We start from the raw sequence: 56,362 nt of genomic DNA on the forward strand, positions 1-56,362 counted from the left end.
CCGCAGGAGAAGACCCTCGTCCAGGTCGGCGCGGCAGATGCCTTCGCCTCGCAGGTGAAGGGCCAGAAGGGCTGGGCGATCGAGGACAACCTGACCCTCGATGGTCTGCAGTGGGCCGGTGACCACACCATCAAGATGGGTGCCAAGTACAAGCAGATCGATCTGTACGCCTCCGACGCGGCGCAGATCAATCCGCAGTTCTCCTACACCATCGACAACCCGGCGTTCCCGTCGAACATCCCTTACCAGGCACAGTTCACCAAGGCCAGCACCGGCGTCACCGGCGTGCAGTCTGAAGTGCGCGCCAAGGTCAAGCAGATCGGTCTGTTCATCCAGGATGACTGGCAGGTCAACGACCACCTGCAGCTGAACATCGGCCTGCGCTGGGATTACGAGAAGAATCCGATCTACACCGATTTCGTGACCCCGCCGGAGGTTGTGAAAGCACTGTTCTCGCAGGATCCGAACGCGCCGGCAGGCGTCTCCCAGACCTACGCCGAAACCCTCGCGCGCAGCGGTCTGGACGTCAACGACTACATCAGCACCGGTCGCAACCGCAAGAACTTCAAGAATGCATGGCAGCCGCGCCTGGGCTTCTCGTATGACGTCAACGCCGACGAGCAGCACGTGTTCCACGGTGGCGCCGGCCGTTCCTATGATCGCGATCTGTTCGACAACCTGGCACTGGAAACCACCAAGCTGGCACTGCCGCAGCCGACCGTGTTCTTCCGCAACCCGGCCACCGGCAACTGCATGTATGGCCAGACCCCGTGTTTCGACTGGAACCCGAACCTGCTGAACGGCATCGAGAACGTGCAGGCGCTGCTGGGTTCCACCAGCAACGAAGGCATGGAAGTCGATCTGCTGAACAACAACATGAAGGTGCCCTACGCTGACCAGTTCAGCCTGGGCATGAGCAACCAGTTCGGCGAGTGGCTGACCGATGCCACGATCTCGCGCACGCTGACCTATGACGGCTTCGCCTTCACCCTGGGCAACCGCTTCAACAACGGCAATTTCTTTGACAACCAGATGCTGTGTGGCGCCAAGGAGCCGACCTATGGCCAGCCGTGGAACTGCAACATCCCGGGCTTCGGCAGCCTGATCATCGGCCAGCAGGGCATCAAGACCCGTTCCACCCAGATTTTGCTGTCGGCGCAGAAGCCGTACACCAAGGAAAGCGGCTGGGGCACCTCGATCGCCTACACCTGGACCAATGCGCGCCACAACCGCAACATCAACGAGCACTACTCGTTCGATCGCGGCACCATCGGCGAGTACCCGACCATCAAGTCCAATGGCGCGCCGCGTCATCGCCTGGTGGTCACCGGTTCGTATGACGGCTTCTGGGGCATCACCTTTGGCGGCAAGCTGACCCTGGCTACGCCGACCCCGGGCAACGACTGGTCCTGCATCGCCCAGGCCGGCAATTCGAACTGCATGCCGACCCCGGCTGCCGGCACCCCGTCGGGCAATGGCCACTTCCTGCTCGGCGGCAAGATCTTCGGCTACCGCTCGCTGGACCTGCAGGCGACCAAGACCTTCAAGCTGGCCGGCGATACCGAGCTGTATGCCCGTATCGACATCATCAACGTGCTCAACTTCGACAACTTCTCGAACCTGAACTACGTGAAGCAGGACGGCACGCTGCTGGTGAGCTACAACGAGACCGGCGACGTCATCGGTACTCCGCGCCAGGTCAAGGCCGAAGTGGGCTTCCGCTTCTAAGCGGAACGCCTGGTGCAGCACCACGGAGCCCTCGGTTCGCTGATGGCTCCGGTTTCAACGGCAATGGCCGGCCTCCGGGCCGGTCCATTGCCCACGCCATTGCCAGACAGGGGGCAATGGCGTGGGCAATGACCGCGGTGTCATCGACCACGTTTCCGTGGTTTTTTAAGACCGCACTTTGTAAACGATTTCAGGTCATTGGACGTTATGCTCTTTCATCGATCAGCCCACCGGAGGAACCGCGCCATGCAGGCACGCCACCTGATGACCGCCGCTGCGATGACCCTGGCCATCGCCGCCTGCAAACCGGCCCAGCAGGAGCCTGCCAAGCCGCGCCCGCCGGTGATCCTGATCGAGGCCGACGCACCGCCTCGGCCGATGAAGCCTGAGCTGCCGCCGCTGTTCGATGACCTCGAGCGCCGCACCTTCCAGTTCTTCTGGGATACCACCAACGAGATCAACGGCCTCACCCCGGACCGCTATCCGTCGCGGCCGTTTGCCAGCATCGCTTCGGTCGGCTTCGCCCTGACCGCCTATCCGATCGGCATCGAGAACGGCTGGGTCAGCCGCAACCAGGCGATCGACCGCACCCTGACCACCCTGAAGTTCTTCCGCGACGTGCCGATGGGCCCGCAGCGCACCGGCAAGGCCGGCTACAAGGGTTTCTACTACCACTTCCTGGACATGCAGGAAGGGCGCCGCTACGACAGCTGGGTGGAACTGTCCTCGGTGGACACCGCGTTGCTGATGATGGGCGTGCTGTTCGCGCAGTCGTACTACGATGGCGACGATCCGCGCGAGAAGGAAATCCGGCAGATCGCCGACACCCTGTACAAGCAGGTCGACTGGCCGTGGCTGCAGCAGCGTGCGCCGCTGATCTCGATGGGCTGGTTCCCCGAGAACGGCTTCATCGACCATGACTGGATGGGCTACAACGAGGCGATGATGGTCTACATCCTTGCCCTGGGTTCGCCCAGCCATCCGGTCAGCCCGGATGCGTGGACGGTGTGGACGCGCACCTACGACAACGACTGGGGCGTCTACCAGGGCCAGGAATACCTGTCCTTCGGCCCGCTGTTCGGCCACCAGTACAGCCACGTCTGGATCGATTTCCGCGACATCCAGGATGCCTACATGCGCGAGCGTGGCAGCACCTACTTCCTCAACAGCCGTTCGGCCGCGCTGGCCCAGCGCGAGTACGCCATCGCCAATCCGATGAACTGGAAGGAGTACGGCGAGAACGTGTGGGGCCTGACCGCCAGTGATGGTCCGCAGAACACCACCCAGGAATACCGCGGCGAGCAGCGCCAGTTCCGCCATTACTCTTCGCGCGGCGCAGGCCTGCGCGAGAATTTCGATGACGGCACGATCGCGCCAACCGCCGCGATCTCCTCGGTCGTGTTCGCGCCCGAGGAAGTGATCCCGGCGACGCTGGAGATGCACAAGCGCTACGGCGACTACATCTACTCCAGCTATGGCTTCCTGGATTCGTTCAATCCCAGTTTCAACTACGACATCCCGATCAAGACCGGGCGCGTGGTGCCTGATCGCGGCTGGGTCGCCAGCGACTACATCGCCATCGACCAGGGCCCGATCCTGACCATGATCGCCAACTACCGCAATGACTTCGTCTGGGATGTGATGAAGAAGAACCCGTACATCCGCAAGGGCCTGGAACGGGCGGGCTTCAGTGGTGGCTGGCTGGCGCCGGAAGGTTCCTTCCAGCCGCTGGAGCTGCAGAAGGATGAGAAGGCCGCAGCGGCACGTGCGGTCGGTATCGCTGAATCACGTGCGGCCGCCGCGCAGGAACAGAAAAACAATGCCAACCGCAACACCGGCCAGGGGAAGTAACAAGGTGCACGACTGGAAACACCGCCTGCGACGCTGGGCATTGCCTGCACTGGCCGCGCTGGTCATGGCCGCCTGTGCCCGCCCCGAGCAGGGCACCACCACCGTGCGCTTCTGGGCGATGGGCCGCGAGGCCGAAGTGGTCAGCGAGCTGATCCACGAATTCGAAGCGGAGAACCCCGGCATCAAGGTCGATGTGCAGAACATCCCGTGGACGGCCGCGCACGAGAAGCTGCTGACCGCGTTCGCTGCCGATGGTCTGCCCGACGTATGCCAGCTCGGCAACACCTGGGTGCCCGAATTCGCCGAACTCAACGCACTGACGCCGTTGCAGCCGTTCGTGCAGCGCTCGACTGTGGTCGATCCGAAGGACTATTTCCAGGGCATCTGGGATACCAACGTGATCCACGACGAGCTGGTCGGCGTGCCGTGGTACGTCGATACCCGCCTGATCTACTACCGCAAGGATCTGTTGGCCAAGGCTGGCTTCGACCACCCGCCGCGCACCTGGGCGGAATGGAACGAGCAGATGGCCGCGATCAAGCGCATGCAGGGCCCGAACCGTTATGCCGTGCTGATGCCGATCAACGAGTTCGAGCAGCAGCTGTCGCTGGCGCTGCAGCAGCCCGATCCGCTGCTGCGCGACGATGACACCCGCGGCAATTTCTCCAGCCCCGGCTTCCGTCGCACGCTCGGTTTCTACGCCAACATGTTCGAGCAGGGCTGGGCGCCGAAGATGTCCGAGACGCAGATCTCCAACGTCTGGGATGAATTTTTCCGCGGCTTCAACGTGTTCTACATCTCCGGCCCGTGGAACATCCGCGAGTTCAAGAAGCTGCAGCCGAAGGAACTGGAAGGGCAGTGGGGCACCGCCGCGCTGCCGGGCCCGGAGGGTCCGGGCGCGGGCATCGCCGGTGGCACCAGCCTGGTGATCTTCCGCAAGTCGCAGCAGAAGGAAGCCTCCTGGAAGCTGATCGAGTTCCTGTCGCGGCCGGCAATCCAGGCGCGCTTCCACGCCATCATCGGCGACCTGCCGCCGCGCCGCAGCACCTGGAACGCGCCGTCGCTGGCCAACGATCCGCTTGCCGCCGCGTTCCGCGACCAGCTGGAGCGGGTCAAGCCGACCCCGAAGGTGCTCGAATGGGAGCGTATCGTGCAGGAAATGCGCATCGTCACCGAACAGGTGGTGCGCGGTGGCCTGCCGCAGGACAAGGCCGTGGCCGAACTGGACCAGCGCGTGGACAAGGTGCTGGCCAAGCGTCGCTGGATGCATGAACAACAACGCCTGCAGCGCAGCGCACCCCCCTCGGGTTCGACCAGTGCAGTCGCGGCCGGGAGCCCGCAATGAAACGTTCTTCCCTTGCTGGCTGGATCTTCGCCGGCCCCTCGCTGATCGTGCTTGGTGTGTTCTTCGGCCTGCCGGTAGCCTCGGCGCTGGCGCTGAGCGTGACCGACTTCGACCTGTACGCGCTGGCCGACAGCAGCAACCTGCGCTTCGTGGGTCTCGGCAACTACATCGACCTGCTGCAGACGCCGATGTTCTGGAAGTCGCTGTGGAACACCACGTATTTCGTGGTGATCGGCGTGCCGTTGTCGATCGGCGTATCGTTGGGCGCGGCGATGCTGCTCAATGCCCCCGCGGCGCGCTTCAAGGCGCTGTTCCGCACCGCGCTGTTCGCGCCGGTGGTGACCACGCTGGTGGCAGTGGCAGTGATCTGGCGCTATCTGTTCCACACCAGCTACGGTCTGGTGAATTACGGCCTCGGCCACCTGGGCATCAGTCCGATCGACTGGCTGGGCGATCCCAACTGGGCGATGCCGACCATCATGCTGTTCGCGGTCTGGAAGAACTTCGGCTACAACATGGTGATCTTCCTGGCCGGCCTGCAGGCGATCCCGCATGACCTGTACGAGGCCGCGCGCATCGACGGCGCCTCGCGCTGGAAGCAGTTCCTGCACATCACCCTGCCGATGCTCGGCCCGGTGCTGCTGGTGGTCGGGGTGATCACCGTTTCCGGTTACTTCCAGCTGTTCGCCGAACCCTATGTGATGACCCGCGGCGACCCACTGCAGAGCACCGTCAGCGTGCTGTATTTCATGTTCGAGGAAGGCTTCAAGTGGTGGAACCTGGGACGCGCCTCGGCTGTGGCGTTCCTGCTGTTCCTGATCATCCTGGCGGTGACCACCGTGATGCTGCGCTTTGGCCGCAAGAGGCAGTTGGTATGAGTCGTGAAATCGGCCAGTCACGCTGGCACCCGTGGATGATCAACGGCGCGCTGCTGGTGCTGGCCCTGGTCAGCCTGGCACCATTGCTGTGGATGCTGTCGGTCTCGTTCATGCCGCAGGGCGAGGCCACCCACTTCCCGCCGCCGCTGCTGCCGTCCAGCATCACCACGCACAACTACACGGAGCTGTTTGCGCGCACCGGCATGGGCGGCAACTTCGCCAACAGCCTGCTGGTGTCGCTGGCGATCACCCTCGGTTCGCTGCTGCTCAACACGATGGCCGGCTACGCCTTCGCCAAGCTCAACTTCGTCGGTCGTGAGCGCCTGTTCCAGGTGCTGATGGCGGCGCTGGTGATCCCGGCGCAGGTGGCGATGCTGCCGCTGTTCCTGCTGATGAAGCAGCTGGGCCTGGTCAACAGTTTCGGCGGCGTGATCGTGCCGGCGCTGGCCAGCGTGTTCGGCATCTTCCTGGTGCGCCAGTACGCCCGCTCGATTCCCGATGAGCTGCTGGAAGCGGCGCGCATCGACGGGGCGGGGGAGCTGCGGATCTTCTTCCAGATCGTGCTGCCGATGCTGAAGCCGGTGCTGGTGACGCTGGCGATCTTCACCTTCATGGGCGCATGGAACGATTTCATGTGGCCACTGATCGTGTTGACCGACCAGGAGCACTACACTTTGCCGGTGGCGCTGGCCACCCTCTCGCGCGAACACATCATGGACGTGGAAATGATGATGGCCGGCGCGGTGGTCACCGTGGTTCCGGTGCTGGCGCTGTTCCTGGTGCTGCAGCGGTACTACATCCAAGGATTGTTGCTGGGGAGCGTGAAGGGATGAAGCGTGCGATCGCCGTTGGACTGGGCCTGTTGTGGTCTTCCCTGGCGATCGCCGCACCACCGGCGCTGCCCGCGCCGAAGGTGCTGGATGATTTCGACGACATCAGCGCATGGAAGCTGGTGTTGTCCGACCAGGTCAGCGGCTCGCTGCGGCCGGTCAGTGGCGCCGGCGGTGGCCGCGCGCTGTGCCTGGATTACGACTTCCATGAGGTCTCCGGCTACGTCGGCATCCGTCGCCCGCTGAACATCGAGTACCCGGCCAACTACCGTTTCGGTTTCCAGCTGCGCGGTGATTCGCCGGCCAACGACCTGCAGTTCAAGCTGATCGACGCCAGCGGCGACAACGTGTGGTGGGTCAACCGCCCCGGCTACGCCTTCCCCAAAGCGTGGACGCCGGTGGAGTACCGCCGGCGGCAGATCGACAAGGCCTGGGGGCCATCGCCAGAGAAGGACATGGCGCGCAGCGCGTCGATGGAATTCACGATCTACAGCAAGGTCGGCGGCCGTGGCACGGTGTGCTTCGACAAGCTGACCCTGCAGGGCCTGCCCGCGCAGGATGATTCGGCGCTGCGGCCCTCGGTGATCGCCGATACCGCAACCGCGCTGCAGGACCGGATGATCGACGGCAAGTCCGATACCTTCTGGATCAGTGGCGGGGTCAAGCAGCAGACCATCAGCCTGGACCTGCACAAGAGCCGCGAGATCGGCGGTGCGGTGATCGACTGGCTGCCGGACCTGGAAGCGAACCGCTATACCGTGCGTACCTCCGAGGACGGTCGTGACTGGCGTACCGTGCGCGAAGTGACCGCCGGTGCCGGCGGCCGTGACTGGCTGGCACTGCCCGACACCGATGCACGCTACGTCCGTTTCGACCTGCAGGGCGGACCGAACTGGCGCTACGGCATCCGTGACATCACCCTGAAGCCGCTGGCGTTCGCCGCGACTCCCAATGCCTTCCTGTCCTCGGTGGCGGCCGACCTGCCGCGTGGCACATTGCCGCGCGCCTACGTCGGCGAGCAGCCGTACTGGACCCTGTTGGGCCTGGACGGTGGCCAGGAACAGGCATTGATCAGTGAGGACGGCGCACTGGAGCCGGCCAAGGGCAGCTTCAGCATCGAGCCGTTCATCCGCCTCGACGGCAAGCTGCTGGATTGGGCCGACGTTGCCATCACCCAGTCGCTGCAGGATCGCTACCTGCCGATCGCCACGGTCGACTGGGTGCACGAGAAGGCCGGCCTGTCGGTGACCAGCTTCGTGCAGGGCACGCCCGAACGCGCGCAGCTGATCGGGCGTTACCGCTTGAGCAACCCGGACAAGGTCGCGCACGAATACACCCTGGCACTGGCGATCCGCCCGTGGCAGGTCAATCCGCCCACCCAGTTCCTCAACACGGTGGGCGGCTTCAGCCGCATCGACAGCGTGGACGTGGGCGAGCAGCTGGTGCGCATCAATGGCGAACCGCGGCTGTATCCCCTGCAGGTGCCGGATGCGCGCTTTGCCAGCAGTTTCGACGGCAAGCTGGATGCGATGCACCTGGCCAGCGGCAAGCTGCCCGCCACCACCGCCGTGAAGGATCCGACCGGCATGGCGTCCGGCGCACTGCTGTACACGATCAAGCTCGAACCCGGGCAGAGCCGCGAGGTGGCGATCGTGCTGCCGCAGACCGGCAGCTGGGCGCCGCAGGCGCTGGACGTGGCCAAGGCACAGCAGCAGGTTGCGGCAATGTGGCGCGACAAGCTGGGTGCTGTGACCCTGCAGGTGCCGGCTGCCGGCCAACCGCTGGTGGAAACCCTGCGCACCGCGGTGGCGCACATGCTGATCTCGCGGGTCGGCCCGCGCCTGCAGCCGGGTACGCGCTCGTACGCGCGCAGCTGGATCCGCGATGGCGCGATGATCTCCGAAGGCCTGCTGCGGATGGGCCGCAGCGATGCCGTGCGTGACTACGTGACGTGGTACGCGCCCTATCAGTTTGAGAATGGCAAGGTGCCGTGCTGTGTCGATGCGCGTGGCAGCGATCCGGTGCCGGAGAACGACAGCCATGGCGAGCTGATCTACAACATCGCCGAATACGGCCGTTACACCGGCGACACCGCCTTCCTCGAGCAGATGTGGCCGCACGTGCTGGGCGCCTACAGCTACATGGAACAACTGCGCGGCAGCGAGCGCACCGAGGAGAACCGTGCGCGCAATCCTGCCTTCTACGGGATGATGCCGGCCTCGATCAGCCACGAGGGCTATTCGGCCAAGCCGATGCATTCGTACTGGGACAACTTCTGGGCGCTGCGTGGTTACAAGGACGCCGCGCAGCTGGCGGCGCAGCTGGGCAAGGTCGAGGCGATGCAGATCAGCGAATCGCGCGATCAGTTCCGTGATGACCTGCAGGCCTCGCTGCTGGCGGCCATGCAGCAGCAGCGCATCGACTACCTGCCGGGTTCGGCCGAGCTGGGTGACTTCGACGCCACCTCCACCACGATTGCGTTGGCACCGGGCGGCGAGCAGGGGCGGTTGCCGCAGGAGGCGCTGGACGCAACCTTCCAGCGCTACTGGAATGAATTCGTCGCGCGCCGCGATGGCAAGCGCGAATGGAAGGACTACACGCCGTACGAATGGCGCAACGTCGCCGCGTTCGTGCGCCTGGGCTGGCGTGATCGTGCCTGGCAGGCCACCGAGTTCTTCTTCAAGGATCGCGCGCCGCAGGCCTGGAACCAGTGGGCCGAGGTGGTCTCGCGTACGCCGCGCAAGCCGTTCTTCGTGGGTGACCTGCCGCATGCCTGGGTGGCCTCGGACTTCGTCCGTTCGGCGCTGGACATGTTCGCCTACAACCGCGATGCGGATGAGGCACTGGTACTCGCCGCCGGTATCCCGGTGGCGTGGCTGCAGGGCGAAGGCATCGCCGTGCAGGGCCTGCGCACGCCGCAGGGGCAGCTCAACTATCGCCTGCAGCGCAGCGACAAGCAGCTGGTGCTGGACGTGCAACCCGGGCTGGTACCACCCGCCGGCGGCGTGGTGCTGCCATGGCCGTATGCAGGCGAACCCGGCCAGGCGACGGTCAATGGCGAGACGGTGGAATGGATCAACAACGAGCTGCATGTGCACCAGTTGCCGGCACGGGTCGAGATCGAGGTGCCCAGCGCAGTGCGCCGCGCCGAACGCAAAGGGCAGTAACCATGCGTCAACCGATCGGGATCGGCCGCCGTCTCTGCGTGCTGGGGCTGGCGATCGCGCTGGCCCTGCCGGGGCTGGCCGCAGCCGCTGAGCCGGTCGCCGCGGCGAACGCGGCGGCCGTCAGCGAGCCCGGCATGAGCATGGTGACGTTCAACCTGCACCATGACCGCGAGGACTGGCCCAGCCGTCGTCGCACGATCGTGGCCGAGCTCAAGCGCCTGCAGCCCGATGCCATCGCGTTGCAGGAAGTGATCCAGAAGCGCAACGTGCGCAACCAGGCGCAGTGGCTGGCCAGCCAGCTCGGTTACCGCTACGTATTCGTGTCCACCGATCCGGTGGGAGCGCCCAAGCGCTACGGCAATGCGCTGCTGACCCGGCGCCCGATCCTGGCCCGTGGCGAGCACCTGCTGCTGCCGCTGGATGACTACCGCACCGTGGTCCATCTGCGCATCGACGTGGACGGCAAGCCGGTCAATGTCTATGCCACCCACCTCAACGAGCGCAGTGACGACGCCGGCCAGCGCATCCGCCGCAGCCAGGTCGAGGACCTGCTGCGTTTCATTGCCGGCAGCGCTGCGGGTGCGCCGGTGGTGATTGCCGGCGACTTCAATGCACTGGTCGATGCCGGCGATCTGAGCGAGCTGCGCAGCCACTACGGCGACAGCTACGGCAGCGTGCACGTCAACACCGACCTGGCCGGTGTCAGTACGCTCAACCGTCACTACTACCAGGCGCCGTCGCGGATCGACCACATCTTCTTCCAACAGGACCAGATGGTCGCGCGCGAAGCGAAGATCCTGTTCGACCAGCCCGATGACGGTGGCCGTTGGGCCTCTGATCACTACGGGGTGTGGACCCGGCTGCAGTTCGCGCCGGCAAACTGACGCACGCTCTGGTAGAGGCCAACCTTGGTTGGCACAGGCGCTCCCGCATGCATGAAACCCACGGCGCCAACCAAGGTTGGCCTCTACCAGGGCGCGCCCTATTGATGGCAGGGGGCGCTGGGCGGCAGACGCACAAAAAAACGGCGGGGATCATCGATCCCCGCCGTTTCGTTGTTGCCGATCAACGATGGATCAGGCGGCAGGCGGCGTGCGCTTGCCAGCGTCCTCGTCTTCTTCCAAGGCCTGCGCGTCGGCGGCCTGTGCGGCAGCGTCGGCATGGCCATCAGCGATCGGGTCGACCGCCGCCGGTACGACCGGATCGGCGACCGGTGCGGCGGTTTCCACCGGTGCGGCTTCGACAGCCACCGGGGTAGCCGGCAGCTCGACGACCGGGGCGACTTCAACCGCGGCCTTCGATTCGACTGCCGGAGCAGCTTCCACCACCGGCGCGAGGTCGGCTACCACCGGCTTCGGCTCGGCCACCGGAGCGGCTTCGACCACCGCGGTCGGTTCAGCGACCGGGGCGGCTTCGATCGCGACAGCGGTCTCGACCACCGGCGGCTTCGCCTCGATCACCGGAGCCGCTTCAGGTGCGGGCTGCACGGGCGTCGCCGCATCGATGGCATCCAGCATGCTGGTCTGCACCGGCGACGGGGTCGGTTCGACCTTGGCGACGGCTTCCACCGGGGCCGGGGTCTGCACCGTGGCTGCCACCGGAACGGCTGCTTCGACCACGGCGCTGCTGACGGCAGCGACCGGAGCAACTGCGGCGGCTACCGCAACCGGTGCACGTGCCGGCTTGCCGGCATCAGCGGCGGCCGGCTCGACTTCGTCATCGAAATCGAATTCCGGCTGCGAACGCGACGGCTGCACGGCGGCAACCGGGGTGTTCACCGAAGCCTGGGCGTTGTGTTCGACGGAATCGCCGTCGTTGTCTTCGCCCTCGGCATCATCGCCGTCGTCCATGTCATCACCCAGCACGTCACCGCCTGCGGCGTTCTCGGCACCACCACGACGACGACGACGACCACCGCGACGACCACGGCGGCGGCGCGTTGCGCCTTCGCCGGTCTGATCGCCTGCTGCATCGGTCGTTGCGTCTTCGACAGCCCCGGTCGCAACCACGACCTCGGCGTCGGTCGCAGCGGCGGTGGTATCCACGGCCGCGACAGTGTCGACCGCGTTTTCAGTGGCAACGGCGGGTGCCAGTACCTTCTCTTCCTGCGCCACGACCGTGGCGGCAACCGCAGTGGTGGCAGCCACGGCAGCTGCTGCGGTCACGACATCAGCCGGGGCTTCGGCAGCGGCACGCTGCGGCTTCTCGGCCGGCTTGTCACCGTCCTGCGGGCGCGGCTGCTTCGGCTGCTTCAGCTTCGGCTGCTGCTGGCCCTGACCCTGGCCCTGTTCGTTACGCGGTTTGTTCTGCTGCGGCTGCTGCTGGGCATCCTTCGGCTTGCCCTGCTGCTGCGGCTGCTGCTGGCCATTGCCATTGCCATTGGCCTGGTTGCCGCCGTTGCGGCCATCCTTGCGCTGCTCACCGCGGTCCTTGCGGTTGCCGCCGTCCTTCTGCTGCTGCGCATTGCCATTGCCGCCGTTGCCACGGCTGTCCTCGCGACGGTCCTTGCGGTCCTTGTTGCGATCCTTGTTGCGGTCACGACGGCCGCCATCCTGCTGCGGCTGACGTGCGACCGGGGCCGGTGCGGGCGCCGGTGCCGGCTCGCCGCCAAAGATGCGCTTCAGCCAACCAACCACACCGCCACTGGCGGCAGCAGCCGGAGCCACTGCGGCCACCGGCGCGGGTGCCGGCGCTGCGGTCGGTTCCACTTCGTCCCGCACCGGGGCGGGGGAGTTGTGCTTGACCTGGGTCACCATCGGCGGCGGGATGTTCAGCTGGCCCTTGGTCAGCGCATGTACCGGCAGCTTGCGTGGGGTACCGCGCTGGTAGCTTGGCTTGCCGCTTTCCTCGCCCAGTTCGTTGTCGCGCAGACGGGTGACGGTGTAATGCGGGGTGTGCAGCTGCTCGTCGGCAACGATCACGATCGGCGCCTCGTGGCGCTTCTCGATTTCGCCCAGCGCGCCGCGCTTCTCGTTCAGCAGGTAATTGGCGATCTCCACCGGGGCCTGTACCAGCACCTGCCCGGTGTTCTCCTTCATCGCATGCTCTTCAGCAACGCGGATGATCGACAGCGACAGCGACTCGACGCTGCGCATGCGGCCATGGCCGTCGCAACGCGGGCAGACGATCTGGCTGGACTCGCCCAGGCTCGGGCGCAGGCGCTGGCGGCTCATTTCCAGCAGGCCGAAGCGCGAGATGCGACCGACCTGCACGCGTGCACGGTCGTACTTGAGCGCATTCGCCAGGCGGTTCTCGACTTCGCGCTGGTGCTTGTTGGACGCCATGTCGATGAAGTCGATCACCACCAGGCCGCCGAGATCGCGCAGGCGCAGCTGGCGGGCCACTTCCTCGGCCGCTTCCAGGTTGGTCTGGAACGCGGTGTCCTCGATGTCGCTGCCCTTGGTGGCGCGCGAGGAGTTGACGTCGACGGCCGTCAGCGCTTCGGTCTGGTCGACCACGATCGAGCCACCCGACGGCAGGCGCACGTTGCGCTCGTAGGCGCCTTCGATCTGCGATTCGATCTGGAAGCGGTTGAACAGCGGGATGTCGTCCTTGTAATGCTTGAGCTTGCGCAGGGTCTGCGGCATCACCTGCTGCATGAACTCCTTGGCGTGCTCGTACATCTCCTCGGTGTCCACCAGGATCTCGCCGATGTCGGCGCGCAGGTAGTCACGCAGGGCGCGCACGATCAGGCGCGATTCCTGGTAGATCAGGAACGGGGCCGGCTTGCTCAGGGCGGCTTCGGCGATGGCGCGCCATACGTTCAGCAGGTAGTCCAGATCCCACTGCAGCTCTTCCGCATCGCGGCCGACGCCGGCGGTACGGATGATGACGCCCATTTCGTCGGGGATGTTCAGCTTGTCCAGGGCGTCCTTCAGGGCGGCCCGGTCTTCACCCTCGATGCGACGGGAAACACCGCCGGCGCTGGGCGAATTCGGCATCAGCACCATGTAGCGGCCGGCCAGGGAGATGAACGTGGTCAGGGCAGCGCCCTTGTTGCCACGTTCTTCCTTGTCCACCTGGACGACGATTTCCTGGCCTTCCCTCAGCAGCTCGCGGATGCCGGCCTTGTTGTGGTCGACACCGGCCTGGAAGTAATCGCGGGAGATTTCCTTCAGCGGCAGGAAGCCGTGGCGACCGCCACCGTATTCAACGAAGGCCGCTTCCAGCGAGGGCTCGATGCGGAAGATCCGGCCCTTGTAGATGTTGGACTTCTTCTGTTCCTTGGACGGCTGCTCGATGTCGATGTCATACAACGACTGGCCATCCACGATGGCAACACGCAGCTCTTCAGCCTGTGTGGCGTTGATCAGCATTCGCTTCATTGTTGCGTTCCTCGCAAGCGGCTACCGCGCGGAACGCCATGGAGTTTCGCCTCTGGACACGGCTCGCCGCCCATTCGCGCAAGCGCGGGGAGGGCGGCTTGGGTTTCCAGCGCTACGACACCACGGCAGGCCGCGGGAGCGCTTCAATTTTCTGGTTTTGGGTGTTGCAGGGCCGGAGGCAGCTGTCAGCCAGGCTGGAGCGCCGCACGGGACATGTTCAGCGCGACTGCGTGTCAGGCAATCGGCGATGGCCGGGAACGCCGGTGAGCCGCTAACATGGCCGCCCCGCGGGCGGTGGTCGCGCACTGTGCCGGATTCGTCGGAAGCGGGGCTTCTGGCCCTGAGTAACTTCCAACGAAATCAATCCCTTATCTCGCCCCCCGAGTGTAACAGAATAAACAGGCTGATGACTGCACAAGACCCCACCAAGCCGGCCGGCGACAAGCCTTCCGTGCGCATGATCACCGTTCCGGCCGACCGCGCCGGCCAGCGCCTGGACAATTTCCTGCTCGGCCAGCTCAAGGGTGCCCCGCGCAGCCTGGTCTACAAGCTGGTCCGCAGCGGCCAGGTGCGCGTCAATGGCGGCCGCGCCAAGGCCGAGCGCAAGCTGGAGGCCGGCGACGAAGTGCGGATACCGCCGGTTCGTCTCACTGAAGAGGGAGACAAGGCGGGTCCACCCGAGGCGTTCATGCGTCGGCTGGAGCAGGCCATCGTCTTCGAAGACGCCCGTCTGCTGGCGCTGAACAAGCCGACCGGCGTCGCCAGCCATGGCGGCAGCGGCATCAGCTTCGGCGCCATCGAGACCCTGCGCGCCCTGCGCCCTGGGCAGACCCTGGAGCTGGTCCACCGGCTGGACCGTGACACCTCGGGCCTGCTGATCGTGGCCAAGAAGCGTTCGGCACTGAGCGAGCTGCAGGCGCTGCTGCGTGAAGACCACGGCGCGGGCATCCGCAAGCGTTACCTGACCCTGCTTGCCGGGCGCATGCCGGACGGTGTGATGACGGTCGATGCGCCGTTGCACGTAGGCCTGCGCCAGGGCGGCGAGCGCCATGTGCAGGTCAATGCGATCGGCAAGGAATCCATCAGCCATTTCCGGGTGCTGGAACGCAAGGGTGGCCATTCCTACTGCGAGGTGCGCATCGAAACCGGCCGCACCCACCAGATCCGTGTGCATGCCCAGCATCTGGGGCATCCTGTAGCCGGAGACGACAAATACGGCGATCCTGCAGTCAACAAGCGGCTTCGTGAGCAGATCGGGCTGAAGCGCCTGTTCCTGCATGCCGCGTCGCTGGAGTTCGCGCTGGACGACGGCAAGAGCCCGTATGTGCTGAGTGCGCCGCTGGCGGATGAGCTGGTCGAGGCGTTGGACAGACTCCGCTGACGGCAGTTCGGCGGCGCCGGGGGCTTGGTCGGTACCGTCGTTCCCCTGCGATGAGTGGGCTTGTCACTTTCTTTGCTCGTGCAAAGAAAGTAACCAAAGAAACACGCCGCCATCCGCGAGCCGGCGCCGCGCGCCGGTACCCTGTGCTCCTCGCTCCGCCGAGGGGCGGCGCGGAACTCGCTGCGCTCAGACACCCGCGCCTCGTTGCCCTCGCCGGACCTGCGGTGCTCGACTCGCTACAAGGCGGACCCGACAGCCGCAGCGTAGACCCATGGCTGCTCGCAGCCTTTGTAGAGTCGAGCCACGCTCGACTCACGCGCGCAGCGCGGGCTTCGCTTTTCATTCTTTCATCGCGCGGCTGGCGCGCACGGAAAAATGACGGGGCACGGGCGGGGGCGGTTCGCGGGGGTGTCCGCGGCATGGATGCCGCGGCCAAGCCCCCAGGGAAGGGTTTACGGCGTCCCCCGCGAATCGACCTCGCCTGTGACCGCTCGATACTGTGGAATGCGTCAGCCGCGAGGGGGCTCAGCCCGTTGGCCGGACACCCTTCACCACTTGAACAGCACCAGGCTGATTGCCAGCGTGCCCATGCCCGCCACCAGCCCGTACACCGTCTCGTGCCCCTTGGCGTAGCGCTTGGCCGCCGGCAGCAGCTCGTCCAGCGCCAGGAACACCATCACACCGGCAATCAGGCCGAACACCCAGCCGAACGTGGCGTGGGACAGCGAGCCGGACAGCAGTACATAGCCGATCGCCGCGCCGACCGGCTCGGCCAGGCCTGACAGCAGGCTGGCGGCGAACGCGTAGAACTTGTTCTGCGTGGCGAAGTACACCGGCACTGCAATGGCGATGCCCTCGGGAATGTTGTGGATGGCGATGGCGAAGGCCAGTGGCATGCCCACCGACGGGCTCTCCAGCGTCGCGAAGAACGTCGCCAGCCCCTCCGGAAAGTTGTGCGCGGTGATCGCCACCGAGGTCAGCAGGGCGACCCGTTTCAGGTAGTCGCGGCTGTTCTCGCGGAAGGCTGGGTCCTGCTTGTCCAGGCTGTCATGCGGGTTGGGAATGAAGTGGTCGATCAACACGATCACCACTACGCCCAGCAGGAAGGCGAGGGTGCCGTAGGTGAAGCCGGTGCGCTCACCATAGGCCAGCGCGAACGAGGCGATGGATTTGTTGAGGATCTCCGACAGCGAGACGTACACCATCGCGCCGCCGGCAAAGGCCAGGCCGAAGGCCAGCAGGCGCGGGTTGGGGCGGCGCGAGAACAGCACCAGCAGGCTGCCGATGGCGGTGGCAAGGCCAGCAGCGAGGGTGACCGCCAGGGCGATCCAGATGTTTTCGGGGGGAATCTGCAGCATGTACCGACGCGTTCCTTGTCATCAAGCAATCGCCCCGGCGCGGGCCGGGGCGGCAAAGGCGAGGCGGGCGTCGGCTGGCCTCGTCAGCGGCAGGCGATCAGCCGCCGCGGCGCAGGCTTTCTTCGATGGCGAAGCACTGGTCCGGCTTCGGCTGCGGCGGGTTGAAGCTGACCGGCACCTGGATCGTGGCCGGCACGGCCTCGCCATTGCGGGTAGCGGCCTTGAACTGCCAGCCCTGCACGGCGGTCTTGGCCAGATCGTCCAGCTGCGGGTTGCCTGCGCCGGTCAGCAGGGTGACCTCGCTGGGTTTGCCGTCGGTGCCGATCACCACCTTGAAGGTGCTGGTGCCGCCCACGCCGGTACAGGCCAGTTCCAGCGGGTATTGCGGCGGCGGGGTCTTTACCGCAGCCACTTCGGTGGGGGCCGCAGCCGGCGCTGCCGGCGGCTCGGAGGTGCCGCAGCCGGCCAGGGTGGTCGCGGCAAGCAGGGACAGGCTCAGCAATCGCACGTTCATTTCAGTTGCTCCGTCAGGGCCGAAGTCTTCGCTGCGCAGATGAAGTCGTTCTCGCTCAAGCCGCCCACGTCGTGGGTGGAGTAGCGGACGACGGCACGGTCGTAGTGGACGCCGAGGTCCGGGTGATGGTCCTCGCCGTGGGCGATCCAGGCCAGCGCGTTCACGAAGGCCATGGTGGCGTAGTAATCCTTGAAGCGGAACGTGCGCACCAGCGCCTGGCCGGCCTCGGCCAGCTCCCAGCCGGGAACCTGCGGCAACAGTTCGGCCAGGCGGGCCTCGCCCAGCTTGTGGTCGCTGCCTTTGCGCGGCACGCAACGGGCCTGCGCCAGCGGAATCAGGTCGGCCATGGGTTCCTCCACCTCGTGTTGACTGAACAATGCGCCGGCCGGTGTATAAAACGAATGAGCGGCTGACGCTTACTTGGCTAGAATAGCCTGATGATCCAGATCTCCGACACTGCCCAGACCCATTTCCGCAAGCTGATCGAACGCGAGGGCGTGCCCGGCATGGGCGTGCGCTTGAGTGCGGTCGAACCCGGAACCCCGCGTGCCGACGCCCGGCTGGAGTTCGCCGAGCCGACCGACCTGCTCGGCGACGAGTGGGCGGTGGACTGTGATGGCTTCACGCTCTATGTCGATGCCACCAGCGTTGGCTGGCTCGACGGCGCGGAGATCGACATCGTGCCCGGTACGGCCGGCACCCAGCAGCTGACCATCAAAGCGCCGCGGATCAAGGGCGAAGCGCCCGGCGATGCCGCCTCGCTGGTCGAACGTGTGCATTGGGTGGTGGAAAACGAAGTCAATCCGCAGCTCGCCTCGCATGGCGGCAAGGTGGCCGTGCAGGAAGTCTCGGCCGACGGCGTGGTGCTGCTGCGCTTCGGCGGTGGCTGCCAGGGTTGCGGCATGGCCGACGTCACCCTCAAGCAGGGCATCGAGAAGACCCTGATGGGCCGTGTGCCCGGAGTGACCGCCGTGCGTGACGCCACCGATCACGACAGCGGCCACGCCCCGTATATTCCGCGCGGCAACGCCGCCTGATCGCCAACGCGTGCCTCTGCCCAGAGCCGAGCAACTCATCGACCTGCTGCTGGCGCGCCAGCAGCGACCGCCCATCCTCGAGAAGAACACCGGCCTGCCGTACGGCTGGGCGATCTGGCTGCGGACGCTGACGCCGCTGCCACGTCCGTTGCACGCGCGCGAAGTGATCGCGGTGCTGCTGCCGCGACCGCTGCCAGGCCCCCCTGGGCAATTGCCGGCGCTGGGACCATGGGCGTCCCTGCGCCGCTTGTTCTGGCAGGACTGGGATCCGGCGCCTCGCGACCAGCGCTGGATGCGCTGGACCTCGGCGCTGCTCAGCGCGCTGCTGCATCTGTTGTTCTTCCTGCTGCTGCTGTGGGTAGCGGTGATCCGCACGTCTTCGCCGGACGAGCAGGGCAGCGAGGGTGAGCGCGTGCAGATTGAATTCGTCGGCCGTGCTGCGCAGGAAGGCGGTGGCGACCAGGCCGGAGCCGAGGCGGCGGCTGCAGCAGCCGGTGCCGTAGCCGCCGGCCAGGAGGCGGGAGCTGCCACTGCGCCGCGCCCGCAGCCTGCTGCACCTGCGCCGTCATCCGCCGCCGCTGCCACGTCTCCGACCGCCAGCGTGCCGCCGCCGCCCGAGGTCGAGCCGGCGCCGGTGGCCGCACCACCGCCCTCACCGGTGCAGGCCACCGAAGTGGCGCAGGCGACCACCGATTTCGTGGTGCCGCCGATGGCGCCGCCGCGGACCGAGGTCAGCATCGTCCCGCGCGACACCGTTCCGACCGTGCGTGAGCGCAGCGTGCAGCCGGTACAGGCTGCGCCGACACCAATGCCGGTGCGCACGCCCGAGGTGGCGGTGCAGGCGCCGCGCGTGCGCGACGTGCAGGTGCAGGAACGCGAAATCGCCACGGTCGAAGCGCCGGTGGCCTCGCAGCCGATGCGCACCACCGACATCCAGGTGCGCGTGCCGGAGCGTGAGGTGCAGGTGCGCGAACGCGAAGTGCAGGCCATGACCGATCCGCAGGTGCGCATGGCCGCCGTCGCAGGGCGCGAGCCCACCGTGCGTGCGCCTGCCGGGCGCGAAGTGCAGGTGCGCGAACGCGAGGTTGCAGCCGCTCCGCTACCGGCTGCGTCGACCTCGGCCGGCAGTGCGACCACGCCTACGCCGGCACCCGCAGGCAGCGCAGCGCAGAACAGCGCCAGCGCGGCGCGTCCTGCGGCGACCAGTACTGCCCCCGCGCAGGCGGGTGCACGCCCGGCGCCGACCCCGGGCAACTGGGCGACACCTGCACGCGGGGACGACTGGGGCGCTTCCAGCCGCAATCGCGATGGTGCCAATCAGGGCGCCGCGCAGGCCAGCGCCGGCAAGGGGGAAGGTCTGTTCAATGCCGACGGCAGCGTGCGCGTGGCCGGCCAGGACGGCGCTGGCAAGGCCGAGCGTGGCGCACCTGGTGGAGCCAACGACGGCTGGAGCAAGGAACGCATCGCCGAGTCCGGCAAATGGTTGAAGCGGCCGCCGTACGACTACACGCCCACCTCGTTCGATAAGTACTGGGTGCCGCAGGAATCGCTGCTTGCCGAATGGGTGCGCAAGGGCGTCAAGGCGATGGAGATTCCGTTGCCGGGCACCAGCACGAAGATTTCCTGCGTGATCTCGATCCTGCAGGCCGGTGGCGGCTGCGGCCTCACCGATCCGAACATGCAGGACCAGCCGGCGGTGGCGCGTCCGCCGCCGGATATCCCGTTCAAGAAAGAGCTGCAGGAAGATAACGGCAGCCGGTAGGGTGCCGCATCCACGCATGGCGTGGATCTACTGAGCATCCAGCTGCACCGGGTAGATCCACGCCATGCGTGGATGATCCATGCGCTTGCGCGTGCATGCCGACCAAGGTCGGCCTCTACCAGGTCACGCGCTCTGCGACAGGAATACCCAGAACGGGACGTCGCGGCCCACCCAGTCACGGCTGGCTTCATCAAGGATGTCCAGCAGCGTGTCGAACTCCTTGCCTGCACCGGCGCGCAGGGCATCGACATCGGCCAGGAACAGCGCGTACCCGTTGGCCGGTAGCCATTGCAGGTCGCGCAGGTTGTCAGCCAGTGCATCCCAGTTGCCGCCGAAGCCGGCAGGGAAATCAAGCTGGGCGGCCAGCCGTGCCAGCAGGGTGCGCTTGTCACTCACGCCATCCAGGTCGATCCGGATCACCTTCAGGTCGGCATCGCGCATCGCTGCCGACAGCGCGCTGATATCCGAGGTGTCGATCGCGTAGACGCCGGCATTGTTGATGTCATGCAGGCCGAGGCCGAAATCATCGTGGCTCATGGACGTTCTCCTGAGGCCGGTACGGTGAAGCTGCGGAACGATTCGTAGTGGTCATCGGTGTAGTACCAGGCATCGGGCGGGTTGCCACCGGTGACGATGCGCCGCGCACCGCGGTTGCCCGTGCCAGGCGTGTCGACGGTGTACTCGCGGTAGTAACCGCGCGGACGCTGTGGCAGTTGTTGTTCGCGGTTGCCGAAGGTGCTGCCGTCCTGGCGATGTGGGAACGGGCCGCCGCGCTGGATCAGCGCGATGGTCTGGCGGGCTTCGGCCGGCAGGAAGGCGGGCAGGCCGTCACTGTCACTGCCGCTGCCGCTGCTGCGCACCGTCGGTGCACTGGCGGCCGGCGTGCTCTGCAGGTCGGGCGCGAACTGCGGCGGCGGCGGCCGCTGCAGGAAATGATTGACGACCAGGCCGAGCAGCAGCAGGGCGATGGCGGTGATCAACAGCCGGGGGTTGCGCATGGGCAGGAGCGGGCGAGGGTGGTACGCCCACTGTAGCGCCTGCGCGCTGCACCCTGCATGAGGGCACGCGCTGCGTCACTGCTGCGTAACAATTGCCGGCATGCTCACCTGCAGGACGCAATTTCCTTTACATCCCCCTTGGTAATCTTGCGGTCTGTCCCCATCATTCACCGCGCACCGCCCGACGATGCCGTCGGGTGCCCTCGCTATCAGGAGATGCATCATGGCCTACACCCTGCCCAAGCTGCCCTACGCCTACGACGCGCTGGAACCGCATATCGATGCGGCGACGATGGAAATCCATCACACCAAGCATCACCAGACCTACATCAACAACGTCAACGCTGCGCTGGAAGGCACCGAGTACGCCGACCTGCCGGTCGAAGAACTGGTGAAGAAGCTGAAGTCGCTGCCGGAGAACCTGCAGGGTCCGGTGCGCAACAACGGTGGCGGCCACGCCAACCACTCGCTGTTCTGGACCGTGATGGCCCCGAACGCTGGCGGTAATCCGGTCGGTGATGTGGCCAAGGCGATCGACAAGGACCTGGGCGGTTTCGACAAGTTCAAGGATGCCTTCACCAAGGCCGCACTGACCCGTTTCGGCAGTGGCTGGGCCTGGCTGAGCGTGACCCCGGACAAGAAGGTCGTGGTCGAAAGCAGCGGCAACCAGGACAGCCCGTTGATGGAAGGCAACACTCCGATCCTCGGTCTTGATGTGTGGGAACACGCGTACTACCTGAAGTACCAGAACCGCCGTCCGGAATACATCGGCGCGTTCTTCAACGTCATCGACTGGAATGAAGTCGAGCGTCGTTACCAGGAAGCGATCGCCTGATCGCAGTGCCTGCGTGAACGCAGAAAGGCCGGGGGAGATCCCGGCCTTTTTGTTTGTCTGTGACCGCACCCGCCGGGCATGGCCCGGCGCTACCGGAAACGGGGGTAGCGCCGGGCCGTGCCCGGCGAGCGCAGCGGCGCGTTCATTCGGTGGTGGCGGGTACGTCCTGCAGCCGCAGCGTCGCCATCACGCCCAGGCGCAGGCCGGGCAGGTCGCCATCGGCGGGCAGCAGGATCGCCTGTTGGCGGATGCCGCCGAAGTGCTTGACCTGGAACAGGACATCCAGCCCATGGCCACTGGCACCACCGCCGCTGGCCGCCGGTGCGCCAGGATTGCGCCGGGCCGGCTGGAAGCCGGGCGTGCTGCGCACCAGCTCGACGGTACTGGCGGAGAAATCCCCGGCGATCAGGCTCGGCATGCCCTCGGCCGTGGCGCCGATCCAGGTCATCAGGTCGCTGGTCTGATGTTGCCGGGCGTTGGCTTCATCGGGATCCGGGCGCAGGCGCGCGATGTAGACGTTGACGTCGTTGTCGCCCAGCCGCAGGCGCATCATGCCGGCGGCACTGAAGGTGCCCGGCGGATGCAGCAGGGTGACCCCGTCCTCGCTGACCGGCAGCCGGCTGAGCATCGCGTTGCCGTGCCGGACCGGCTGGCTCGGCGGGTCAGCAGTGACGAAATCGCAGCTGTAGCGCAACCGGCTGGCCAACCAGCAGGCCGGGTTGCGCCCCTGCTGCTGCAATACCTGCTGCACCGAAATCACATCCGGCTGCAGATCGGTCAGCAGCTGCAGCACCTGTTCGCGGCGCTGCTTCCATTGGCCTTCGTCACGGCTGGGCAGTTCCAGCGCGGCGACGGTCAACTGCCGCACCTCTGTGGCAAGGCCTGTGGCCGGCGGCGCCTGTGGCCTGGCCAGCGCAGGCACGGCCAGCATGAGGGCAAGGCAGCTGGGCAGGATGCGGGCGAAGGGCAGGGGGTGCATAACGATAAGTTTACGCTTTTGCCGTGCAGGTTCCGTGACTTCCGGCAGGGCTGCATGTGCCTGCCATGCTTTGGCGCGGCTGTCATGCAGCCCTGCAGCGTGCTTCGCACGCACAGGTTCCGGTACTCTTGCGCCTTTCGTTTTGCAGGAATGCCTTACAGGATGAGCCACGACGCAGTCGCCCCCATCGCCGGCCAGGGAAAGATGCCGCGCCAGATCCCGTACATCATCGGCAATGAGGCCTGCGAGCGGTTCAGTTTCTACGGGATGCGCAACATCCTGGTGCAGTTCCTGATCACCTCGCTGCTGCTGCAGGAAATCACTGCGGAAGGCCGTGCCGGTGAAGCCAAGGACATCATGCACAGCTTCATGATCGGCGTGTATTTCTTCCCGCTGCTCGGCGGCTGGCTGGCCGACAAGTTCTTCGGCAAGTACCACACCATCCTGTGGTTCAGCCTGGTCTACTGCATGGGCCACCTGTGCCTTGCGTTGTTCGAGGGCAGTCGTGAGGGCTTCTTCCTCGGCCTGGGCCTGATCGCACTGGGTGCCGGTGGCATCAAGCCGCTGGTGGCCTCGTTCATGGGCGACCAGTTCGACCAGAGCAACAAGCACCTGGCCAAGATCGTCTTCGACGCCTTCTACTGGATCATCAACTTCGGCTCGCTGTTCGCCTCGCTGCTGATTCCGCTGGTGCTGAAGAACTGGGGCCCGCAGTGGGCCTTCGGCATTCCGGGCATCCTGATGTTCATCGCCACCTTCGTGTTCTGGCTGGGCCGCAAGCGCTACGTGCTGGTGCCGCTGCCGCCGAAGGACCCGCATTCGTTCGCCAACGTGGTGCGCACCGCGCTGACCGCGCGCGTTGCCGGCCAGGGCCGTCCGGGCCTGGTCATGGCCGTGGTCGGGCTGGTGCTGGCCGTGGCCTCGTTCGGTCTGGTCGGCTCGCTCGGCATCGTGATCTGCCTGTGCCTGGCGCTGGTGTCGATCCTGGCAGGCATCGGTGGCGGCACCTGGCTGCAGCTGGACCGTGCGCGCGGCCAGCACCCGGCCGAAGCCGTGGAAGGCGTGCGCTCGGTGCTGCGGGTGCTGGTGATCTTCGCGCTGACCACCCCGTTCTTCTCGTTGTTCGACCAGAAGGCCTCGACCTGGGTGCTGCAGGGCCAGCAGATGCAGATGCCGAGCTGGTTCACCGCCTCGCAGATGCAGGCGCTGAATCCGCTGCTGGTGATGATCCTGATTCCGTTCAACAACCTGGTGCTGTACCCGGCCTTGCGCCGTTTCGGCTTCGAGCCGACCGCACTGCGCCGGATGACCGCCGGCATCGCCTTCAGCGGCCTGGCCTGGATCGTGGTCGGTGGCATCCAGGTGGTGATGGACGGTGGCAACGCGATGTCGATCTTCTGGCAGATGCTGCCGTACGCGCTGCTGACCTTCGGTGAAGTGCTGGTCTCGGCCACCGGCCTGGAGTTCGCCTACAGCCAGGCACCGCAGGCCATGAAGGGCGTGGTGATGAGCTTCTGGAACCTGACCACCACCATCGGCAACCTGTGGGTGCTGCTGTCCAATGCCGCCGTGCGCAATGACACGGTCACCCACAGGATCGCCAGTACGGGCCTGAGCGAGGCGGCATTCCTGATGTTCTTCTTCGCCGGATTTGCTTTCGTCGCGGCGTTGGTCTTCGGTTGGTATGCGAAACGCTATCGTATGGTCGACAACTACCGCACCGCCTGAGCCTGACATGACCCCCGTCAATCTGCTGTTGATCGCCATCACCGCCATCCTGTCGTGGATGGCGTTCAACAACCGCAAGCTGGCCGACCGCCTGATCCTGTGGCCGCCGGCGGTGGATCGCCACCGCCAGTACGACCGGCTGATCACCTACGGCTTCATCCACGCCGACTGGTCGCACCTGATCTTCAACATGATCACCCTGTTCTTCTTCGGGGGATTCATCGAGAGCGTGATGGTGCAGCTGACCGGCAGCTACCTGGTCTATCCGGCCTTCTACGTCGGTGCGCTGCTGGTCTCGATCCTGCCCAGCTACCTGAAGAACCAGAAGAACCCGAACTACCTCAGCCTCGGTGCGTCCGGGGCAGTGTCGGCGGTGCTGTTCGCCTTCATCCTGATCAAGCCGTGGTCGATCATCCTGGTGTTCTTCATCCCGGCGCCGGCGATCGTCTATGCCGCGTTCTACGTCGGCTACAGCATCTGGATGGACAAGCGCGGTGGCGATCGCATCAACCACAGCGCGCATCTGGCCGGTGCGGCGTTCGGCGTGATCTTCATGCTGGCCATGCAGCCGAGCATCTTCAGTCACTTCCTGCGCGAGCTGTCCAACCCGACCTTCCGCCTCGGCGGCGGCTGAGGGTGGCTGGGGTCGGATCCACGGGATCCGACCCCCGGGGCTGCGGCCCCGCTCCGGGTCAGGCCCGGGTTTCCTGACCGTAGGTATCGAGCAGGCGGGAGAACACTTCCTCGCCGATGCTCTGGAACGCCTGGTCTTCGGTCTGTCCCTCCACGGCCAGTTGCAGCAGGCCCTCCAGCAGGGCGTGATCGGTATCGGAATGGGAATCGCTGGGGTGCATCGCGGGCCTCCACGGCAGATCGCTTGGTCGACTGTCGCAAGGGGCATGCCAGCCTGGCGCACCCCTGCAGAGGGGTTAGCGGCCGGCCGGGCTGCAGCTTGAGGGCAATAACTGACGCAGCAGGCACAGACTTGTCCCTGTTCAGGCTTCACGCGATCATGGCGCCCGTCTGCGCACCATCCACGCAGTCGCCGCAGGAGACAGTCCCATGGCTTCGGTCACGCCCCCCGGTCTGGCTTACGAGGTCGAACACGATCAGGTCAACCACCGGTTCACCGCCCGCGTGCGCGGGCAGGTGGCACTGCTGGACTACCAGATCAAACGCAGGCGGATGGTCATCACCCATACCGAAGTGCCCGAGCCGATCGCCGGCCGTGGCATTGCCGGTGAGCTGACCCGGGTCGCACTGCGTTTCGCCCGGGAGCAGAAGTACAAGGTGGTGCCGGCATGTGCCTATGCCGAGGCCTTCCTGCAGCGGCACGAGGAGTATCACGATCTGCTTGTGGGCTGAATCCAGCGGGCAACGCTTCAGCCAGGGCAGGCGATGATGTATGAACATGAACAGGGGATCCCGATGAAGATTGGAAACAACCGGCCACTGCACGCCAGCGTGCTGGCCGGCGCTATGGGCGTGCTGTTGCTGGCCGGTTGCCAGCGCGAGAACGAGGCGGCACCGGCCACCGACGCCGCGCCTGCGGCCGAAGCCACTGGCACCGCCGAGACACCCGCAGCGGAAGCGCCGTTGGATCTGCGCGATGTGATCGAGAACAACGAACGTGAAGTGGTCGGCATCAGCTACCCGGCGGGCATCGATCGCTATCCGGGCCTGGCGCGCGCGCTGCAGGCCTATGCCACCTCCGCCCGCAGCGATCTGCAGCAGGCGCTGGACGGTCTGGGCAACGACAAGCCGACCATGCCCTATGAGCTGTCGCTAAGCTTCGAGAAGCTGCTGGAGACGCCGCAGCTGGTGGTGGTCAGCGCCGACGGCAGCCGCTACACCGGTGGCGCCCACGGCGAACCGCTGGTTGCACGTTTCGTGTGGTTGCCGGCGCAGCAGCAGATGTTGAGCGCCGACAAGCTGGTGACTGACGCCAAGGGCTGGAAGGCGATCAGCGATTTCGTCGCCGACCAGCTGCGTGAGCGCGTGGCCACCCGCCTCAGCGGCGAGGACATGGACCCGTCGCAGCTGCAGGAGTCGCTGCGCAATGCCTCGCGGATGATCGCCGACGGCACCGGTCCGCAGGCCGACAATTTCAGCCAGTTCCAGCCGCTGACCGACGACAAGGGTCAGATCACCGCGCTGCGCTTCGTGTTCCCGCCCTACCAGGTGGGTCCATACTCGGATGGCACCCAGACCGCCGATGTACCGGCCTCGGTGGTGTTGCCGCACGTGGCCAAGGACTACGTGGAGCTGTTCGCGCGCGGGTAACCGCAGACGAGGAGGTGTCGTGGATACAGGGTTGCAGGAGCGGGTCACCGGCCTGCTCCACGAGGCCGGGGTCCAGATCGATGGAACCCGGCCGCAGGATATCCAGGTGCATGACCCGCGCTTTTTCGCGCGGGTCATGGCGCACGGCTCACTCGGCCTGGGCGAGAGCTACATGGACGGCTGGTGGGATGCCAACGTCCTTGATGAGTTTCTGTACCACCTGATGCAGGCGCACCTGGACGAACGGGTGCACGGCTGGCGCGAGGTGGCCGACGCTTTGAAGGCGCGTCTGTTCAACCTGCAGGCCGGGCAACGCAGCTATGAAGTCGGCCGTCGCCACTACGACCTCGGCAATGACCTGTACCAGGCCATGCTCGGCCAGCGCCTGGTCTATAGCTGCGGGTATTGGCGCAACGCCAACGATCTGGATGCGGCGCAGGAAGCCAAGCTCGATCTGGTGTGCCGCAAGCTCGGGCTGCGCCCCGGGCAACGCGTGCTGGATATCGGCTGCGGTTGGGGCGAGGCGCTGAAGTTCGCGGCCGAGCGCTACGGTGTCAGTGGCGTGGGCATCACCATTTCGCAGGAGCAGGCCGACTACGCGCGTGAGCTGTGCGCTGGCCTGCCGATCGAGATCCGGCTGCAGGACTATCGCGAACTGGACGAGCCGTTCGATGCGATCTTCTCGATCGGCATGTTCGAGCACGTCGGCGACAAGAACTACCGCAGTTTCTTCGACGTGGCGCGACGCTGCCTGTCGCCGCGCGGGCTGCTGCTGTTGCACACCATTGGCAGCAACGTCTCGCGCCATCGCACCGATCCGTGGATCGCGCGCTACATCTTCCCCAACTCGATGCTGCCGTCGGCGGCGCAGATCAGTCGCGCGTTTGAAGGGCGTTTCGTGCTGGAGGACTGGCACAACTTCGGTACCGACTATGACCTGACGCTGCAGGCGTGGCGACGCAATGTGGAAGCGGCGTGGCCGACACTGGATGCGCGACGCTATGACGAGCGGTTCCGTCGCCTGTGGCGGTTCTACCTGGCCGGATCGATGGCGACGTTCCGTAGCCGGCATGCGCAGCTGTGGCAGCTGGTGCTGTCGCCGCAGGGCGTACCCGGGGGATATGTGGCGCCGCGGTGATCTGGAAGAGCATCCACGCATGGCGTGGATCTACTGGGATCACGCAACCCTGCGGTAGATCCACGCCATGCGTGGATGACGCACAAAAAAAACCGCCCGGTCTCCCGGGCGGTTTTCATTTCACGCTACGGTGCCGGCGATCAGTTGCCGGTGCCGGTCAGGCCACGCTTTTCCAGCAGCGGTTCGATCTGCGGCTCGTGGCCGGCGAAATCGCGGAACAGCTGCATCGCATCCACGCTGCCACCCTTGGACAGCAGGGTCGCGCGGAAGTGGTCGCCGTTCTTGCGGCTCAGGCCACCGTTGTCGCGGAACCACTTCTGGGTGTTGGCGTCCAGCACTTCCGACCAGATGTAGGCGTAGTAGCCGGCCGAGTAGCCGCCCATGATGTGGCTGAAGTACGGGGTCTTGTAGCGCGGCGGAACCGGCGCGTAGTAGATGCCGTCCTTCTCCAGCGCGGCGCGCTCGAAGGCCATCACGTCCTTGGCGGCCGGCACCTGGTCCGGGCCGATCTGGTGCCAGCGCTGGTCGAGCATGGCGGCGCCCAGGTACTCGGTGGTGGCAAAGCCCTGGTTGAACTTGGCCGCGGCCAGCACCTTGTCCAGCAGTGCCTGCGGCATCACCGAACCGTTCTGGTAGTGCTTGGCGTAGTTCTTCAGGATGGCCGGGTTGTCGGCCCACATTTCGTTGACCTGCGAGGGGAACTCGACGAAGTCGCGCGGCACCGCGGTGCCCGAGAAGTACGGATACTTCACGTTCGAGAACATGCCGTGCAGGGCGTGGCCGAACTCGTGGAAGGTGGTGCTCACTTCATCCCAGGTCAGCAGGGTCGGCTGGCCGGCCGGCGGCTTGGGGATGTTCAGGTGGTTGGCCACCACTGGCTTGAAGCCGGTCAGCTTGGACTGCGAGACGTACGAGTTCATCCATGCACCACCGCGCTTGGACGCACGTGCGTACGGGTCGAAGATGAAGATCGCCAGCTGGCTGCCGTCGGCATCGAACACGTCATAGACGGTGACGTCGTCGTGGTAGACCGGCAGGTCGGTGCGCTGCTTGAAGGTCAGGCCGAATTCCTGGTTGGCGGCGAAGAACACGCCGTTTTCCAGCACGTTCTTGATCTCGAAGTACGGCTTCAGCTGCGACTCGTCGAAGTTGTACTTGGCCTGGCGCACCTTCTCGCTGTAGAAGGCCCAGTCCCACGGCTCCAGCTTGAAGGTCGGCTTGCCGGCGGCCTTCTGTTCCTGGTCGATCATCGCCTGCAGGTCGGCGGCTTCGCGCTTGGCATTGGCCACCGCGGCCGGGGCCAGCTTGCCCAGCATCGCATTGACCGCTTCGGGGGTCTTGGCGGTCTGGTTGGTCAGGTTGTAGGCGGCGAAGTTCGGGAAGCCCATCAGCTTGGCCTTGTCGGCGCGCAGCTGCATGATGCGCGCGACCAGCGCGGTGTTGTCGAACTCACCGCCGCGGCTGCCGCGGGTGGTGGAGGCCTCGTAGATCTTCTGGCGCAGGGCGCGGTTGGCCAGGTTGGTCAGCGGCGGCTGGCCGGTGGTGTTGAGCAGGGTGATCACGTACTTGCCGTCCAGGCCGCGGGCCTTGGCGGCTTCGGCGGCGGCGGCGATCTGTTCCTTGGACAGGCCGTCCAGTTCCTTGACGTCGTTGACGGTGATCGCCGAAGCGTTCACTTCCGACTGCACGTTCTGGCTGAACTTGGTGCCCAGGTTGGCCAGCTCGGCGTTCATTTCCTTCAGCTTGGTCTTGTCGGCCTCGGACAGCTTGGCGCCAGCGCGCACGTAGTTGTCGTAGTACTTCTCGACCAGGCGCACGCCTTCAGCGTCCAGGCCCAGGGTGGTGCGGCTGTCATACAGCGCCTGGATGCGTGCAAACAGCTTGCCGTTCAGCGCGATTGCGTCGCTGTGCGCGGCGAACTTCGCCGAATAGTCGGCCTGCAGCTTCTTGCGGGTGTCGTTGGTATCGGCGCCGACCAGGCTGAAGAACACGGTGGTCGCGCGATCAAGGGTGTCACCGCTCTTTTCCAGAGCGATGATGGTGTTGTCGAAGGTCGGCTTGGCCTTGGTGTTGGCGATCGCTTCCACTTCCTTCAGCTGCTGCGCCATGCCGGCGTCGAAGGCCGGGGCGAAGTCGCTGTCCTTGATCTTGTCGAACTGCGGGAAATGCAGCGGCAGCGGGCTGTCGGCGAAGAACGGATTGGCCTGCTGTGCGTTGGCAGCGGCCGGGGTGGCGGCGCTGGCCGAATAGGCGGGCAGGGCAAGGCCGAGGGTCATGGCCACGGCAAGGGCAAGGCGGGTGGTCAAGGTCGATACTCCGGTAAGGCAAACAAGGGCCCGAGGGTAACCCGGCCCGGCGCGCCTGCACTTGTGTCAAAAGGCATGTTGGCAACGCAGCCCTGCTGCAGAGCCACTCCATGGGTGGCTGCCCGGGTACCATGGAGAACACCGCCCCCCAGGCCCGTTGCCATGACCACCGCCTACGATTTCAGCTTCCGCGACCTCGACGGCCAGCCGCACGCGCTGGCGCAGTACCAGGGCCGTCCGCTGCTGCTGGTCAACGTGGCCAGTCGCTGTGGCTTCACCCCGCAGTACACCGGGCTGGAACAGCTGTGGCAGGACTACCGTGATCGCGGCCTGGTGGTGATCGGCTTTCCCTGCAACCAGTTCGGCGCGCAGGAACCGGGCGATGCCGCGCAGATCCGCCAGTTCTGTTCGATTGATTACCCGGTCAGCTTCCCGCTGTCGCAGAAGATCGAGGTCAACGGCGAGGGGGCCGACCCGCTGTGGGCGTGGCTGTCGCACGAGAAGCGCGGGCTGCTGGGCATCGCCCGCATCAAGTGGAACTTCAGCAAGTTCCTGGTCGATCGCAAAGGGCAGGTGGTAGATCGCTATGCGCCGACCACCACGCCGGAGCAGCTGCGCGGCGGCATCGAGGCGCTGCTGTAGCCGCTCTCTGTAGAGCCGAGCGTGGGCTCGGCTCTCCACAGCCCGGCTTATTTCTCGACGAACGCGCGCTCGAACACGTAGTGGCCGGGCGTACCGATGCGCGGCGAGGTCTGGAAGCCGCGGCTGTCCAGCACGGTGCGCAGGTCGGCCAGCATCTGCGGGCTGCCGCAGATCATCGCGCGGTCGTTTTCCGGGCTCAGCTCCGGCAGGCCCAGGGTGCGCTGCATTTCGCCGCTTTCCATCAGCTGGGTCAGGCGGCCCTGGTTCGGGAACGGTTCGCGGGTCACTGCCGGGTAGTACAGCAGCTTGTCACCGACCATTTCGCCCAGGAACTCATGCTCGCGCAGCTCCTTCTCGAAATAATCGCGATAGGCCAGGTCCTTTTCGTAGCGCACACCGTGGCACAGGATCACCTTGTCGAAGCGCTCGTAGGTTTCCGGGTCCTTGATCACCGACAGCCACGGCGCCAGGCCGGTGCCCGTGCCCAGCAGATACAGGTGCTTGCCCGGGTGCAGGTCGCTGATCAGCAGGGTGCCGGTGGGCTTCTTGCCGACCAGGACCTTGTCGCCCGGCTTGATGTGCTGCAGGCGCGAGGTCAGCGGGCCGTCCTGCACCTTGATGCTGAAGAATTCCAGCTGTTCTTCCCAGTTCGCGCTGGCGATGGAGTACGCGCGCAGCAGCGGCCGCGCGTCGGTCTCCAGGCCGATCATCACGAACTGGCCGTTCTCGAAGCGGAAACCGCTGTCACGGGTGAGGGTGAAGCTGAAGTAGGCGTCGGTCCAGTGGCGGACCTCAAGCACCGTTTCGGCGCCGAAAGCGGAGGACATGGGCGTATCTATCGGAAGTCGTCGGGACAATTCTATCTCAAATGAGACAGGTTCTCATTAGGCGGAACGAGAGGCGTTCTCAGCGGTAACCTGCCGCCTGCAGTTCGAACAGCTCGGCATAGCGGCCGCCCTGTGCCATCAGCTCCTGGTGGGTGCCGCTGGCCTCGATCCGGCCATCGGCCAGTACCAGGATGCGGTCGGCCATGCGCACGGATGAGAAACGGTGGGAAATCAGCACTGCAGTGCGATTATCCGCCAACTCCCTGAACCGCTGGAACACCTCGAACTCGGCGCGGGCATCCAGCGCCGCGGTGGGCTCATCCAGGATCATCACCTGTGCATCGCGCATCCACGCGCGGGCGATGGCGATCTTCTGCCACTGGCCACCCGACAGGTCCACGCCCTGCTTGAAGCGGCGGCCGATCTGCTGGTCGTAGCCGCCGGGCAGGGCAGCGATCACTTCCTCGGCCATGCCGCGGCGGGCGGCATCGGTGATCCGCGCACGGTCGTCCATCGCTTCGACCTGGCCGACACCGATGTTCTCGCCGGCACTGAGGTTGTAACGCACGAAGTCCTGGAAGATCACGCCGAGGTTGGCGCGCAGGTCGTCCAGGTCGTAGTCGCGCAGGTCGCGGCCATCGAGCAGGATGCGGCCTTCGTCCGGTTCATACAGGCGTGCCAGCAGCTTGACCAGGGTGGTCTTGCCTGCACCGTTCTCACCGACCAGTGCCAGCACTTCGCCCGCGTGCAGCTGGAAATCGAGGTGACGCACGGCCCACTGCTCGGCATCGGGGTAGCGGAAGCCCACGTCTTCGAACACGAAGCCTTCGCGGATCGGCTGCGGCACGCGCACCGCGTCCTTGCGCGAGTGGATTTCCGGTTCGATCTGGAAGAACGAATACAGGTCGTCCAGGTACAACGCCTGGCTGGCCACCTGCGAGAAGCCGATCAGCAGGCCTTCCAGCAACTGGCGCAGGCGCAGGAAGCTGCCGGCGAGGAAGGTCAGGTCACCGATCGAAAAATCGCCGCGCACCGTGCGCCAGGCGATATAGGCATACGCGGTGTAGTAGCCCAGCGTGCCCAGCGCGGCCAGCAGCGTGCCCCAGAACGCACGCCGCCGGGCGAGCGCGCGGTTGGCCAGGAACAGTGCCGCCGACAAGCTGCGGTAACGGTCGACCAGGAACCGGTGCAGGTTGAAGATCTTTACTTCCTTGGCCGTTTCCACGCTGGCGCCGAGCTGGCGCAGGTAGTCCAGCTGGCGGCGTTCCGGCGTCCACAGGAAGTTGAGGCTGTAGCCAGCCGCATTGAAGTGCGATTCGCCGATGAAGGCCGGCACCAGCGCCAGCGCCAGCAGCAGGATCAGCCACGGTGCATAGACCAGCAGGCCGACCGCCAGGCTGGCGACGGTGATCGCATCCTGCACTTGGCCGAACAGCTGGCTCATCAGGTTCATCCGGCCCATGGTCTGGCGCCGCGCACGGTCCAGCTTGTCCTGCAGGTCCGGGTCCTCGAAGTCCTCCAGGTCCAGGGTCGCCGCATGTTCCATCAGGCGCACGCTGGTGGCGTTGGCGAACAGCTCCGACAACAGCGCATCGGCGTAGCTGACCAGGCGGCCGAGCAGGTCCGAGGCGATCGCCAGGCCCAGTTCCAGCGCCAGCAGGCCGAGCAACGGGTTGAGCAGCCCACTGGACAGCGCCTCGCCCAGCGGCGGGAAGCCCGCGTCGTGCTGGCTGAGGTGCAGTGCGGTATCGATGATCAGCTTGCCGACGTACAGCATCGCCACCGGCAGCAGCGCACGGATCAGGCGCAGGCCAAGGCTGGCGATGGTCAGGGCGCGGCTGGTCTGCCACACCTGGCGCAGGAACGGCGGCAGGTTGCGCATCGCCTTGAAGCGTTGACGCAGGCTGGGTTTCTTGGCGCCGGCAGCGCCGGCAATGGGGGAAGCAGGCATGCCGCCATTGTGCGCGCCTGATACGTGCAGATGGGGTCAGGGCAGCCGTGTGGCCGACACCGGGGTCAGATCCCTTTGCGCAGCAAAGGGCTCTGACCCAACCACATCCACGCGTGGCGTGGATCTACTGTGTCGACCAAGGTCGACAGCTACCGAACAGCCGCAGGAAACTGTCGAAGGCGGGGTGGGGCAGGTCGCAGGGGCGTGAGCCGCATGGATGCGGCGACCGAGCTTACATGGACGTACTTGCAGCGTCCCCTGCGACCTGACCCACCCCGCCATCCCGCAGGAAGCCAGCTTCTGCTGTTGCTGTTGAGGTTGCCGGCCAGCGGCCGGCACTACAGACGGGTGCCAGGTGCAGCCCGGCCGGCAACCCCCTTACGGCAGCGGCGGCAGCAATCCGGCCCCCAGTCGGTTCCAGGCATTGATCACCGCGATCCCCATGCTCAGGTCGCTGATGCCCTTCTCATCGAAGTGCGGCGCCAACGCATCGAACGCCGCCTGCGACGGCGCACCATCGGTCAACCGGGTCAGCGCCTCGGCCCAGCCCAGCGCCGCGCGTTCGTGGTCGTCGAAGAAGCGGCTTTCGTGCCAGGCCGGCAGCGTATCCAGCTTGCGCGGCTCGATGCCGCCCTTGCGCAGCGTGGTGGCATGCATGTCCATGCAGTAACCGCAGCCGTTGAGCTGCGAGACGCGCAGGAACACCAGTTCCATCAGGGTCGGATCGATCGAACTGTCATGCACCGCCTTGCTGGTGGCCAGCAGGCCCTTGAAGGCGTCGGCGGCGAGGCGGGTGTAGGGAACGCGGGGAGAGGCAGGGTTGGACATCTTCAGCTCCACGGCGACCACGATGGCCGCCTTTCGTTACAAGGACGCCGCAGTGTCGGCGCGCGTGACAACCGCAGGCAGCTTTTCCGGATTGAGCACGCTGTACACATTGGCGATGCGGCCATCGACCACTTCGATGGTGGTCACCGAATGCAGGCGGTCGCCATGGAAACGCAGGATCGCCGGTTCGCCGTTGACGTAGCCGAGCTGCGCCGGATGCGCTGCGCCGCGGCGGGCGATGGCCCAGAACAGACGGCCGATGCGCTCGGCGCCCAGCAGCGGACGCACCGCCGCAGTAACCACGCCACCGCCATCGGAGACCAGCAGCGCGTTGGCATGCAGCAGCGCTTGGATCGCCTCGCTGTCGCCGCGCTGGGAGGCGTCCATGAAACGCGCCAGCAGTTGCCGGTGCTGGCTGGCGTCGGCGTTGAAGCGTGGCCGCCCCGCCTGCAGGCGCTGCCGGGCACGGTGCACCAGCTGCCGGCAGTTGGCCTCGCTGTGGCCGATCAGATCGGCGATCTCGCGGTAGTCGTGGTCGAAGGCTTCCTTCAGCAGGAAGGCGGCGCGCTCCTCCGGGCCGAGCTGTTCGAGCAGGGTCAGGAAGGCCACCGATACATCATCGGCCAGCGCGTGCAGCTGGGCCGGACCGGGCGCCGGATCAGGTTCGAGGGTGATCGCCAGTGGTTCAGCCAGCCACGGGCCCACGTAGTGCGCGCGCTCACGCTTGGCTGCGCGCAGCCGGTCCAGGCCCAGACGGGTGGTGGTGGTGACCAGCCAGGCCTCCGCGTCGACGATGGCCGCCGTATCGGCGCCGGACCAGCGCAGCCAGGCGTCCTGCACCACGTCTTCGGCGTCGCTGCGGCTGCCCAGCAGGCGGTAGGCCAGCGCCATCAGGCGCGGGCGGTGGGTATGGAAGGCGGTTTCGGCGTTCATATAGGCAAGGACGCCGGGGCAGGCGCGGGCGTGACAGAGGGCAGGGCTCAGATCTTGCCGGGCAGCGGCCGGCACTGCCACCCCGCGGCCGAGGGAGGGGGTAAAATGGGCGGATTACCCCCGCCAGCCTTCAGCAAGCGAGCAATCCGTGACATCGATCAAGCAGGAAGACCTCATCCAGTCCGTCGCCGACGCGCTGCAGTACATCTCGTACTACCACCCGGTCGACTACATCAAGAACCTTGCCGCCGCCTACGAGCGCGAGGAGTCGCCGGCAGCGAAGGAGGCGATCGCGCAGATCCTGATCAACTCGCGGATGTGCGCCGAAGGCCACCGGCCGATCTGCCAGGACACCGGCATCGTCACCTTGTTCCTGGAAATCGGCATGGACGTGCGCTGGGATGACGCCACCATGGGCGTGGAGGACATGGCCAACGAGGGCATCCGTCGCGCCTACCTGTACCCGGACAACAAGCTGCGCGCCTCGGTGCTGGCCGATCCGGCCGGCAAGCGCATCAACACCAAGGACAACACCCCCGGCGTGGTCAACGTCAAGGTGGTGCCGGGCAACACCGTCGAGGTGATCGTCGCCGCCAAGGGCGGTGGTTCGGAAGCCAAGACCAAGTTCGCCATGCTCAACCCGTCCGACTCGATCGTCGACTGGGTGCTGAAGACCGTGCCGACCATGGGCGCGGGCTGGTGCCCGCCGGGCATGCTCGGCATCGGCATCGGTGGCACCGCCGAAAAGGCGATGCTGCTGGCCAAGGAAGCGCTGATGGAGCCGATCGACATCACCGAGCTGCAGGCCCGCGGTGCGTCCAACCGCATTGAAGAGCTGCGCCTGGAGCTGTATGAGAAGGTCAACGCGCTGGGCATCGGCGCTCAGGGCCTGGGTGGCCTGACCACGGTGCTCGACATCAAGATCAACGACTACCCGACCCACGCGGCCAACCTGCCGGTGGCGATGATTCCGAACTGCGCCGCCACCCGGCATGCACACTTCACCCTGGATGGCAGCGGCCCGGTGATGCTGGACCCGCCGTCGCTGGAAGACTGGCCGAAGCTGACCTACGACGCCTCCAAGGGCACCCGCGTGGACCTGGACACGATCACGCCGGAAGACGTGGCCAGCTGGAAGCCGGGCCAGACCCTGCTGCTCAACGGCAAGCTGCTGACCGGCCGCGACGCCGCGCACAAGCGCATGGTCGACATGCTCAACAAGGGCGAGCAGCTGCCGGTCGATCTCAAGGGTCGCTTCATCTACTACGTCGGTCCGGTCGATCCGGTGCGTGATGAAGTGGTGGGCCCGGCCGGTCCGACCACCGCCACCCGCATGGACAAGTTCACCGAACAGGTGCTGAGCGAAACCGGCCTGCTGGGCATGGTCGGCAAGGCCGAGCGCGGCCCGGCCGCGATCGAAGCGATCAAGAAGCACAAGTCGGCCTACCTGATGGCCGTCGGTGGTTCGGCCTACCTGGTGTCCAAGGCGATCAAGGCGGCCAAGGTCGTCGGCTTCGCCGACCTGGGCATGGAAGCGATCTACGAGTTCACCGTGGAAGACATGCCGGTGACCGTGGCCGTCGATTCCACCGGCGAATCAGTGCACAAGACCGGCCCGCGCGAATGGCAGGCCCGCATCGGCAAGATTCCTGTCGTGGTGGAGTGATCGGCGCGGCGTCGTCCATGCCTGTCCGATTGCAGAACGGCGCCCTGGTGGCGCCGTTCGTCGTTTAACGTTTGCACTCGCGCGGCTTTGCTAGGGTGAGCGCGTTGCCATGGAAGGGAAGCCGCTTGTGCGTCAAGCAATACGGATCGTTTTCGCTGCAGTCGCCATTGCGTTGATGGCAGGCTGCGCGCCGCAGTATTACGTGGCGCAACCCACCAGTGGGGCCGGCCGCGTGTGTGCGGCGGGGTGTGCACAGCGGCATCTGCAATGTGCGGGTCTGGCGCGTTCGATGGCCGAAACGGCGCAGCAGAGCTGTCAGGCGGACAAAGCGCGCGTGATCGATACGTGCAGCGATATCGCTGACGAGAAGATGCGGCATCGCTGCGAGGGCGCACGTGGCGCCGGCGCATACTGCGCGACCGCAGCCAACACGCGCGCCTGCGATGCGACCCGGGCCCAGTGTGTACTCGACTGCGGCGGATCGGTGAGCGAAATCCGTTCTTCCGGCAGTCTTCCGGTCTATTGAACAAGGAGTGTCCTGTGAACCTGTTGCGCAGTCTTCCATTTGTCACTCTGCTGGCTCTTGCCGGATGCAGTGCATCGTCCTCGTCGTATGACGGTGGGGGTGGCTTCAGCGCCGGTGCCCAGTGCCAGATGCAATGCCAGGCCAGCTACCGCAGCTGCATGGCCGAAGGCGCGGGGATCGGCAGCCGCCAGTCCAGCTGCGAGCAGCAGGTGGCGCCGACGCCGGACAAACGCTGCAAGGACATCGAGCATCCGGAACTGCGTCGTTCCTGCGAATTGAAGGCGCACGACTGCACGCTGCGGGCGCCGATGATGGGCTGCGGTGAGCGTCGTGATACCTGCATGAGCAGCTGCGGCTGACCACGCCGGCGACAGCGCGCATAATCATCCGTTCCCCGCACAGGACCGGTCATATGCGCACCACCTTGTATGGTTCCACCAGCACCGCCTCGCTGGTGGTGCACTGGCTGCTGATCGAGCTGGGCATCGAGCACGAACTGGTGCTGCTCGATTTCGATACGCACGAGCACAAGTCGGCCGACTACCTGGTCCTTAATCCGGCCGGCAAGGTGCCGACCCTGCTGATCGACGGCCAGGCGCTGACCGAGGCGGCCGCGATTGCGCTGTATCTGGCAGATCGTCATCCGCAGGCAGGGTTGTTGCCTGCCGTCGGCGTGCCCGCACGCGGTGAGGCCTATCGTTGGATGTTCTGGTGTGCCAACACCGTGCAGCCGGCGTACCGCGCCTGGTTCTACGCGCATGAAGCGGCGGGTGGCGAGTGCATCGACGGCGTGCGTGCGATGGCGCGGCAGCAGCTGGAAGCGGCGTGGCAGCATGTTGCCACGCACCTGCAGAGCGGCGGCCCCTACCTGCTTGGCGATGCGCCGAGCGTTGTCGATTTCATGCTGGTGATGTTGATGCGCTGGTCGCGCAACATGCCCACGCCCAGCGACCACTGGCCGGTGTTGAAGGCGTATGCGGACCGCCTGAAGGCGCGCCCGGCGTTCGCCGAGGTCTATCGCCGCGAAGGCATCACCGACTGGCGGTAACCCGTTCTGTAGAGCCGAGCCATGCTCGGCTCTACCAAAGCGGGGCGGGTTACAGGATCTCCAGCACCGTTTCCGGTGGCCGGCACAGGCGGGTGCCCTTTGCGGTGCGTACCACCGGGCGGTTGATCAGCCGTGGGTGGGTGGCCATGGCGGCCAGCAGGGCGTCGTCGTCGGTTCCGTGCAGGCCCAGTGCGGCGAACTCGGGTTCCTTGCTGCGCACCAGTTCGGTGGCTGCCAGGCCGGATTCGGCCAGCACCTGGCGCAGCGTGGCCACGTCGGGCGGGCTGCCCAGATACTCGATCACCAGCGGTTCGACACCCGCGTCGCGGATCAGTTTGAGCGCCCCGCGCGAGTTGCTGCACGCGGGGTTATGCCAGATGGTCACCTCCATCAGAACCATTCCAGCAGCGACACGCCCACGCCGACATAGGTCGCCTTGTGGTTGTAGTCGATCAGGCTTTCGCCATAGCCGTCGAAGATCTGCACATGGCCGCGCAGCAGGTTGCTGATCGGGAAGCCGTAGTCCAGCTGCAGGGCGCCGTGCGAGCGGTCACCGGTACGCAACGAGTGGCGCGCCATCAACGAGACCTCGTGACCCTTGCGGTTCCAGGTCAGGGTCGCGTCGCCGCGGCCCATGTAGTCCTCGATGTCCGGGTTGTTGTCGTCGCTGCGGGTCTCGGGAATGCGGTACCAGGGACGCAGCACCAGTGCCCAGTTCTCGCGGTCCAGGCCGACATTCAGGATCACCCGGTTCCAGCTGCGCGACAGCGGATCGGCACGGCCGTTGGACTGGTGGTTGAGGCTGATGCCGGTCATCCGCCCACGCCAGCCACCGATCGAGTAGCCGTTGCGGAACACCATCATCACTTCCGGCTCGTAGTTGGTCTCGCGGAACGGGCGCGAGTCCTCGCCGTTGTAGGCCTGCCAGCGCGAACTCTGGGTGTAGCCGGCCCAGATGTCGCCGTTGTCGCCGAACAGGTTCTCGGCGATCTTGGTCTTGAAGCTGATCTGGAATTTCAGCTCGGCACTGTCCAGCACCTGCGGGGTGGTCACGCTGTTGGCCGGGTTCGGCGAGTGCGGCATGGTGTTGCGATCGCTGGTCCAGAAGGCCGGCAGCAGGTACACGGGCTTGTACGCACGCAGCTGGAACGGGCCCAGCTTGGAGTCCTCGGCCAGTTCCCAGCGGCTGTCCAGCAGCGAACCACGGCCGGCGTTGGCAAGTGCGCTGTCCGGCGCTTCGGAACGGAACAGATCGCTGACGCGTTCGCGCAGTTTTTCCTCGCCCTGGCTTACCCGCGTGGTGTTGCGCTGCTCGCGGCGTGCCTGTGCGGCGGCTTCGGCGGCCGCATCAGCTTCGGCGGTGGCCTGCGGCGTGCGCCCGAACTGGCGGTCGTAGCAGGCCAGGCGTGCGGCATCGGTGGTGATGGCCGCGCAGGCGGCCGGCGAGGCCTCGGCACTGGGCGCGAATTCCTGCGCTGCCACTGGCGCGCTGGCCAGGGCCAACGCCAGCGGTGCAAGGCGGGGGAACAACGGAGAGAGGGTCATTGCAGCAGGCCCTTCGGAATGAATGCGGAAAGAGGGACAGTGTGGCGGCTGCATCCGGTAACGGCCAGCCCCACGGGTTTATGCCCGGCGTGTGCGTGCGCGCTGCGTGAAGGCCGCCTGCCTCACAGGAACCAGGCGAAGGCGAACAGGCCCAGCATCGCGATCACCAGCGCCAGCTTCAGCGCCAGACCCAGCAGGATGCCGAGCCACGTGGCCAGCCCGACCTTGGTCGAGCGGCCGAGCTCGCGGGTATGCCAGTACTCGCCCAGCAGGGCGCCGAGCAGGGGTCCGGCGAACAGGCCGATCGGCATGAAGAACAGGCCGACGATGCTGCCGATGAACGTGCCCCAGAGCGCTTTGCGGCTGGCGCCCACGCGCTTGGCGCCAACCACGGTCGCCAGCACGTCGACCAGCAGCGACAGCGCAGTCAGTACGCCGAGGATCAGCAGGGTCGGCCAGCCGACATGGACGAAGCCGTCTGCCCACGCAGCAAGTACCAATCCGACGAAGACCAGCGGGATGCCCGGCAGGGCCGGCAGGACGATGCCTGCGATGCCGATCAGGACAAAAATGACCGCTAGCAGATACAAGATGAATGAGAGGTCCATGCTGTCCAGTATGGTTGTGTTTTTGGGGTTGACAGTGAAAGGTTTTTGCCAGTTGCTTTTTCGTTTTGGTCGGGTTAAGTTGCAGTCGCTGAGCTTGGCAAGGTCACCGTGGATCGTGGCCTGATGAAGCAAGATCGTTCCGATCCGCTGCATCGATGCACCTCGCTTCCCCCTTGCTTGTCAGCCGCCCAACAGGCGTATCCAACAACAAGTAGAGAGTCAAAGGGAGTTAGTGAGATGGCTGATCGCGAGAACGGTACCGTGAAGTGGTTCAATGATGCCAAGGGCTTCGGCTTCATCAGCCGGCAGAATGGCGAGGACGTGTTCGTGCACTTCCGTGCCATCGAGACCCAGGGCTTCAAGAGCCTCAAGGAAGGCCAGGCTGTGAGCTTTGAAGTCGTGCAGGGCCAGAAGGGCCTGCAGGCCGACAAGGTCCAGCCGGCGTAATTCCTGCCGCTTGCCGGCATGAAAAAGGCCCGCGCAAGCGGGCCTTTTTTTGTTGCTCCGGTTCTGTTCGGCCGGGGCCCGCTTCGGTTCAGCGCAGGATGACCTTGCCGTTGACCACGCGGACATAGGTGTTTTCGCGGATGCCGCCGAGGTCGCGCTGGTTGACCACGATGGTGCGGCCGTCATCCATGCGCACGCTGATGTCATACGTATCGCTGGTGACGTTCTTCTGGATCTGGTTGCCCGCCAGTGCACCACCCACGGCGCCGGCTGCGGCGGCGATGTTCTTGTTGCCGCGGCTGCCGCCGGTGTGGTCGGAGATCTCATGGCCGGCGACCGCGCCGACGATGCCGCCGAGGATCGCGCCGGTGGCGGAAGGCGCGGTACGGCCAGACTGCACGGCATTGATGCGGGTGACGATGCCGCAGTCGGCGCAACGACCCTGGTTGTAACCGGAGTTGTTGCCGTAGCCGCCGTTGTTGTAGCCGTTGTTGTTGTAACCACCACCGCCATAGCCCGGCGAGGTGGCACAGCCGGCCAGGCCGACGGTTGCGATGACACTGGCGGCGATGAGCTGGATCTTCATGGGGCGTCTCCTGGCCGTGAAGGCGGGTGCGTTGGGTGGTACTGCGTCATGCAGCAGGGTGAGCGAATCCTCCTCTTTTCAACGTGAACAAGGCGCCAACCACATGTGCCTTCGCCCACTCGAAGATGAATCAGCGGAAATCCTGATGACAGGCCCGGCAATCGTCCTTCAGGGCCTGCACCTGCTGCGCCAACGCAGTGCAGTCGGTGGGAGGGCTGGCCAAAGCCGCATTGAGGTCGGCGCGGTACTTGCTGGCGTGCTGCTGGAACTGCCGGCTGTCCTTCAACCCGGGGAAGGCCAGGTCCAGGTCGTTGGACAGCAGTCGCAGCACCTGCAGGCGCGGGACGCTGTCGCCCAGGCTGCAGCGGTTCTGCTGCTGCGCCTGCTGCAGCAGATCCGCCTGCCGCTGCATCACCTGCATCAGGCTGTCCGGGAACGGGTCGCGGCGCGCCTGCAGGGCACGGCCGACCATCACCGTGGCAATCAGGCCGATCAGCAGGCCCAGACCGAGTACGAACAGATAGCGGTAGGCGGTGGACGGGCGGCGGGGTGGGCTGGCACTCATGGCGGGCGCTCCGGACATGCAACGGTGGGTTCGGTGTCGGCGTGCAGTCGTCAGGGGATCTGCACGCTAAAATAGCCCGATGAACGAACAGGTCAAACAACGCTTCGCCGGCATCGAACGGCTGTATGGCGTCGGCGCGCTCGAGCGCCTGCAGGGCAGCCGTGTCGCCGTGGTCGGCATGGGCGGCGTGGGCTCGTGGGTGGTGGAGGCGCTGGCGCGCTCGGCGGTCGGCCATCTGGTCCTGATCGATGCCGATGACATCTGCGTATCCAATACCAACCGGCAGCTGCCGGCGCTGGAGGGCAACTACGGGCGCAACAAGGCCGAGGCCATGGCCGAGCGCTGCCGGGCGATCAATCCGCAGATCGAGGTCGACGCCGTGCAGGCGTTCCTGACCCCGGCCAACATGGGCGAACTGCTGGACCGCGGTTTCGACCTGGTGATCGACGCCTGTGACAGCTTCCGGGTGAAGGTGGAAACCATCGCCTGGTGCCGCCGCCGCAAGCTGCCGTTGCTGACCGTCGGCGCGGCCGGCGGCCGTACCGATCCCACCCTGGTGCGCATCCGCGATGTCTCGCGCACCGAGCATGACGCGATGCTGGCGCTGATCCGCAAGAAGCTGCGCAGCGAATTCAACTTCCCGAAGAATGCCAAGCGCTATTTCGGCGTGCCGGCGGTGTATTCGCTGGAGAACGTGAAGTATCCACAGGCCGACGGCAGCGTCTGTGGCCTGCGGCCGAACCTGGGCGCGGATGCGGCGCTGAAGCTGGATTGCGGCGCTGGCCTGGGCGCGGCCACCCACATCACCGGCGCGTTCGCATTTGCCGCCGTGGGCAAGGCGCTGGAGATGCTGCTGGAGCCGAAGAAGGTGAAGGCCGAAGCGGTTGAGGCAGAGGCCGGGGTGTGATCGGGTAGTGCCGGCCGCTGGCCGGCATCTGCGCTGATTCAAACGTTTCGGGGTTGCCGGCCAGCGGCCGGCACTAGCGTTACGGTGCGGGCAGGCTGAACAGCCGCCGCGCGTTGTCCGTGGTGGCCCGCGCCACGTCTTCAATGTCCATTCCGCGCAGCGCGGCGATGTGGCGGGCAATGACCGCCAGCCGCGCCGGCTCGTTGCGCTGGCCACGGATCCCCGCGTCGGGCTGGTCCGGCGCATCGGTCTCCAGGAGCAGTTGTTCCATTGGCATCTCGCGGACAAGCCGTTGCAGGCGCTGCGCGCGCTCGTAGGTCAGTGGTCCGCCCAGGCCGAGCAGGAATCCCAGTTTGTGCAGCTGCGCGGCCTGTTCCGGGCTGCCGGAAAAGCTGTGCACCACCCCGCGCAGGCCACCGATGCGGCGGATCGCGGCGATCACCGCATCCACTGCACGGCGGGCATGCACGATCACCGGCAGATCGAACTCGCGCGCCAGCTTCAGCTGGCCGAGGAAATACGCCTGCTGGGCCTCGGCATCCAGGCCCTCGACGAAGAAATCCAGCCCGCATTCGCCGATCGCGCAGGGTCGCTCCTGCTCGATCCACGCACGCAGTTGCGGCAGGTGTTCAGGCCGGTGCTGGTCCAGGAACATCGGGTGCAGGCCATAGGCGGGGTAGAGGCCCGTCGCCTGCTGGCAGACCGCGCGCAGCTTTGGCCAGCTGGCCGCAGTGACGGCCGGCACCACCTGCCACTGCACGCCGGCAGCGCGTGCGCGGTCGATGACCGCCTCGCGGTCGCCGTCGAATTCGCTGGCATCCAGATGGCAGTGGCTGTCGACCAGCAGGTTCAACGCTGCTCCAGCGGTGGTGGCGTGGTCGCGCTGCGGCTCTTCCAGTTGGCCAGCAGCAGGGTGCCCAGGCCCAGCATCAGTTCGTCGATGAACGGAATCGGGTCGGGGATGAACAGGGTCAGCGCGAACAGGCCGGCGGTCAGCTTGAACAGGGTGGGGTAGCGCAGCCGGCGCGCCCATTGCAGGACCGGCAGCAGCATCGGATTGGCCATCACGGGGTGCTCCTGGGGGGAATGTGCAAACGCTACCACGGGCCCAGCATTTCCCGATGCTGAATGGGTTACGACGGTGAGCAGGAAATGTGGAGATTCCGTTCAGGCACCGCATGCTGCAATCTGGCCTGAGAACGTTGCGGACGGTCCGCAAGGAGCAGGTCATGAAAAGCACAACTACAACTGTCCTGGTCGCAGCGGGCGCGCTGCTGGTCGGTGGTATCGCAACCGCCGCCTTCATGAAGAGTGGCGACAAGTCGCCTGAGCAGCTCAGCGCCGGAAACCCGAGTGAATCGCGTCTGGTCGATGGCAATGCCACCGACGATGGCGCGCGTGGCGACGCAGTGGACGCCACTGCGCCGCGTGGCCTGGAATACGCCGATGTGCTGAAGGTCGATCCGATCACCGAGAAGCAGAAGGCCTATGCCACTGTGATCGGCACCGATCCGGTGCGCGAGACGTCCACTACCCAGACCCCGCATGAGGTCTGTCAGGACGTGGTGGTGCAGGAGCGCCTGCCCGAGCGTGATGGCAACGTCGGTGGCACCGTGGTCGGTGCCGTGGTCGGCGGCCTGCTGGGCAACCAGGTGGGCGGCGGCAACGGCAAGAAGGCTGCAACTGCTGCCGGTGCCGTGGCCGGTGGCTTCATCGGCAACCAGGTCGACAAGCGCCACGTGGGTGGCCGCGTGGTCAACCGCACCGAGCGCCAGTGCCACACCGAAACGGCGACCTCCGAGTCGAGCCGTGTCACCGGCTACAACGTGACCTACCGCAATGAAGACGGCACCACCGGCACCATGCGCATGGGCAGCAAGCCGGGCAACCGCATCGCCATGGGCACCAGCGACGTGGTCAAGGGCTACAACGTGACCTACCGCTACGACGGTGCAGAGAAGACCGTGCGTCTGGACAACAAGCCGGCCAGCGATCGCCTGCCGGTGGTGGATGGGCAGCTGGTCACCCAGACCGCCGCCGCCGCGGATTCGACGGCCAACCGCCAGTAATCCCAGACTACGACGCAGCATGGAACAGGCCGGCTTTTGCCGGCCTGTTTTTTTTGCATGGGTGGGGTTCATCCATGCGTGGCGTGGATCTACCATGACCCCATGAGCATCTTTGACCTGCGCATCGAAACCGAACGCCTGATCCTGCGCCCGCCGCAGCGACAGGACTACGCACCCTATCTGGCGTTCTGTGCCGACGAAGAGGTGATGCGCACGCTGGGTGGCGTGCAGTCACCGTCGGTGGCATGGCGCGGCTTCTGCAGCCTGGCCGGGGCGTGGCAGCTGTTCGGCTTCTCGATGTTCAGCGTGATCGAGAAATCGAGCGGCGAATGGATCGGTCGCATGGGACCGTGGCAGCCGCAGGACTGGCCCGGTACCGAGGTCGGCTGGAGCATCCGCCGTGCCAGCTGGGGCAAGAGCTACGCACCGGAGGCGGCGATCGCAGCCATCGATTGGGCGTTCGATACGCTGGGCTGGGACGAGGTGATCCACACCATCGCCGAAGACAACGAGAACTCGAAAGTGGTTGCGCGCAAGCTGGGCAGCACGCTGCTGCGCATGGGGCAGTTGCCCCCGCCCTATGAAGGCAAGCCGCTGGAAATCTGGGGGCAATCGCGCGAGCAATGGCAACAGCGCCGTTCGCCGTTGTAGAGCCGAGCCGATGCTCGGCTGCATTTGTCGAGCAGCAGCCGAGCATGGGCTCGGCATCTACAGGATGCATCGCCCGTCATGCTGCACCCGCGCTTGGCAATCGCCTGGCTGCTTGCCAGACTGCGGGCAGCCGGCTACAGGCCGGCACCTCCCTGGAGCAGGCAATGGTGGAAGAGCGCATTCCGTTGACGGTGCATGGCATGTCGGTTTCGGGCAACTGCCACAAGGTGCGCCTGCTGCTGGAACAGCTGGGCAGCCGCTACCGCTGGGTGGAGGTGGACAGTGCCCACGGCCAGACCCATAGCGCGGAATTTCTCGCTCTCAACCCCAATGCCAAGGTGCCGTTGATCGTGCGCGACGACGGCCGCGTGCTGACCGAATCCAATGCGATCCTGTTCTGGCTGGCCGAGGGCACGCCGTATCTTCCGGCCGACGGCTGGCAGCGTGCGCAGGCATTGAGCTGGATGTTCTTCGAGCAGTACACGCATGAACCCTGCGTGGCGGTGGCACGCTTCATCCGCGGTTGGACACCGGCCGACTCGCCACGCCGTGCTGAACTGCCGCGCCTGCAGGAGCGCGCTGCCAGCGCCCTGGCGGTGATGGAACAGCATCTGCGGCAGGCGCAGTGGTTTACCGGCGATGACTACGGCATCGCCGATATCGCCCTGTTCGCCTATTCCGATGTCGCTGCCGACGGTGGCATCGCGCTGGATGCATTCCCGCAGGTGCGGGCCTGGTTGCAGCGGGTGCGCGCGCAGCCTCGCTTCGTGCCCATGCCCGCGGTGACCGCCGAGGTGCGCGCGCGGTTCAACGCACCGGATTGATTCCCCTGCAGCGCCGGGCGTGCTCGACCCGTGTAAAGGGTCGCGCAGGCCTGGCGCCACGGTTCGCAACAACGGCACGGAGGGTGTTCGATGTTCGCTGTGGTTCCAGATCCCATTCCCGCACGCATGCGCGGCCTCAACCGTGCCGAAGTCTGTGACGTCAATTTCCTTGAGGCCGTACGCGCCTGGCGCGGCATGCCGCGACCGCGTCCGGCGCCGGATGCGCCGATCCTGCCCGGCAGCACCCTGACGGCCGCCGCGTTCGGCGAACTGTTTGAATCGCAGCTGCTCAGCCGCCAGCTGGACCTGATGGCGCGCGTACTGCGCGTGCAGAACAAGGTCTTCTACACCATCGGCTCGTCCGGTCATGAGGGCAACGCGCTGCTTGCGCGCGCCTGCCGCCACACCGATCCCGCCTTCCTGCATTATCGTTCCGGCGCGTTCATGGCCGAACGCGCCCGGCTGGTGCCAGGCATGGACCCCGTGCGCGACGCCGCGCTGTCCTTCGCCGCCAGTGCCGACGATCCGGCCAGTGGCGGCCGTCACAAAGTATGGGGCAGCAAGCCGCTGTGGGTGCTGCCGCAGACCTCGACCATCGCATCGCACCTGCCCAAGGCATTGGGTACCGCGCTGGCGATCGAGAGTGGCAGGCGCCTGAGCCAGCCGCTGCCGATTCCGGCCGACAGCATCGTGATGTGCTCCTTCGGCGATGCCTCGGCCAACCATGCCACCGCGCAGACCGCGTTCAATACCGCGATGTGGTCGGCCTACCAGAAGCTGCCGGTGCCGATCCTGTTCGTGTGCGAAGACAACGGTCTCGGCATTTCGGTGAAGACACCTGAAGGATGGATCGCAGAGCGCTTCAGCCGGCAACCGGGCCTGGACTATTTCTTCGCCGATGGCCTGGACCTGGCGGCCGGGCACGCGCAGGTGCAGGCGGCGGTCGAGCATTGCCGGCGCATGCGTCGGCCCACGTTCCTGCACCTGCGGACCACGCGGTTGATGGGCCACGCCGGTACCGACTTCGAAGTGGAATGGCGCGCATTGGCCGAGCTGTGCACGGCCGAGGCGCAGGACCCGCTGCTGCGCTCGGCGCAGATCGCACTGGAATCGGGCTGGATGGATGCGGCAGGCGTCGAGGCCGCCTATGAAACCCTGCGCGCGCGCTGCGTGGCCGCTGCCATCGATGCCGATACGCGTCCGAAGCTGCAGACATTGCAGGAAGTGATCACGCCGTTGGCGCCCTATACGCCGGCAGCGGTACAGGCCGAGGCCGAGCGCGTGGCGCCCGTCGAGGCCCGGCAGGCGCTGTACGGCGGCGCCGACGCGCTGCCCGAACGGCAACCGCCGCGGCACCTGGCGATCCAGATCAACCACGGGCTGCAGGAACTGCTGGGCAAGTATCCGCAGGCGCTGCTGTTTGGCGAGGATGTCGCGCAGAAAGGCGGCGTCTACACGGTGACGCGCGACCTGCTGCGCCGCTTCGGCCCGCGCCGGGTATTCAACACGCTGCTGGACGAGACCATGATCCTGGGCATGGCCCAGGGTCTGGCCAACATGGGCATGTTGCCGATTCCGGAAATCCAGTACCTGGCCTACCTGCACAACGCCATCGACCAGCTGCGCGGCGAGGCCTGCTCGCTTCAGTTCTTCTCCAACGACCAGTTCCGCAACCCGATGCTGGTGCGGGTGGCCGGGCTGGGTTACCAGAAGGGGTTCGGCGGCCACTTCCACAACGACAACTCGATCACGGCGCTGCGTGACATCCCGGGGCTGGTGGTGGGCTGTCCGTCGCGTGGCGATGATGCGGTGATGATGCTGCGCACATTGGCGGCATTGGCCCGCGTGGATGGCCGGGTAGCGGTGTTCCTGGAACCGATCGCCCTGTATATGACCAAGGATCTGCACGCGGCCGGCGATGGCCAGTGGTTGTTCGACTACCCCGCACCCGGGCAGGCGCTGGTGCTGGGCGAGGGCAGGGTGTACGCGCCGGATGCCACCGATCTTGTGATCTTCACCTACGGCAACGGTGTGCCGATGGCGCTGCGCGCAGCGACCGCTATCGAGCAGCAGCTGGGCTGGCAGGTGCGGGTGGTCGACCTGCGCTGGCTGGTGCCGTTGAATGCCGCCTTCATCGGCGCCCAGGCCGCCACCGCGCAACGGGTGCTGGTGCTGGACGAGGGGCGGCAGAGCGGGGGCGTCGGCGAGGGCGTGATCACCGCGCTGGTCGAGGCCGGCCATGGCCACCTGCCGGTGCGCCGGGTCTGCGGTGCCGATACCTATACGCCGCTGGCGGGGGCAGCAATGTTCGGGCTTCCAAGCGACAATGCGGTGATTGGCGCCGCCCTCGACCTGGCGCAGGAACCCTGATGCATGTGTGGATTGGCGGGTATGTTGTTGCCGGCGGCACAGACGCCGGCCGAGGTCCTGCAGGCGCAGGCGCTGGCCATGGGCCAGGCGCTGCACCATCGCGGGCCGGATGACGGCGGTACCTGGGTCGATGCCGCCGCCGGCATCGCCCTGGCCCACCGGCGCCTGAGCATCCTCGATCTTTCACCGTTGGGCCACCAGCCGATGGCCTCGGCCGACGGCCGCTATGTGATGGCCTACAACGGCGAGGTCTACAACTTTGCCGCCCTGCGCGCCGAACTGGAGCCGCTGGGCCATGCGTTCCGTGGCCATTCCGATACCGAGGTGCTGTTGGCCGCGATCCTGCAGTGGGGCGTCGAGGACACCCTGCAGCGCGCCAACGGCATGTTCGCCATCGCCTTGTGGGATCGCCAGGAACAGTGCCTGTGGCTGGCCCGTGACCGGGTCGGCAAGAAGCCGCTGTACTACGGCTGGGCCGGTGATGCGCTGGTGTTCGGCTCCGAGCTGAAGGCGCTGTGGCAGCATCCGGATTTCGACAACGATATCGACCGCGATGCGCTGACGCTGCTGCTGCGGCTGGATTACATCCCCGCACCGCACAGCATCCACCAGCGCTGCTACAAGCTGATGCCTGGCCGCGTGCTGCGGCTGGATGCGGCGGCGGTGGCGGCAGGGGCCAGCGCACATCGCCCTGAGCAGGCACAGCGCCCGTACTGGGACGCGCGTGCGCGCATGCAGGCCGCACTGGCCGCACCGTTCCAGGGCCGCATCGAGGAGGCCGAGGAGCAGCTGGATGGCCTGTTGCGCGATGCGGTGGCGCTGCGCATGGTGGCCGATGTGCCGGTGGGCGTATTCCTGTCCGGCGGCACCGATTCGTCGCTGGTGGCGGCGCTGATGCAGGCGCAGAGCGGGCAGCCGGTGCACAGCTTCAGCATCGGCTTCAGCGGCTCCCACCACGACGAGGCGCCGTTGGCCAGGGAAGTTGCCACCCACCTTGGCTGCGATCACACCGAACTGTACGTCAGCGGCGCGGACGCGCTGGCGGTGGTGCCGCAGCTGCCGGCGATGTTCGATGAACCCTTTGCCGATGCCTCGCAGGTGCCGACCGCGCTGGTCGCCCGCCTCGCCCGGCAGGGCGTGACCGTCGCGTTGTCCGGTGACGGTGGCGATGAACTGTTTTTCGGCTACACCCGCTATGTACGCGCGCTGCGCAACTGGCAGATGCTGGGACGGGTGCCCGCGCCGCTGCGGCGCTGGATGGGCGCGCGTGCGCACCAGCAGGGTGAAGCATCGCGCACTGGTGGGCTGGCCGCGTTGCTGGCCGAAACCGGCGCGCGCGGCATCGGCGATGTGTATCGCAACCGCATTTCGCGCTGGCGCGATCCGGCGGCGGCGGTGATCGGTGCGAGCGAGGCGGGCAGCTTCTACGATCTGGCCGATCCGCTGCATGGTGCCGGTACGCCGGCCGACGCGATGATGCTGGCCGACTTCGTCAGCTATCTGCCCGATGACCTGCTGTGCAAGGTCGACCGCACCTCGATGGCGGTCAGCCTGGAGGCGCGCGCGCCCTTGCTGGACTGGCGCGTGGCCGAGTTCGCGTGGTCGCTGCCGCTGGGCTTCAAGCGCAGCGAATCGACCAGCAAGGTGCTGCTCAAGCGCGTGCTGGGGCGGTACGTGCCGCAGTCGATGGTGCACCGGCCCAAACGTGGATTCGGCGCGCCGGTCAGTGATTGGCTGAAGGGCGATCTGAAGCCCTGGGCGGACGAGCTGCTGCAGCCGGCGCGGCTGGAACGTGAAGGGGTGTTGTCGGCCGCGGCTGTGCAGCCGCTGTGGCAGCAGTTCCTGGGCGGCCAGCGCAAGTGGCACACGCACCTGTGGAACGTGCTGATGTTCCAGGCCTGGCAGGACCATTGGCGGCAGGTGCGCGCAGGCGTACAGCGCGGCTGATCTTCACCGGTGGGGAAGGGCGCGGCCGCTAGGCTGGCTCTTCCGCACCGTGAGGAGTATGTCCTGATGTCCGTCCCCACCATTGCCGTTTTCGTCGGCAGCCTGCGCAAGGAATCGTGCAACCGCAAGCTGGCCCACGCGCTGGAGAAGCTGGCCGGCGACAAGGCGCGCTTCCAGTATGTGCAGATCGGCGACCTGCCGCTGTACGACCAGGATTTCGACGCTAGCTACCCGGCGCAGGGCACGCGCCTGAAAGACCAGGTGCGCGCCGCCGACGCCGTGCTGTTCGTTACCCCCGAGTACAACCGTTCCGTGCCGGGCGTGCTGAAGAATGCGATCGACATCGGCTCGCGCCCTTACGGCGACAGCGCCTTCGCCGGCAAGCCAGCGGCGGTGATCGGCGCCTCCATCGGCCAGATCGGCACGGCGGTGGCCCAGCAGCACCTGCGCAACAGCCTGGCCTTCCTGGACATGCACGTGCTTGGCCAGCCCGAGGCGTTCATCCACTTCAAGGATGGCCTGATCGATGCCGACGGCACGATCCACAATGAAGGCACGCAGACGTTCCTGAAGGGCTACGTGGACCGGTTCCTGGCCCTGATCGCGGTATATGCCAAGGGCGATTGACGCCAGCGGCCGCGGTCGCCATCTGCGATAATGCTCCGCTGCGGGCGTCGCAACGACGCCCGTCGCAGGCAATGCGACGCCCCCGCGCCAGTCTGGACAGGCTCAGGCGGATATCCCCCGTTCTTCCACGGCTTATCCACAGATTTGTCCATGGCCGCCGGGGTCGGCGCATGCCTACACTGGTCTGGCCCCTTTCGCAGGAAACACCGCAGCATGTCCGCCCGTTCCGGCTTCCGTTCCAACCGCAGAGAGCGCGGCGATGGCTTCGATCGCGATCGCGATGAATCGCGTATCGACCAGTTGCGCGTGCCGCCGCACTCGGTGGAGGCCGAACAGGCGGTGCTGGGCGGCCTGATGCTGGCACCGGACGCCTACGACCGGGTCAACGATCAGTTGACCGAGGGTGACTTCTACCGCCGCGACCACCAGATGATCTACCGGGCGATCCGCGAGTTGTCCGAGCGCGAGCGTCCGTTCGATGCGGTGACCCTGGGCGAATGGTTCGAATCGCAGGGCAAGATGGAGCTGGTGGGCGATGGCGCCTATCTGATCGAACTGGCCAGCACCACGCCGTCGGCGGCCAACATCGTGGCCTATGCCGAGATCGTGCGCGACAAGGCGGTGCTGCGGCAGCTGATCCAGGTCGGCACCGACATCGTCAACGATGGTTTCCAGCCCGAGGGCCGCGACAGCAGCGAGCTGCTGTCCGCTGCGGAAAAGAGCGTGTTCGCGATTGCCGAACAGGGCGCGCGCGGCCGTACCGACTTCGTGGCCATGCCCGGCGCGTTGAAGGACGCGTTCGAAGAGCTGCGCAACCGCTTCGAGAATGGCGGCAACATCACCGGCCTGCCGACCGGCTACACCGATTTCGATGCGATGACCGCCGGCCTGCAGCCGACCGACCTGATCATCCTTGCCGCACGTCCTGCGATGGGCAAGACCACCTTCGCCCTGAACATCGCCGAGTACGCGGCGATCAAGTCGAAGAAGGGCGTGGCGGTGTTCTCGATGGAAATGTCCGCATCGCAGCTGGCGATGCGCCTGATCTCCTCCAATGGCCGCATCAACGCGCAGCGCCTGCGTACCGGCCAGCTGGAGGACGAGGACTGGAGCCGGGTGACCGGTGCGATCAAGATGCTGAAGGAAACCAAGATCTTCATCGACGATACGCCGGGCGTGTCGCCGGAGATCCTGCGTTCCAAGTGCCGCCGCCTCAAGCGCGAGCACGACTTGGGCCTGATCGTGATCGACTACCTGCAGCTGATGAGCGTGCCGGGCAACAGCGAGAACCGCGCGACCGAAATCTCCGAGATCTCGCGTTCGCTGAAAGGCCTGGCCAAGGAACTGCACGTGCCGGTCATCGCGCTGTCCCAGCTCAACCGCTCGCTGGAAACACGTACCGACAAGCGCCCGGTGATGGCCGACCTTCGCGAATCGGGCGCAATCGAGCAGGATGCGGACATGATCGTCTTCATCTACCGCGACGATTACTACAACAAGGAAAATTCGCCGGACAAGGGCCTGGCCGAGATCATCATCGGCAAGCACCGTGGTGGCCCCACCGGCTCGTGCAAGCTGAAGTTCTTCGGCGAGTACACCCGTTTCGACAACCTGGCCCACGACTCGGTCGGTTCGTTCGAATAACCGACGATTCCGGCGCGCCCTGGAGAGCCAAGCCCACGCTCGGCTCTTTTCGTTCGGGCCCGCGACCTCATGTTCTCCGTCCGGATCGCCAAAAATCCGTACGTGGCGTGTAAATGACATGTAACGCAACGCTTCTACGATTCCGCCGCTGCTGCTCTTTTGACGCCGCCCTTCGGCGTCCAGCGCGCCCAAGGAATCCCCATGTCTTGCCATGCTCCGCTTCGCCGCAATCTGCTGGCCCTGCTGGTCTGTGCCTCACTGCCTTCGCTGGCCGCCGCTGAAACCGCTCCTGCCGTCGACGCACAGTCGGCCACTACCCTGGATTCGGTCTCGGTGATCGGCCGCGGCGAGGCACGCCAGGTCCAGCGCGTGACGGCCGAGGACATGAAGGTGCTGCCACCCGGCGCCAACCCGCTGAAGCTGCTGGCCAGCAAGCCGGGCGTGCATTTCGAATCAGCCGATGCCACCGGTGCCTACGAGTGGTCCACCAGCATCAGCCTGCGCGGCTTCAACCAGAACCGCCTGGGCTACACGCTCGATGGCATCCCGCTGGGCAACATGAGCTATGGCAACAGCAACGGCCTGCACATCAGCCGCGCGGTGATCAGCGAGAACCTGGGCGGCGCCGAGGTCTCCACCGGTATCGGCGCGCTGGGCACGCCGTCGACCAGCAACCTGGGCGGCGTGTTCCAGTTCTATTCCATCGATCCCTCCACCGAATACGGTGTCGTGCTGGCGCAGAGCCTGGGCAGCGACAGCGCGCGCCGCAGCTATGCCCGCCTGGAAACCGGCGAACACCAGGGCTTCGCCGCCTACCTGTCCGGTGCATATTCGGAGAGCGACAAGTGGAAGGGCAAGGGCTCGCACGAACTCAAGCAGTTCAACGGCAAGGCGACCTACAACTTCGGCGTCGACAGCCGCATCACCGCGCTGTTCAACGCCTCGCGCCGGGTTGAAGCCGATTACCAGGACCTGTCGCTGGAGATGATCGATCGCCTGGGCTGGAACTGGGACAACTATGCGCCGGACTGGAACCGTGCCCTGGCCGCTGCGCGTGGCCAGTACAGCGGCGGCGTCAACAGCCCGTGGGATGCGTACTACTCGGGTCACGGCCTGCGCAACGATGATGTCTCCAGCATCGCCGGTGACTTCGGCCTCAACGAGACGATGCGCCTGAAGGTCAATGTCTACAACCACAGCAACCGCGGCCAGGGCCACTGGTTCAGCCCGTCCAATCCGTCCAACCCGGGCACCAGCCGCGAGATTCCGATCTCGATCCGCACCACCGAATATGCGATCGACCGCACCGGCGTGACCTCGGCGTTCACCTGGAACGTGGCGGGCCATGAGCTGGAAGCAGGCCTCTGGTACGAAGACAACGGCCACAGCGTGCAGCGCAACTTCTACTACATCGATGGGCCGATCACCGACGACTTCTTCCTGCGCAATCCGGACCAGCGCGTGTGGCACCAGCGCTACACCACCATCACCCGCCAGTTCTACGTGCAGGACCGCTTCCGCCTGTTCGATGACCGCCTGACCATCGACATCGGCGCCAAGTCGCCCAACACCCGCACCAGCGTGCGCACGCCGCTGGGCAGCTACGCCAGCAACAGCAGCCTGACCGCGAAGAAGGGGCTGCTGCCGCAGGCCGGCTTCAACTTCAAGCTGGACGAGCGCAATGAAATCTTCGGCTCCTATGCGAAGAACATCGCGGCCTATGCGCTGGGCGTGGGCAGTCCGTTCAATGTCCCGCAGGTGGCGTTCGATGCCAGCGCCAAGGACCTGAAGCCGGAACAGTCGCGCACCATCGAACTGGGCTGGCGCGGCTACGGCCAGGGCTATGAAGCCTCGGTCGCGGTCTACGACGTCAAGTTCGACAACCGCCTGCTGGCCATCGCCCAGTGCGTTGGCATCCTGGGTTGCCCGGCGCTGTATTCCAACGTGGGTTCGGTAACCAGCCGCGGTGCCGAGGCGACCCTGCAGCTGAAGCCGATGCGCGACCTGAGCTGGTCCAATGCGCTGTCGTGGAATGACAGCAGCTACGACAACGACTACGTCAACAACGGCGTGGTGCCGACCCGCGGCAAGAAGACGGTCGACACGCCGGAATGGATGTTCGCCAGCACCCTGGCGTGGACGCCGGGCCCGTGGGACCTGCGCCTGGCCGCCAACCACGTCGGCAAGCGCTACGTGACCTACACCAATGACGTCTCCGTGCCGAGCTACTGGCTGATCAATGCGTCGGTGGCCTATGACATGGGCAAGCTCGGCCCGGCGCAGAACCTGACCCTGGCACTGAACCTGACCAACCTGGCCGACAAGCAGTATCTGGCAACCATCAACACCAACGGTACCTACGCCGCTGATCCCACCCGCAGCCTGGCGACCATGCAGGTCGGTGCGCCGCGGCAGGTGATGGCCACCGCAACCGTGCGCTTCTGATGAAGCACATCGCCGATCCGGAAACCCGCCGTCGTCTGCTGCGCCTGGCCTGGCAGGGGACCGGAGCGGCGATCGCACTGGCGGCCATGCCCGGCGTCGCCGCCACCGGTCCGCGGCCGCGACTGGGGCGCGATCCGTTCACCCTCGGCATCGCCGCAGGTGATCCGGATCCGCAGGGCGCGGTGCTGTGGACGCGTCTTGCACCGGATCCCCTCAACGGCGGTGGCATGCCGTCGCGGGCGATCCCGGTGCGTTGGTTCGTT

52 protein-coding genes (2 of these 52 running past the window's edge) are annotated in these 56,362 nt (G+C 66.0%); 32 read left to right on the forward strand and 20 right to left on the reverse strand.

The window, feature by feature from the left end; genetic code table 11:
- The 7 genes from HFK18_RS11935 to HFK18_RS11965 all read left to right on the forward strand — a co-directional run.
- Positions 1-1,728: the 3' portion of a TonB-dependent receptor gene (locus tag HFK18_RS11935; RefSeq protein WP_180166410.1), read on the forward strand. The gene continues 1,359 nt to the left of window position 1, outside the view; the window shows 1,728 of its 3,087 coding nt (coding positions 1,360-3,087); its start codon lies off the left edge, out of view; its stop codon occupies positions 1,726-1,728.
- 246 nt (positions 1,729-1,974) lie between these two features.
- Complete coding sequence (locus tag HFK18_RS11940; RefSeq protein ID WP_089236188.1) at positions 1,975-3,579, forward strand: glucoamylase family protein; 1,605 nt, start codon at positions 1,975-1,977, stop codon at positions 3,577-3,579.
- A gap of 4 nt (positions 3,580-3,583) precedes the next feature.
- Positions 3,584-4,924, forward strand: a complete 1,341-nt coding sequence (locus tag HFK18_RS11945) for a sugar ABC transporter substrate-binding protein (protein WP_180166657.1) — start codon at positions 3,584-3,586, stop codon at positions 4,922-4,924.
- A complete protein-coding gene (locus HFK18_RS11950) occupies positions 4,921-5,802 on the forward strand; it encodes a sugar ABC transporter permease (RefSeq protein ID WP_089236186.1) in 882 nt (293 codons plus the stop codon). The genes HFK18_RS11945 and HFK18_RS11950 overlap by 4 nt, the downstream gene beginning before the upstream one ends.
- A complete protein-coding gene (locus HFK18_RS11955) occupies positions 5,799-6,635 on the forward strand; it encodes a carbohydrate ABC transporter permease (RefSeq protein WP_089236185.1) in 837 nt (278 codons plus the stop codon). Before HFK18_RS11950 ends, HFK18_RS11955 begins: the two co-directional genes overlap by 4 nt.
- Entirely contained in the window at positions 6,632-9,799 is a 3,168-nt protein-coding gene (locus HFK18_RS11960) for a discoidin domain-containing protein (RefSeq protein WP_180166411.1), read from the forward strand. The genes HFK18_RS11955 and HFK18_RS11960 overlap by 4 nt, the downstream gene beginning before the upstream one ends.
- Positions 9,800-9,801: 2 nt before the next feature.
- Positions 9,802-10,683 carry an endonuclease/exonuclease/phosphatase family protein gene (locus HFK18_RS11965; RefSeq protein ID WP_180166412.1) on the forward strand — a complete coding sequence of 294 codons (882 nt, stop codon included), beginning with the start codon at positions 9,802-9,804 and terminating at the stop codon, positions 10,681-10,683.
- Between the two features lie 192 nt (positions 10,684-10,875).
- Here the strand turns inward: HFK18_RS11965 and HFK18_RS11970 are convergent, their stop codons facing one another.
- On the reverse strand, positions 10,876-14,124 hold the full coding sequence (locus HFK18_RS11970) for an Rne/Rng family ribonuclease (RefSeq protein WP_180166413.1): 3,249 nt from the start codon (positions 14,122-14,124) through the stop codon (positions 10,876-10,878).
- 406 nt (positions 14,125-14,530) lie between these two features.
- On the opposite strand from HFK18_RS11970, the gene HFK18_RS11975 reads away from it, so the two are divergent.
- Positions 14,531-15,505 (forward strand): RluA family pseudouridine synthase, encoded by a 975-nt coding sequence (locus tag HFK18_RS11975; protein WP_180166414.1) that lies wholly within the window; start codon positions 14,531-14,533, stop codon positions 15,503-15,505.
- 548 nt (positions 15,506-16,053) lie between these two features.
- Here HFK18_RS11975 and zupT read toward each other — a convergent pair.
- The 3 genes from zupT to HFK18_RS11990 form a co-directional block, all read right to left on the reverse strand.
- Positions 16,054-16,863: a zinc transporter ZupT gene (zupT, locus tag HFK18_RS11980; RefSeq protein WP_099821162.1), complete on the reverse strand. Its 810-nt coding sequence runs from the start codon at positions 16,861-16,863 to the stop codon at positions 16,054-16,056.
- 97 nt (positions 16,864-16,960) lie between these two features.
- Complete coding sequence (locus tag HFK18_RS11985) at positions 16,961-17,377, reverse strand: energy transducer TonB (RefSeq protein WP_180166415.1); 417 nt, start codon at positions 17,375-17,377, stop codon at positions 16,961-16,963.
- Complete coding sequence (locus tag HFK18_RS11990) at positions 17,374-17,724, reverse strand: 4a-hydroxytetrahydrobiopterin dehydratase (protein ID WP_025876725.1); 351 nt, start codon at positions 17,722-17,724, stop codon at positions 17,374-17,376. Before HFK18_RS11990 ends, HFK18_RS11985 begins: the two co-directional genes overlap by 4 nt.
- Positions 17,725-17,814: 90 nt before the next feature.
- Here HFK18_RS11990 and HFK18_RS11995 point away from each other — a divergent pair, with 90 nt between their 5' ends.
- Both HFK18_RS11995 and HFK18_RS12000 read left to right on the forward strand, forming a co-directional pair.
- A complete protein-coding gene (locus tag HFK18_RS11995; protein ID WP_165377620.1) occupies positions 17,815-18,414 on the forward strand; it encodes an NfuA family Fe-S biogenesis protein in 600 nt (199 codons plus the stop codon).
- A gap of 10 nt (positions 18,415-18,424) precedes the next feature.
- Positions 18,425-20,176: a hypothetical protein gene (locus HFK18_RS12000; protein ID WP_180166416.1), complete on the forward strand. Its 1,752-nt coding sequence runs from the start codon at positions 18,425-18,427 to the stop codon at positions 20,174-20,176.
- 123 nt (positions 20,177-20,299) lie between these two features.
- Here the strand turns inward: HFK18_RS12000 and HFK18_RS12005 are convergent, their stop codons facing one another.
- On the reverse strand, positions 20,300-20,713 hold the full coding sequence (locus HFK18_RS12005) for a barstar family protein (protein WP_099821159.1): 414 nt from the start codon (positions 20,711-20,713) through the stop codon (positions 20,300-20,302).
- A complete protein-coding gene (locus HFK18_RS12010) occupies positions 20,710-21,174 on the reverse strand; it encodes a ribonuclease domain-containing protein (RefSeq protein WP_180166417.1) in 465 nt (154 codons plus the stop codon). The genes HFK18_RS12005 and HFK18_RS12010 overlap by 4 nt, the downstream gene beginning before the upstream one ends.
- Before the next feature lie 223 nt (positions 21,175-21,397).
- Here HFK18_RS12010 and HFK18_RS12015 point away from each other — a divergent pair, with 223 nt between their 5' ends.
- On the forward strand, positions 21,398-22,009 hold the full coding sequence (locus HFK18_RS12015; RefSeq protein WP_089236174.1) for a superoxide dismutase: 612 nt from the start codon (positions 21,398-21,400) through the stop codon (positions 22,007-22,009).
- 142 nt (positions 22,010-22,151) lie between these two features.
- On the opposite strand, the gene HFK18_RS12020 is transcribed toward HFK18_RS12015, so the two are convergent.
- On the reverse strand, positions 22,152-22,988 hold the full coding sequence (locus tag HFK18_RS12020) for an endonuclease/exonuclease/phosphatase family protein (protein WP_180166418.1): 837 nt from the start codon (positions 22,986-22,988) through the stop codon (positions 22,152-22,154).
- Positions 22,989-23,150: 162 nt separating this feature from the next.
- Between HFK18_RS12020 and HFK18_RS12025 the strand changes: the two genes are divergently transcribed.
- Together HFK18_RS12025 and HFK18_RS12030 are read left to right on the forward strand one after the other, a co-directional pair.
- Positions 23,151-24,716 carry an oligopeptide:H+ symporter gene (locus tag HFK18_RS12025; RefSeq protein ID WP_180166419.1) on the forward strand — a complete coding sequence of 522 codons (1,566 nt, stop codon included), beginning with the start codon at positions 23,151-23,153 and terminating at the stop codon, positions 24,714-24,716.
- Between the two features lie 7 nt (positions 24,717-24,723).
- Complete coding sequence (locus tag HFK18_RS12030) at positions 24,724-25,350, forward strand: rhomboid family intramembrane serine protease (RefSeq protein ID WP_025876742.1); 627 nt, start codon at positions 24,724-24,726, stop codon at positions 25,348-25,350.
- A 58-nt stretch (positions 25,351-25,408) separates the two neighbouring features.
- Here HFK18_RS12030 and HFK18_RS12035 read toward each other — a convergent pair whose 3' ends face one another.
- The gene (locus HFK18_RS12035; protein WP_165780990.1) at positions 25,409-25,570 is read right to left on the reverse strand and encodes a hypothetical protein; all 162 of its coding nucleotides are present in this window, start codon (positions 25,568-25,570) and stop codon (positions 25,409-25,411) included.
- Between the two features lie 208 nt (positions 25,571-25,778).
- On the opposite strand from HFK18_RS12035, the gene HFK18_RS12040 reads away from it, so the two are divergent.
- From HFK18_RS12040 to cfa, 3 genes are read left to right on the forward strand one after another with little or no spacing between them, the layout of a single operon-like run.
- Positions 25,779-26,081 carry a GNAT family N-acetyltransferase gene (locus HFK18_RS12040; RefSeq protein WP_089236171.1) on the forward strand — a complete coding sequence of 101 codons (303 nt, stop codon included), beginning with the start codon at positions 25,779-25,781 and terminating at the stop codon, positions 26,079-26,081.
- Positions 26,082-26,117: 36 nt separating this feature from the next.
- A complete protein-coding gene (locus HFK18_RS12045; protein ID WP_180166420.1) occupies positions 26,118-26,999 on the forward strand; it encodes a DUF3298 and DUF4163 domain-containing protein in 882 nt (293 codons plus the stop codon).
- 19 nt (positions 27,000-27,018) lie between these two features.
- Positions 27,019-28,137: a cyclopropane fatty acyl phospholipid synthase gene (gene cfa / locus HFK18_RS12050; RefSeq protein ID WP_180166421.1), complete on the forward strand. Its 1,119-nt coding sequence runs from the start codon at positions 27,019-27,021 to the stop codon at positions 28,135-28,137.
- 140 nt (positions 28,138-28,277) lie between these two features.
- Here the strand turns inward: cfa and HFK18_RS12055 are convergent, their stop codons facing one another.
- On the reverse strand, positions 28,278-30,443 hold the full coding sequence (locus tag HFK18_RS12055; protein ID WP_099821155.1) for a M3 family metallopeptidase: 2,166 nt from the start codon (positions 30,441-30,443) through the stop codon (positions 28,278-28,280).
- A 162-nt stretch (positions 30,444-30,605) separates the two neighbouring features.
- Here HFK18_RS12055 and HFK18_RS12060 point away from each other — a divergent pair, with 162 nt between their 5' ends.
- The gene (locus HFK18_RS12060) at positions 30,606-31,085 is read left to right on the forward strand and encodes a glutathione peroxidase (RefSeq protein ID WP_180166422.1); all 480 of its coding nucleotides are present in this window, start codon (positions 30,606-30,608) and stop codon (positions 31,083-31,085) included.
- A gap of 47 nt (positions 31,086-31,132) precedes the next feature.
- Here the strand turns inward: HFK18_RS12060 and HFK18_RS12065 are convergent, their stop codons facing one another.
- From HFK18_RS12065 to HFK18_RS12080, 4 genes are all read right to left on the reverse strand, one after another.
- Positions 31,133-31,912 carry a ferredoxin--NADP reductase gene (locus HFK18_RS12065; protein ID WP_180166423.1) on the reverse strand — a complete coding sequence of 260 codons (780 nt, stop codon included), beginning with the start codon at positions 31,910-31,912 and terminating at the stop codon, positions 31,133-31,135.
- Positions 31,913-31,991: 79 nt separating this feature from the next.
- Complete coding sequence (locus HFK18_RS12070; protein ID WP_099821153.1) at positions 31,992-33,863, reverse strand: ABC transporter ATP-binding protein; 1,872 nt, start codon at positions 33,861-33,863, stop codon at positions 31,992-31,994.
- Between the two features lie 378 nt (positions 33,864-34,241).
- On the reverse strand, positions 34,242-34,691 hold the full coding sequence (locus HFK18_RS12075; RefSeq protein WP_180166424.1) for a carboxymuconolactone decarboxylase family protein: 450 nt from the start codon (positions 34,689-34,691) through the stop codon (positions 34,242-34,244).
- Positions 34,692-34,727: 36 nt separating this feature from the next.
- Positions 34,728-35,624 carry an RNA polymerase sigma-70 factor gene (locus HFK18_RS12080; RefSeq protein WP_180166425.1) on the reverse strand — a complete coding sequence of 299 codons (897 nt, stop codon included), beginning with the start codon at positions 35,622-35,624 and terminating at the stop codon, positions 34,728-34,730.
- 148 nt (positions 35,625-35,772) lie between these two features.
- On the opposite strand from HFK18_RS12080, the gene HFK18_RS12085 reads away from it, so the two are divergent.
- The 4 genes from HFK18_RS12085 to HFK18_RS12100 all read left to right on the forward strand — a co-directional run bounded on the left by HFK18_RS12085 (position 35,773) and on the right by HFK18_RS12100 (position 38,864).
- Positions 35,773-37,290, forward strand: a complete 1,518-nt coding sequence (locus HFK18_RS12085; protein ID WP_180166426.1) for a fumarate hydratase — start codon at positions 35,773-35,775, stop codon at positions 37,288-37,290.
- A gap of 109 nt (positions 37,291-37,399) precedes the next feature.
- On the forward strand, positions 37,400-37,816 hold the full coding sequence (locus HFK18_RS12090; RefSeq protein WP_180166427.1) for a hypothetical protein: 417 nt from the start codon (positions 37,400-37,402) through the stop codon (positions 37,814-37,816).
- A 14-nt stretch (positions 37,817-37,830) separates the two neighbouring features.
- Positions 37,831-38,175 carry a hypothetical protein gene (locus HFK18_RS12095; protein WP_180166428.1) on the forward strand — a complete coding sequence of 115 codons (345 nt, stop codon included), beginning with the start codon at positions 37,831-37,833 and terminating at the stop codon, positions 38,173-38,175.
- 53 nt (positions 38,176-38,228) lie between these two features.
- Entirely contained in the window at positions 38,229-38,864 is a 636-nt protein-coding gene (locus tag HFK18_RS12100; RefSeq protein WP_180166429.1) for a glutathione S-transferase family protein, read from the forward strand.
- A 49-nt stretch (positions 38,865-38,913) separates the two neighbouring features.
- Here the strand turns inward: HFK18_RS12100 and arsC are convergent, their stop codons facing one another.
- The 3 genes from arsC to HFK18_RS12115 all read right to left on the reverse strand — a co-directional run bounded on the left by arsC (position 38,914) and on the right by HFK18_RS12115 (position 41,017).
- Positions 38,914-39,255 (reverse strand): arsenate reductase (glutaredoxin), encoded by a 342-nt coding sequence (arsC, locus tag HFK18_RS12105; RefSeq protein ID WP_180166430.1) that lies wholly within the window; start codon positions 39,253-39,255, stop codon positions 38,914-38,916.
- A complete protein-coding gene (locus HFK18_RS12110; protein WP_180166431.1) occupies positions 39,255-40,409 on the reverse strand; it encodes a phospholipase A in 1,155 nt (384 codons plus the stop codon). Before HFK18_RS12110 ends, arsC begins: the two co-directional genes overlap by 1 nt.
- A 122-nt stretch (positions 40,410-40,531) precedes the next feature.
- Positions 40,532-41,017 carry a DUF456 domain-containing protein gene (locus HFK18_RS12115; RefSeq protein WP_099821145.1) on the reverse strand — a complete coding sequence of 162 codons (486 nt, stop codon included), beginning with the start codon at positions 41,015-41,017 and terminating at the stop codon, positions 40,532-40,534.
- Positions 41,018-41,254: 237 nt separating this feature from the next.
- On the opposite strand from HFK18_RS12115, the gene HFK18_RS12120 reads away from it, so the two are divergent.
- Positions 41,255-41,464 carry a cold-shock protein gene (locus HFK18_RS12120; protein ID WP_025876765.1) on the forward strand — a complete coding sequence of 70 codons (210 nt, stop codon included), beginning with the start codon at positions 41,255-41,257 and terminating at the stop codon, positions 41,462-41,464.
- Between the two features lie 88 nt (positions 41,465-41,552).
- Here HFK18_RS12120 and HFK18_RS12125 read toward each other — a convergent pair whose 3' ends face one another.
- Positions 41,553-42,050: a glycine zipper 2TM domain-containing protein gene (locus HFK18_RS12125; protein WP_100552990.1), complete on the reverse strand. Its 498-nt coding sequence runs from the start codon at positions 42,048-42,050 to the stop codon at positions 41,553-41,555.
- A 130-nt stretch (positions 42,051-42,180) separates the two neighbouring features.
- Positions 42,181-42,615, reverse strand: a complete 435-nt coding sequence (locus HFK18_RS12130; RefSeq protein ID WP_180166432.1) for a cytochrome c — start codon at positions 42,613-42,615, stop codon at positions 42,181-42,183.
- A 79-nt stretch (positions 42,616-42,694) separates the two neighbouring features.
- On the opposite strand from HFK18_RS12130, the gene HFK18_RS12135 reads away from it, so the two are divergent.
- Complete coding sequence (locus HFK18_RS12135) at positions 42,695-43,522, forward strand: tRNA threonylcarbamoyladenosine dehydratase (RefSeq protein WP_180166433.1); 828 nt, start codon at positions 42,695-42,697, stop codon at positions 43,520-43,522.
- A gap of 79 nt (positions 43,523-43,601) precedes the next feature.
- Here HFK18_RS12135 and HFK18_RS12140 read toward each other — a convergent pair whose 3' ends face one another.
- Positions 43,602-44,375, reverse strand: coding sequence for a TatD family hydrolase (locus HFK18_RS12140; protein ID WP_180166434.1), 774 nt, complete (start codon positions 44,373-44,375; stop codon positions 43,602-43,604).
- Complete coding sequence (locus tag HFK18_RS12145; RefSeq protein WP_180166435.1) at positions 44,372-44,587, reverse strand: DUF6116 family protein; 216 nt, start codon at positions 44,585-44,587, stop codon at positions 44,372-44,374. The genes HFK18_RS12140 and HFK18_RS12145 overlap by 4 nt, the downstream gene beginning before the upstream one ends.
- Before the next feature lie 164 nt (positions 44,588-44,751).
- Here HFK18_RS12145 and HFK18_RS12150 point away from each other — a divergent pair, with 164 nt between their 5' ends.
- From HFK18_RS12150 to HFK18_RS12190, 9 genes are all read left to right on the forward strand, one after another.
- Positions 44,752-45,591, forward strand: a complete 840-nt coding sequence (locus HFK18_RS12150; RefSeq protein ID WP_089236153.1) for a glycine zipper 2TM domain-containing protein — start codon at positions 44,752-44,754, stop codon at positions 45,589-45,591.
- Positions 45,592-45,693: 102 nt separating this feature from the next.
- A complete protein-coding gene (locus HFK18_RS12155; protein ID WP_180166436.1) occupies positions 45,694-46,242 on the forward strand; it encodes a GNAT family N-acetyltransferase in 549 nt (182 codons plus the stop codon).
- 164 nt (positions 46,243-46,406) lie between these two features.
- The gene (locus HFK18_RS12160; protein ID WP_180166437.1) at positions 46,407-47,066 is read left to right on the forward strand and encodes a glutathione S-transferase family protein; all 660 of its coding nucleotides are present in this window, start codon (positions 46,407-46,409) and stop codon (positions 47,064-47,066) included.
- A gap of 90 nt (positions 47,067-47,156) precedes the next feature.
- The gene (locus HFK18_RS12165) at positions 47,157-49,436 is read left to right on the forward strand and encodes a thiamine pyrophosphate-dependent enzyme (protein WP_180166438.1); all 2,280 of its coding nucleotides are present in this window, start codon (positions 47,157-47,159) and stop codon (positions 49,434-49,436) included.
- A gap of 3 nt (positions 49,437-49,439) precedes the next feature.
- Complete coding sequence (gene asnB / locus HFK18_RS12170; RefSeq protein ID WP_180166439.1) at positions 49,440-51,383, forward strand: asparagine synthase (glutamine-hydrolyzing); 1,944 nt, start codon at positions 49,440-49,442, stop codon at positions 51,381-51,383.
- Between the two features lie 66 nt (positions 51,384-51,449).
- Positions 51,450-52,010, forward strand: coding sequence for an NAD(P)H-dependent oxidoreductase (locus HFK18_RS12175; protein ID WP_180166440.1), 561 nt, complete (start codon positions 51,450-51,452; stop codon positions 52,008-52,010).
- 213 nt (positions 52,011-52,223) lie between these two features.
- Complete coding sequence (locus HFK18_RS12180) at positions 52,224-53,654, forward strand: replicative DNA helicase (protein ID WP_099821134.1); 1,431 nt, start codon at positions 52,224-52,226, stop codon at positions 53,652-53,654.
- Positions 53,655-53,855: 201 nt separating this feature from the next.
- Entirely contained in the window at positions 53,856-56,099 is a 2,244-nt protein-coding gene (locus HFK18_RS12185) for a TonB-dependent receptor (RefSeq protein WP_180166441.1), read from the forward strand.
- Positions 56,099-56,362, forward strand: the start of a protein-coding gene (locus HFK18_RS12190; protein ID WP_180166442.1) for an alkaline phosphatase D family protein. Its footprint extends 1,326 nt past the window's final position; the window shows 264 of its 1,590 coding nt (coding positions 1-264); the start codon lies at positions 56,099-56,101; the stop codon falls past the right edge of the window. The genes HFK18_RS12185 and HFK18_RS12190 overlap by 1 nt, the downstream gene beginning before the upstream one ends.

The sequence above is a fragment of the Stenotrophomonas sp. SbOxS2 genome, from assembly GCF_013416715.1.
Taxonomy (GTDB): domain Bacteria; phylum Pseudomonadota; class Gammaproteobacteria; order Xanthomonadales; family Xanthomonadaceae; genus Stenotrophomonas; species Stenotrophomonas lactitubi.

Bases quoted from the DNA above. Each gene is read 5' to 3' on its own strand.
- asnB (WP_180166439.1), top strand. From the start codon at position 49,440: ATGTGTGGATTGGCGGGTATGTTGTTGCCGGCGGCACAGACGCCGGCC.
- HFK18_RS12120 (WP_025876765.1), top strand. From the start codon at position 41,255: ATGGCTGATCGCGAGAACGGTACCGTGAAGTGGTTCAATGATGCCAAG.
- HFK18_RS12100 (WP_180166429.1), top strand. From the start codon at position 38,229: ATGCGCACCACCTTGTATGGTTCCACCAGCACCGCCTCGCTGGTGGTG.
- HFK18_RS11975 (WP_180166414.1), top strand. From the start codon at position 14,531: ATGACTGCACAAGACCCCACCAAGCCGGCCGGCGACAAGCCTTCCGTG.
- HFK18_RS12025 (WP_180166419.1), top strand. From the start codon at position 23,151: ATGAGCCACGACGCAGTCGCCCCCATCGCCGGCCAGGGAAAGATGCCG.
- HFK18_RS12040 (WP_089236171.1), top strand. From the start codon at position 25,779: ATGGCTTCGGTCACGCCCCCCGGTCTGGCTTACGAGGTCGAACACGAT.
- HFK18_RS12010 (WP_180166417.1), bottom strand. From the start codon at position 21,174: ATGCGCAACCCCCGGCTGTTGATCACCGCCATCGCCCTGCTGCTGCTC.
- HFK18_RS11960 (WP_180166411.1), top strand. From the start codon at position 6,632: ATGAAGCGTGCGATCGCCGTTGGACTGGGCCTGTTGTGGTCTTCCCTG.
- HFK18_RS12075 (WP_180166424.1), bottom strand. From the start codon at position 34,691: ATGTCCAACCCTGCCTCTCCCCGCGTTCCCTACACCCGCCTCGCCGCC.
- HFK18_RS12080 (WP_180166425.1), bottom strand. From the start codon at position 35,624: ATGAACGCCGAAACCGCCTTCCATACCCACCGCCCGCGCCTGATGGCG.
- HFK18_RS12020 (WP_180166418.1), bottom strand. From the start codon at position 22,988: ATGCACCCCCTGCCCTTCGCCCGCATCCTGCCCAGCTGCCTTGCCCTC.
- HFK18_RS11940 (WP_089236188.1), top strand. From the start codon at position 1,975: ATGCAGGCACGCCACCTGATGACCGCCGCTGCGATGACCCTGGCCATC.
- HFK18_RS12110 (WP_180166431.1), bottom strand. From the start codon at position 40,409: ATGACCCTCTCTCCGTTGTTCCCCCGCCTTGCACCGCTGGCGTTGGCC.
- HFK18_RS12065 (WP_180166423.1), bottom strand. From the start codon at position 31,912: ATGTCCTCCGCTTTCGGCGCCGAAACGGTGCTTGAGGTCCGCCACTGG.
- HFK18_RS11995 (WP_165377620.1), top strand. From the start codon at position 17,815: ATGATCCAGATCTCCGACACTGCCCAGACCCATTTCCGCAAGCTGATC.
- HFK18_RS11985 (WP_180166415.1), bottom strand. From the start codon at position 17,377: ATGAACGTGCGATTGCTGAGCCTGTCCCTGCTTGCCGCGACCACCCTG.
- HFK18_RS12145 (WP_180166435.1), bottom strand. From the start codon at position 44,587: ATGGCCAATCCGATGCTGCTGCCGGTCCTGCAATGGGCGCGCCGGCTG.
- HFK18_RS11950 (WP_089236186.1), top strand. From the start codon at position 4,921: ATGAAACGTTCTTCCCTTGCTGGCTGGATCTTCGCCGGCCCCTCGCTG.
- HFK18_RS12180 (WP_099821134.1), top strand. From the start codon at position 52,224: ATGTCCGCCCGTTCCGGCTTCCGTTCCAACCGCAGAGAGCGCGGCGAT.
- HFK18_RS12185 (WP_180166441.1), top strand. From the start codon at position 53,856: ATGTCTTGCCATGCTCCGCTTCGCCGCAATCTGCTGGCCCTGCTGGTC.
- zupT (WP_099821162.1), bottom strand. From the start codon at position 16,863: ATGCTGCAGATTCCCCCCGAAAACATCTGGATCGCCCTGGCGGTCACC.
- HFK18_RS11965 (WP_180166412.1), top strand. From the start codon at position 9,802: ATGCGTCAACCGATCGGGATCGGCCGCCGTCTCTGCGTGCTGGGGCTG.
- HFK18_RS12045 (WP_180166420.1), top strand. From the start codon at position 26,118: ATGTATGAACATGAACAGGGGATCCCGATGAAGATTGGAAACAACCGG.
- arsC (WP_180166430.1), bottom strand. From the start codon at position 39,255: ATGGAGGTGACCATCTGGCATAACCCCGCGTGCAGCAACTCGCGCGGG.
- HFK18_RS11955 (WP_089236185.1), top strand. From the start codon at position 5,799: ATGAGTCGTGAAATCGGCCAGTCACGCTGGCACCCGTGGATGATCAAC.
- HFK18_RS12155 (WP_180166436.1), top strand. From the start codon at position 45,694: ATGAGCATCTTTGACCTGCGCATCGAAACCGAACGCCTGATCCTGCGC.
- HFK18_RS11990 (WP_025876725.1), bottom strand. From the start codon at position 17,724: ATGGCCGACCTGATTCCGCTGGCGCAGGCCCGTTGCGTGCCGCGCAAA.
- HFK18_RS12165 (WP_180166438.1), top strand. From the start codon at position 47,157: ATGTTCGCTGTGGTTCCAGATCCCATTCCCGCACGCATGCGCGGCCTC.
- HFK18_RS12115 (WP_099821145.1), bottom strand. From the start codon at position 41,017: ATGGACCTCTCATTCATCTTGTATCTGCTAGCGGTCATTTTTGTCCTG.
- HFK18_RS12175 (WP_180166440.1), top strand. From the start codon at position 51,450: ATGTCCGTCCCCACCATTGCCGTTTTCGTCGGCAGCCTGCGCAAGGAA.
- HFK18_RS11970 (WP_180166413.1), bottom strand. From the start codon at position 14,124: ATGAAGCGAATGCTGATCAACGCCACACAGGCTGAAGAGCTGCGTGTT.
- HFK18_RS12150 (WP_089236153.1), top strand. From the start codon at position 44,752: ATGAAAAGCACAACTACAACTGTCCTGGTCGCAGCGGGCGCGCTGCTG.
- HFK18_RS12130 (WP_180166432.1), bottom strand. From the start codon at position 42,615: ATGAGTGCCAGCCCACCCCGCCGCCCGTCCACCGCCTACCGCTATCTG.
- HFK18_RS12160 (WP_180166437.1), top strand. From the start codon at position 46,407: ATGGTGGAAGAGCGCATTCCGTTGACGGTGCATGGCATGTCGGTTTCG.
- HFK18_RS12090 (WP_180166427.1), top strand. From the start codon at position 37,400: ATGGAAGGGAAGCCGCTTGTGCGTCAAGCAATACGGATCGTTTTCGCT.
- HFK18_RS12030 (WP_025876742.1), top strand. From the start codon at position 24,724: ATGACCCCCGTCAATCTGCTGTTGATCGCCATCACCGCCATCCTGTCG.
- HFK18_RS12005 (WP_099821159.1), bottom strand. From the start codon at position 20,713: ATGAGCCACGATGATTTCGGCCTCGGCCTGCATGACATCAACAATGCC.
- HFK18_RS12015 (WP_089236174.1), top strand. From the start codon at position 21,398: ATGGCCTACACCCTGCCCAAGCTGCCCTACGCCTACGACGCGCTGGAA.
- HFK18_RS12035 (WP_165780990.1), bottom strand. From the start codon at position 25,570: ATGCACCCCAGCGATTCCCATTCCGATACCGATCACGCCCTGCTGGAG.
- HFK18_RS12060 (WP_180166422.1), top strand. From the start codon at position 30,606: ATGACCACCGCCTACGATTTCAGCTTCCGCGACCTCGACGGCCAGCCG.
- HFK18_RS12070 (WP_099821153.1), bottom strand. From the start codon at position 33,863: ATGCCTGCTTCCCCCATTGCCGGCGCTGCCGGCGCCAAGAAACCCAGC.
- HFK18_RS12125 (WP_100552990.1), bottom strand. From the start codon at position 42,050: ATGAAGATCCAGCTCATCGCCGCCAGTGTCATCGCAACCGTCGGCCTG.
- HFK18_RS12135 (WP_180166433.1), top strand. From the start codon at position 42,695: ATGAACGAACAGGTCAAACAACGCTTCGCCGGCATCGAACGGCTGTAT.